Annotated in this window: 47 protein-coding genes and 2 pseudogenes (2 of these 49 running past the window's edge); 26 read left to right on the forward strand and 23 right to left on the reverse strand. The window is 72.9% G+C overall.

Going from position 1 to position 57,104, the window contains the following annotated elements:
• Positions 1-8: the 3' portion of a protein meaA gene (locus tag Q2K19_RS16765; RefSeq protein WP_302772136.1), read on the forward strand. The gene continues 1,999 nt to the left of window position 1, outside the view; 8 of the gene's 2,007 nt are visible here — the last part of the coding sequence; its start codon lies beyond the left edge, outside the window; it ends in the stop codon at positions 6-8.
• Positions 9-23: 15 nt separating this feature from the next.
• Here the strand turns inward: Q2K19_RS16765 and Q2K19_RS16770 are convergent, their stop codons facing one another.
• On the reverse strand, positions 24-320 hold the full coding sequence (locus Q2K19_RS16770; protein ID WP_302772139.1) for a DUF1540 domain-containing protein: 297 nt from the start codon (positions 318-320) through the stop codon (positions 24-26).
• A gap of 491 nt (positions 321-811) precedes the next feature.
• On the opposite strand from Q2K19_RS16770, the gene Q2K19_RS16775 reads away from it, so the two are divergent.
• Positions 812-1,396: a hypothetical protein gene (locus Q2K19_RS16775; RefSeq protein ID WP_302772141.1), complete on the forward strand. Its 585-nt coding sequence runs from the start codon at positions 812-814 to the stop codon at positions 1,394-1,396.
• Between the two features lie 86 nt (positions 1,397-1,482).
• Here the strand turns inward: Q2K19_RS16775 and Q2K19_RS16780 are convergent, their stop codons facing one another.
• Positions 1,483-2,100: a DUF4126 domain-containing protein gene (locus Q2K19_RS16780; protein ID WP_302772558.1), complete on the reverse strand. Its 618-nt coding sequence runs from the start codon at positions 2,098-2,100 to the stop codon at positions 1,483-1,485.
• Positions 2,101-2,171: 71 nt separating this feature from the next.
• Between Q2K19_RS16780 and nucS the strand changes: the two genes are divergently transcribed.
• Entirely contained in the window at positions 2,172-2,831 is a 660-nt protein-coding gene (nucS, locus tag Q2K19_RS16785) for an endonuclease NucS (RefSeq protein WP_302772143.1), read from the forward strand.
• Positions 2,832-2,846: 15 nt separating this feature from the next.
• Here the strand turns inward: nucS and Q2K19_RS16790 are convergent, their stop codons facing one another.
• Positions 2,847-4,349, reverse strand: coding sequence for an aldehyde dehydrogenase family protein (locus Q2K19_RS16790; protein WP_302772145.1), 1,503 nt, complete (start codon positions 4,347-4,349; stop codon positions 2,847-2,849).
• Between the two features lie 217 nt (positions 4,350-4,566).
• Here Q2K19_RS16790 and Q2K19_RS16795 point away from each other — a divergent pair, with 217 nt between their 5' ends.
• The 7 genes from Q2K19_RS16795 to Q2K19_RS16825 all read left to right on the forward strand — a co-directional run bounded on the left by Q2K19_RS16795 (position 4,567) and on the right by Q2K19_RS16825 (position 11,003).
• Positions 4,567-5,043, forward strand: coding sequence for an FHA domain-containing protein (locus Q2K19_RS16795; protein WP_302772148.1), 477 nt, complete (start codon positions 4,567-4,569; stop codon positions 5,041-5,043).
• A 104-nt stretch (positions 5,044-5,147) separates the two neighbouring features.
• Positions 5,148-6,194 carry an alpha/beta hydrolase gene (locus Q2K19_RS16800; RefSeq protein ID WP_302772150.1) on the forward strand — a complete coding sequence of 349 codons (1,047 nt, stop codon included), beginning with the start codon at positions 5,148-5,150 and terminating at the stop codon, positions 6,192-6,194.
• 142 nt (positions 6,195-6,336) lie between these two features.
• Complete coding sequence (locus Q2K19_RS16805; protein ID WP_302772151.1) at positions 6,337-8,127, forward strand: 3-hydroxyacyl-CoA dehydrogenase family protein; 1,791 nt, start codon at positions 6,337-6,339, stop codon at positions 8,125-8,127.
• A gap of 41 nt (positions 8,128-8,168) precedes the next feature.
• Positions 8,169-8,663, forward strand: a complete 495-nt coding sequence (locus Q2K19_RS16810) for a SigE family RNA polymerase sigma factor (RefSeq protein WP_302772152.1) — start codon at positions 8,169-8,171, stop codon at positions 8,661-8,663.
• The gene (locus Q2K19_RS16815; protein WP_302772153.1) at positions 8,660-9,733 is read left to right on the forward strand and encodes a hypothetical protein; all 1,074 of its coding nucleotides are present in this window, start codon (positions 8,660-8,662) and stop codon (positions 9,731-9,733) included. The genes Q2K19_RS16810 and Q2K19_RS16815 overlap by 4 nt, the downstream gene beginning before the upstream one ends.
• 67 nt (positions 9,734-9,800) lie before the next feature.
• On the forward strand, positions 9,801-10,127 hold the full coding sequence (locus Q2K19_RS16820) for a hypothetical protein (protein WP_302772154.1): 327 nt from the start codon (positions 9,801-9,803) through the stop codon (positions 10,125-10,127).
• Between the two features lie 66 nt (positions 10,128-10,193).
• Positions 10,194-11,003: an alpha/beta hydrolase gene (locus Q2K19_RS16825; protein ID WP_302772155.1), complete on the forward strand. Its 810-nt coding sequence runs from the start codon at positions 10,194-10,196 to the stop codon at positions 11,001-11,003.
• A gap of 8 nt (positions 11,004-11,011) precedes the next feature.
• On the opposite strand, the gene Q2K19_RS16830 is transcribed toward Q2K19_RS16825, so the two are convergent.
• The 5 genes from Q2K19_RS16830 to mce all read right to left on the reverse strand — a co-directional run bounded on the left by Q2K19_RS16830 (position 11,012) and on the right by mce (position 18,320).
• Positions 11,012-12,088 (reverse strand): AI-2E family transporter, encoded by a 1,077-nt coding sequence (locus Q2K19_RS16830; RefSeq protein ID WP_302772561.1) that lies wholly within the window; start codon positions 12,086-12,088, stop codon positions 11,012-11,014.
• A gap of 307 nt (positions 12,089-12,395) precedes the next feature.
• The gene (locus tag Q2K19_RS16835) at positions 12,396-14,507 is read right to left on the reverse strand and encodes a coiled-coil domain-containing protein (RefSeq protein ID WP_302772156.1); all 2,112 of its coding nucleotides are present in this window, start codon (positions 14,505-14,507) and stop codon (positions 12,396-12,398) included.
• Between the two features lie 168 nt (positions 14,508-14,675).
• Positions 14,676-15,926 carry a DivIVA domain-containing protein gene (locus Q2K19_RS16840; protein WP_302772158.1) on the reverse strand — a complete coding sequence of 417 codons (1,251 nt, stop codon included), beginning with the start codon at positions 15,924-15,926 and terminating at the stop codon, positions 14,676-14,678.
• A 277-nt stretch (positions 15,927-16,203) separates the two neighbouring features.
• The gene (gene ccrA / locus Q2K19_RS16845; protein ID WP_302772161.1) at positions 16,204-17,559 is read right to left on the reverse strand and encodes a crotonyl-CoA carboxylase/reductase; all 1,356 of its coding nucleotides are present in this window, start codon (positions 17,557-17,559) and stop codon (positions 16,204-16,206) included.
• A 284-nt stretch (positions 17,560-17,843) separates the two neighbouring features.
• Complete coding sequence (gene mce, locus Q2K19_RS16850) at positions 17,844-18,320, reverse strand: methylmalonyl-CoA epimerase (RefSeq protein ID WP_302772164.1); 477 nt, start codon at positions 18,318-18,320, stop codon at positions 17,844-17,846.
• Positions 18,321-18,383: 63 nt separating this feature from the next.
• Here mce and Q2K19_RS16855 point away from each other — a divergent pair, with 63 nt between their 5' ends.
• The 6 genes and pseudogenes from Q2K19_RS16855 to Q2K19_RS16880 form a co-directional block, all read left to right on the forward strand.
• Positions 18,384-19,583, forward strand: a complete 1,200-nt coding sequence (locus Q2K19_RS16855) for an acetyl-CoA C-acetyltransferase (protein ID WP_302772166.1) — start codon at positions 18,384-18,386, stop codon at positions 19,581-19,583.
• A gap of 59 nt (positions 19,584-19,642) precedes the next feature.
• Complete coding sequence (gene meaB / locus Q2K19_RS16860; protein ID WP_302772563.1) at positions 19,643-20,578, forward strand: methylmalonyl Co-A mutase-associated GTPase MeaB; 936 nt, start codon at positions 19,643-19,645, stop codon at positions 20,576-20,578.
• Positions 20,579-20,664: 86 nt separating this feature from the next.
• Positions 20,665-21,078, forward strand: coding sequence for an Asp23/Gls24 family envelope stress response protein (locus Q2K19_RS16865; RefSeq protein ID WP_302772168.1), 414 nt, complete (start codon positions 20,665-20,667; stop codon positions 21,076-21,078).
• Positions 21,079-21,174: 96 nt separating this feature from the next.
• Positions 21,175-22,863, forward strand: coding sequence for an acyl-CoA mutase large subunit family protein (locus tag Q2K19_RS16870; protein ID WP_302772170.1), 1,689 nt, complete (start codon positions 21,175-21,177; stop codon positions 22,861-22,863).
• A gap of 189 nt (positions 22,864-23,052) precedes the next feature.
• Entirely contained in the window at positions 23,053-23,958 is a 906-nt protein-coding gene (locus tag Q2K19_RS16875; RefSeq protein WP_302772173.1) for a tetratricopeptide repeat protein, read from the forward strand.
• Between the two features lie 66 nt (positions 23,959-24,024).
• A pseudogene (locus Q2K19_RS16880) lies at positions 24,025-25,020 on the forward strand (arginase family protein); the annotation flags it as partial.
• A gap of 55 nt (positions 25,021-25,075) precedes the next feature.
• Here Q2K19_RS16880 and Q2K19_RS16885 read toward each other — a convergent pair.
• From Q2K19_RS16885 to Q2K19_RS16910, 6 genes are all read right to left on the reverse strand, one after another.
• Positions 25,076-25,846, reverse strand: coding sequence for a 2OG-Fe(II) oxygenase (locus tag Q2K19_RS16885; RefSeq protein ID WP_302772176.1), 771 nt, complete (start codon positions 25,844-25,846; stop codon positions 25,076-25,078).
• 3 nt (positions 25,847-25,849) lie between these two features.
• Entirely contained in the window at positions 25,850-26,635 is a 786-nt protein-coding gene (locus tag Q2K19_RS16890; RefSeq protein WP_302772178.1) for a PhzF family phenazine biosynthesis protein, read from the reverse strand.
• A 38-nt stretch (positions 26,636-26,673) separates the two neighbouring features.
• Positions 26,674-26,883, reverse strand: coding sequence for a hypothetical protein (locus tag Q2K19_RS16895; RefSeq protein ID WP_302772180.1), 210 nt, complete (start codon positions 26,881-26,883; stop codon positions 26,674-26,676).
• A 143-nt stretch (positions 26,884-27,026) separates the two neighbouring features.
• A complete protein-coding gene (locus tag Q2K19_RS16900) occupies positions 27,027-30,062 on the reverse strand; it encodes an alpha/beta hydrolase (protein ID WP_302772181.1) in 3,036 nt (1,011 codons plus the stop codon).
• Positions 30,059-30,493: a hypothetical protein gene (locus Q2K19_RS16905; protein ID WP_302772182.1), complete on the reverse strand. Its 435-nt coding sequence runs from the start codon at positions 30,491-30,493 to the stop codon at positions 30,059-30,061. The genes Q2K19_RS16900 and Q2K19_RS16905 overlap by 4 nt, the downstream gene beginning before the upstream one ends.
• Before the next feature lie 385 nt (positions 30,494-30,878).
• Positions 30,879-32,846: a penicillin-binding transpeptidase domain-containing protein gene (locus Q2K19_RS16910; RefSeq protein ID WP_302772185.1), complete on the reverse strand. Its 1,968-nt coding sequence runs from the start codon at positions 32,844-32,846 to the stop codon at positions 30,879-30,881.
• Positions 32,847-33,134: 288 nt separating this feature from the next.
• Between Q2K19_RS16910 and Q2K19_RS16915 the strand changes: the two genes are divergently transcribed.
• The gene (locus tag Q2K19_RS16915) at positions 33,135-38,201 is read left to right on the forward strand and encodes an NAD-glutamate dehydrogenase (RefSeq protein WP_302772187.1); all 5,067 of its coding nucleotides are present in this window, start codon (positions 33,135-33,137) and stop codon (positions 38,199-38,201) included.
• A gap of 68 nt (positions 38,202-38,269) precedes the next feature.
• Here Q2K19_RS16915 and Q2K19_RS16920 read toward each other — a convergent pair whose 3' ends face one another.
• Positions 38,270-39,031 (reverse strand): class F sortase, encoded by a 762-nt coding sequence (locus Q2K19_RS16920; RefSeq protein ID WP_302762203.1) that lies wholly within the window; start codon positions 39,029-39,031, stop codon positions 38,270-38,272.
• Positions 39,018-40,028 carry a hypothetical protein gene (locus Q2K19_RS16925; protein WP_302762205.1) on the reverse strand — a complete coding sequence of 337 codons (1,011 nt, stop codon included), beginning with the start codon at positions 40,026-40,028 and terminating at the stop codon, positions 39,018-39,020. The genes Q2K19_RS16920 and Q2K19_RS16925 overlap by 14 nt, the downstream gene beginning before the upstream one ends.
• A gap of 417 nt (positions 40,029-40,445) precedes the next feature.
• Between Q2K19_RS16925 and Q2K19_RS33525 the strand changes: the two are divergent.
• Positions 40,446-40,643 (forward strand): annotated as a pseudogene (locus Q2K19_RS33525) (cellulose 1,4-beta-cellobiosidase); the annotation flags it as partial.
• Between the two features lie 129 nt (positions 40,644-40,772).
• On the opposite strand, the gene Q2K19_RS16930 reads toward Q2K19_RS33525, so the two are convergent.
• The 5 genes from Q2K19_RS16930 to Q2K19_RS16950 all read right to left on the reverse strand — a co-directional run bounded on the left by Q2K19_RS16930 (position 40,773) and on the right by Q2K19_RS16950 (position 44,974).
• Positions 40,773-41,156 (reverse strand): hypothetical protein, encoded by a 384-nt coding sequence (locus Q2K19_RS16930; protein WP_302762207.1) that lies wholly within the window; start codon positions 41,154-41,156, stop codon positions 40,773-40,775.
• Between the two features lie 77 nt (positions 41,157-41,233).
• Positions 41,234-41,557, reverse strand: coding sequence for a hypothetical protein (locus Q2K19_RS16935; protein WP_302762208.1), 324 nt, complete (start codon positions 41,555-41,557; stop codon positions 41,234-41,236).
• 17 nt (positions 41,558-41,574) lie between these two features.
• A complete protein-coding gene (locus Q2K19_RS16940) occupies positions 41,575-43,230 on the reverse strand; it encodes a sodium:solute symporter family protein (RefSeq protein WP_302762210.1) in 1,656 nt (551 codons plus the stop codon).
• A gap of 126 nt (positions 43,231-43,356) precedes the next feature.
• Positions 43,357-44,367: a hypothetical protein gene (locus Q2K19_RS16945; RefSeq protein WP_302762212.1), complete on the reverse strand. Its 1,011-nt coding sequence runs from the start codon at positions 44,365-44,367 to the stop codon at positions 43,357-43,359.
• A 13-nt stretch (positions 44,368-44,380) separates the two neighbouring features.
• Positions 44,381-44,974 (reverse strand): hypothetical protein, encoded by a 594-nt coding sequence (locus Q2K19_RS16950; RefSeq protein WP_302762213.1) that lies wholly within the window; start codon positions 44,972-44,974, stop codon positions 44,381-44,383.
• A 496-nt stretch (positions 44,975-45,470) separates the two neighbouring features.
• On the opposite strand from Q2K19_RS16950, the gene Q2K19_RS16955 reads away from it, so the two are divergent.
• From Q2K19_RS16955 to Q2K19_RS16985, 7 genes are all read left to right on the forward strand, one after another.
• Complete coding sequence (locus tag Q2K19_RS16955) at positions 45,471-47,882, forward strand: sensor histidine kinase (RefSeq protein ID WP_302762215.1); 2,412 nt, start codon at positions 45,471-45,473, stop codon at positions 47,880-47,882.
• On the forward strand, positions 47,882-48,304 hold the full coding sequence (locus Q2K19_RS16960) for a roadblock/LC7 domain-containing protein (protein ID WP_302762217.1): 423 nt from the start codon (positions 47,882-47,884) through the stop codon (positions 48,302-48,304). The genes Q2K19_RS16955 and Q2K19_RS16960 overlap by 1 nt, the downstream gene beginning before the upstream one ends.
• Positions 48,294-48,683: a DUF742 domain-containing protein gene (locus Q2K19_RS16965; RefSeq protein WP_302762219.1), complete on the forward strand. Its 390-nt coding sequence runs from the start codon at positions 48,294-48,296 to the stop codon at positions 48,681-48,683. Before Q2K19_RS16960 ends, Q2K19_RS16965 begins: the two co-directional genes overlap by 11 nt.
• On the forward strand, positions 48,664-49,266 hold the full coding sequence (locus Q2K19_RS16970) for a GTP-binding protein (protein ID WP_302762221.1): 603 nt from the start codon (positions 48,664-48,666) through the stop codon (positions 49,264-49,266). The genes Q2K19_RS16965 and Q2K19_RS16970 overlap by 20 nt, the downstream gene beginning before the upstream one ends.
• Before the next feature lie 115 nt (positions 49,267-49,381).
• Entirely contained in the window at positions 49,382-50,419 is a 1,038-nt protein-coding gene (locus tag Q2K19_RS16975; protein ID WP_302762222.1) for a lactonase family protein, read from the forward strand.
• A gap of 177 nt (positions 50,420-50,596) precedes the next feature.
• Positions 50,597-52,354: a substrate-binding domain-containing protein gene (locus Q2K19_RS16980; protein WP_302762224.1), complete on the forward strand. Its 1,758-nt coding sequence runs from the start codon at positions 50,597-50,599 to the stop codon at positions 52,352-52,354.
• Between the two features lie 154 nt (positions 52,355-52,508).
• Positions 52,509-53,993, forward strand: coding sequence for a sugar transferase (locus Q2K19_RS16985; RefSeq protein WP_302762226.1), 1,485 nt, complete (start codon positions 52,509-52,511; stop codon positions 53,991-53,993).
• Positions 53,994-54,002: 9 nt separating this feature from the next.
• On the opposite strand, the gene Q2K19_RS16990 is transcribed toward Q2K19_RS16985, so the two are convergent.
• Positions 54,003-55,133: a PP2C family protein-serine/threonine phosphatase gene (locus Q2K19_RS16990; RefSeq protein WP_302762227.1), complete on the reverse strand. Its 1,131-nt coding sequence runs from the start codon at positions 55,131-55,133 to the stop codon at positions 54,003-54,005.
• Between the two features lie 95 nt (positions 55,134-55,228).
• Between Q2K19_RS16990 and Q2K19_RS16995 the strand changes: the two genes are divergently transcribed.
• Entirely contained in the window at positions 55,229-55,783 is a 555-nt protein-coding gene (locus Q2K19_RS16995; protein WP_302762229.1) for a MarR family winged helix-turn-helix transcriptional regulator, read from the forward strand.
• Between the two features lie 74 nt (positions 55,784-55,857).
• Here Q2K19_RS16995 and Q2K19_RS17000 read toward each other — a convergent pair whose 3' ends face one another.
• Positions 55,858-57,104: the 3' portion of a PP2C family protein-serine/threonine phosphatase gene (locus tag Q2K19_RS17000; protein WP_302762231.1), read on the reverse strand. Its footprint extends 415 nt past the window's final position; the window shows 1,247 of its 1,662 coding nt (coding positions 416-1,662); its start codon lies off the right edge, out of view — the gene reads right to left on this strand; it ends in the stop codon at positions 55,858-55,860.

A 57,104-nucleotide genomic window follows, 5' to 3' on the forward strand; every position in this document is an offset into this window, starting at 1 on the left:
TGTCGTGACGCGCGTCGGGCCCGTCAACGGCTCGCGTACGTCTGGCAGTCGGCCAGGTCCATCTGCGGCCCGACGGTGATCGCCGGGGCGTGGCACTCCAGGTCGGAGTTGTGCTGGCAGTCGGCGCGGCTGCAGGCGCCGACCTGGGCCACCGCCTGCTCCATGCCGCCGCGCACCGGCAGTTCGACGAAGGTGTGGCAGTGCGCGTGATCGCTGCTGCCGATCGTGATGGCGAACGCGTGGCAGTCGTTGGTGTGGTTGTAGGCGCAGGACCTGACGGCACACTCCTGGACCCGGGGCATCTCCATCGCTGCGGTCATGGTGGCGACCCTCCTTAGGCATCTTGAGCCGATTTTAGGCGTTTGGCCTATTCGTCTTGATGGCTTTGCCATCGTCTCTGGTCGCCGTCCCGCGTCGTGCGTCCCCGCCGCCCGATACTGCGGCGCGGCGCCGTCCGCGCCCGGTGTCCGGCGCGATGTCCGGATGTGGCGTCCGCTGCCGGCCGTAGATGCGCGGTCTGCGCCGAGTGTCCGGTTCCGAGGGTGGCCGGCGGCATCCCGGGGCCGGAATGGTGGGTGGGCGGGGGTCGTTGAATCCCGTGTACGGCCGAGGAAGACCACCCGCCGAGGCGGGTGCCGGCCCCCCGGAATGATGGCGGGCCGCCGGTCGTTACACATGGTCCCGGCGCCGCGAAGAGGCCCCGCCCCGCGCGCCGGATCCCCCCGAAGACTTCTTGAGCGCCTGACGGTGCTTGCGCACGAAGCCGACCCCCATCGGCGTGTGCGCCAAACCCCCGAATGGAGCTTTGATCATGAACACGATGCTGCGTAAGAGCGTGCTCGGTATTGCTGGTCTCGCGTTCGCCGGTGGTCTGGCCGCCGGTCCGCTGCACCACGAGGCCACCCCGACCACCGCCGTGACCGAGGCCGCGGTCGTGCAGGCCGACAAGCCCGACACCAGCAAGCTGATTCCGCATGGTGTGCAGGGCGCCCAGTCGCGCATCGACCTCTCCGATGAGCAGGTCGCGAATGCGAAGGCGATCATTGCGGCGACGAAGAAGGCGGGTCTGCCGGAGCGGGCCGCGGTGATCTCGATCGCCACGAGCCTGCAGGAGTCGAAGCTGGAGAACCTGGGCCACCTCGGCGACGCCAACGACCACGACTCGCTGGGCCTGTTCCAGCAGCGCCCCTCCAGCGGTTGGGGTACGCCGGAGCAGATCACCAACCCCGAGTACGCGACGCTTGCGTTCGAGAAGGGTCTGAAGCAGGTCGACGGGTGGCAGGACATGCCGCTGACCGAGGCCGCCCAGACCGTGCAGGTCTCGGCCTACCCGGACGCCTACGCCCAGTGGGAGCAGCAGGCCGCCGACCTCGTCGCCCAGCACTGGAACAGCTGACAACCACACAAGCGCACCAAGCCGCTGGCCGGCACCCGAACACGGGTGCCGGCCAGCGGCATCTGTGCGTACCGAAGCAGGAGCGGTCAGACCCGGAACCCCGCGGCCCGAGCCGCCGCGCGCTCCCGACGCCGGTCCTTGCGCCGCCGCAGGAACCAGAAGAGGAACGCGACGAAACCGAGCAGGAAGGCCAGCACCAGCACCGGCAGCAGGATCGCCACCACCGACATGATCGCGCTGGTGGCATCCTCGGCGGTGCCGGCGACCGGCGCGCCGAAGCCGGCGGTGGTCGCGTTGATGACCGGGCGGGCCGCCGACTTCAGCAGGTGCACGCCGAGCGCGATCAGCACGCCGACCACGACCGGCACCCACTGGTGCGAGGAGAAGAAGGTGTCCGGGTCGCTGACCGTGACGGTCTGCGAGCTGGAGCCGGCGCCGAACGCCAGGCCGCCGGCGGTCGGCCGGACGACCGTCTGGATCACGTCGTTGGCGTGGTCCACCACCGGCACCTTGTCGGCGACCACCTCGACGGCGAGCAGCACGGCGAGGATCACCAGGACCCAGCCGTTGCCCAGCCACTGCCAGCCGCTGGGCAGGTCGACCAGGTCGGTGTAGCGCGCCAGCAGACCCATGAGGAGCAGCGGGATGTAGGCGTTCAGGCCGGCCGAGGCGGCCAGGCCGGAACCGGTGAGGACTTCGAGCACCATCTCAATATCGCACCGGTCCGCCAGTGGCGCTCGTCGGCGACGCCCGGGTGCTCCGCTACCCTCGTCGGGTGCGGTTGGTGATTGCGAAGTGCTCGGTGGACTACGTCGGACGACTCTCGGCACACCTGCCGTTGGCCACCCGGCTGCTCATGGTGAAGGCGGACGGCTCGGTGTCGATCCACGCGGACGACCGGGCGTACAAGCCGCTGAACTGGATGAGCCCGCCGTGCCGACTGGAGGAGGCACCCGGGGTGTGGCGGGTGGTCAACAAGGCCGGCGAGGAGCTGCGGATCACCCTGGAGGAGATCTTCCAGGACACCTCGTACGAGCTGGGCGTCGACCCGGGCCTGCGCAAGGACGGCGTCGAGGCGCACCTGCAGGAGCTGCTCGCCGCCAACCCGCAGACCCTGGGCGAGGGCTTCACGCTGGTCCGCCGGGAGTACATGACCGCCATCGGCCCGGTCGACCTGCTCTGTCGGGACGCCAACCAGGGCGCGGTCGCGGTCGAGGTGAAGCGGCGCGGCGAGATCGACGGCGTGGAGCAGCTCACCCGCTACCTCGAGTTGATGAACCGCGACCCGCTGCTCGCCCCGGTGACCGGGGTCTTCGCCGCGCAGGAGATCAAGCCGCAGGCCCGGGTGCTCGCCACCGACCGCGGCATCCGCTGCGTGGTGGTCGACTACGACAAGCTGCGCGGCATCGAGCGCGACGAGCTGACCCTCTTCTGAGCCGGCCGGCCGGGGTCAGCGGCCCCGGCCGTACATCAGCTTGGCGGCCTTGACCAGGCGGGCGATGTCGCCCGGGGTGCGCTCGAAGGTCATCGCCGGCAGCAGCGAGCGGGCCCGGCGGCGGGTGATCGCCTTGGGCCGGCCGAACTCGCGCAGCCCGTCCTCGCCGTGGATGCGGCCGAAGCCGGAGTCGCCGACCCCGCCGAAGGGCAGGGTGGACATCCCGGCGAAGGTGAGCGTCGAGTTGACCGAGGCCATCCCGGAGCGCAGCCGCCGCGCCACCGCCAGGGCCCGCTTGCGCCCGAAGACCGAACCCCCGAGACCGTACGGGAGGGCGTTGGCCCGCTCGACGGCCTCGTCCACGTCGCGGACCCGGTTGACGGTCAGCGTCGGGCCGAAGGTCTCCTCGCGCACGGCGGCCGAGTCCTCCGGCACGTCCACCAGCACGGTCGGGTGCACGTACGGCGGCTGGACCGCCTCGGGCCCGCCGAGCACCGCCCGACCGCCGCGGGCGACCGCGTCGTCGATGTGCCGGCGGATGATGTCGAGCTGGGACGGCATGGTGATCGGGCCGAGGTCGGTGCCCTCCGGCCCCACGGTGAGCCGGCCGGCCTTCGCCACCACCTTGTCGACGAAGGCGTCGAAGACCTGGTCCACCGCGTAGACCCGCTCGATGCCGATGCAGGTCTGGCCGGCGTTGGTCAGCGCGCCCCAGACGCACGCCTCGGCGGCGGCGTCCAGGTCGGCGTCGGCGTCCACGATCATCGCGTCCTTGCCGCCGGCCTCCAGCAGCACCGGGGTGAGCGTCTCGGCGCAGGCGGCCATCACCTTCTTCGCCGTGGCGGTGGAGCCGGTGAAGGCCAGTTTGGACACCCCGGAGCGGCACAGCGCGGCGCCCACGTCGCCGAGGCCGTGCATCGCCTGGAAGACCGGCTGCTCGGGCACCACCTCGGCGAAGCGGTCCACCAGCCACTGCCCGACCGCCGGCGTGTACTCGCTCGGCTTGAACACCACCGCGTTGCCGGCCGCCAAGGCGTATGCGGCGGAGCCGATCGGGGTGAAGACGGGGTAGTTCCACGGGCCGATCACGCCGACCACCCCGTACGGCTGGTATTCCAGGTGGGCGGTGAACTCGGCCAGAACCAGCCGGGTGCGGACCCGCCGCGGGCCGAGCACCCGCCGCGCGTTGCGGGCGGCCCAGTCGATGTGCTCCAGGGCGGTGAGGATCTCGACGACGGCGTCTCCGACCGGCTTGCCGCCCTCGGTGTGCACCAGCTCGGCCAGCTCCTCGATCCGCCGGGCGACGACACCCCGCCAGCGCAGCAGCCGCTCCCGCCGGCCGGTGAAGCCGAGCCCGGCCCACCAGTCGCCGGCGGCGCGGGCGCGGGCGACCGCGTCCCGCACGTCCGCCTCGGTCGCCACCGGGAGCCGCCCGGCCTCCGCGCCGGTCGCCGGGCTGGTGGAGACCAGCCGGCCGGCCTCGATGATCGGGGTACCCGGCACATGCACAGCCGTCATGGCCGAAGTCTAGACCCGAGCGTTACTCGCCGGTAGGTGTCAGTCGCGCCGGTGCGATCGACGGACGTGCCGGCCGGTTGAGCCGCCCGCCCGCCGAACCGTGGATCGGGCTGTGACCGCCCGGGGTCGTCGGGGTGACCGGGCGGTGGTGGAGACGGCTACGGTGAGGTGGCAGGCTGACGCGGGGCGATCGTGGGGGCGGAGGGGCGAGAAGTCCATGGAGGAGCACCCGGAGCTGATGCCGCTGCTGACCGTGGCGGGCGGGGCGATGCGCGGACTGAGTTTCCGGGTCCGCAGGGACCCGCAGGTGATCGGCCGCGCGCCGACCGTCGACATCGTGCTCGCCGACGCGCATCTCAGCCGGCGGCACGCGACGGTCCAGCTCACCGTCGAGGGGGTCGCGCTGACCGACCTCGGCTCGACCAACGGCAGCTGGCTCAACGACGAGCGGATCAGCGGCAGCGTGCAGCTCGCCGACGGTGACGTGATCCGGGTGGGGCGTACCGAGCTGCGGTTCTTCGACCCCGGCGTGGCCCGGACCGACCCGGTCGGGCTGCACTTCGGGCTGCCCCGCCGCGACCACCGGCCCACCCTGCCGCTGCCCGTGGCGGGGTCACGGCAGGCGGTGGAGCCGACGGAGCCGGTGCAGTCGCAGCGCGGCACCGTGCCGCTCCCGGCCGACGTGCCGCGCTGATCCCACGTCGGGTCGCCGGCACGGGGCGCGCCGACACCCGCCCGGGGGCCCGGGTGGGGTCCGGCCACATGGACCGGGCCGGCCCGGTGTGCCAGCATGCGCGGATGGAGAGCGCACGGCACACCGTTCAGGCCAACGGCATCACTCAGGCGGTACGGGTGGCCGGCCCGCCGGACGGCGTACCGGTGCTGCTGGTGCACGGCAACGTCTCGTCGTCCGCGTTCTGGGAGCCGCTGCTGCGCCGGCTGCCGGAGACGCTCCGGGTGGTCGCCCCCGACCTGCGCGGGTACGGCGACACCGACACCGCCCCGGTCGACGCGACCCGGGGCCTCGGCGACTTCGCCGACGACGTGGCGGCCCTGCTCGACGCCCCCGGGCTGTTCGCCCCCGGCGCGCGGCCGGTGGTGGTCGGGCACTCGCTCGGCGGCGGGGTGGCGATGCGACTGCTGACCGACCACCCCGACCGGGTGGCCGGCCTGCTGCTGGAGGCGCCCGTCTCGCCGTACGGCTTCGGCGGCACCCGGGACCTCGACGGCACCCCGACCACGCCCGACTTCGCCGGCACCGGCGCGGGCACCGCGAACCCCGACTTCGTCGCCCGGCTGGCCGCCGGCGACCGGGGCGCCGACGGGCCGACCAGCCCGCGCAGCGTGCTGCGGTCCGCGTACGTGGCCGACCCGGCGTCCCTCGGCGGAGACGAGGAGCTGCTGCTGGAGAGCATGCTCACCACCGCCACCGGGGACGACAACTACCCGGGCACGGCGGTCCCGTCCGGGCACTGGCCGGGCACCGCGGCGGGGGAGCGCGGCGTGCTCAACTCGCTGGCGCCCGCGCACTTCCGGGTCGCCGACGAGCTGGTCGCCGTCCCGGCCAAGCCGCCGGTGACCTGGGTACGCGGCGACGCCGACGTGATCGTCTCGGACACCTCGCTCTTCGACCTGGCCTACCTGGGTTCGCTGGGCGTGGTGCCCGGCTGGCCGGGGGCGGCGGACTGCCCGCCCCAGCCGATGGTCGGCCAGACCCGGGCGGTGCTGGAGCGGTACGCGGTGGCCGGCGGGGCGTACCGGGAGGTGGTGCTGCCGGGTTGCGGGCACAGCCCGCACCTGGAGCGGCCGGACGAGTTCGTCGCCGAACTGCTGGCGTTGCTGTGAGCGCCCGCCGGCGTCTGACCGACCCGATGCGTGAAATATCCCACGGCGTCTCGACAACGCAGCGTCACGTGGCAGACTCCGGCGCATAACCTTAGCGGCCGTTCATCTCGGCAGCGGCGGAGTCAACCAGGGGAGGCCGGTCTTGGCGCGCGAGTTCACCCGTGTGGGCGTGGTGGGGCTGGGCACCATGGGTGCCGGCATCGTCGAGGTGTTCGCCCGCAACGGCCTCGACGTGGTCGCCGTGGAGATCTCCGCGGCCGCCCTGGAGCGCGGCCGGGCCACCCTCACCGGCTCGACCGACCGGGCGGTGGCCAAGGGCAAGCTCGCCGAGGCCGACCGGGACGCCCTGCTGAGCCGGGTCGACTTCCAGGTCGGCCTGGACGCGCTGCACTCGGTGGACCTGGTCATCGAGGCGGTCCCCGAGCACCTGGACCTGAAGCAGCGGATCTTCGCCGAGCTGGACCGGGTCTGCAAGCCCGAGGCGATCCTGGCCACCAACACCTCGTCGCTGAGCGTCACCGAGATCTCCGTGGCCACCATCCGGCCCAATCAGGTGATCGGCATCCACTTCTTCAACCCGGCCCCGGTGATGAAGCTGGTCGAGGTCGTCCGCACGGTGGTCACCTCCGCCGACGTGGTGGCCGACGTGGAGGCGCTCTGCGAGCGGCTCGGCAAGGTCGACGTGACGATCAGCGACCGGGCCGGCTTCATCGCCAACGCGCTGCTCTTCGGCTACCTGAACCACGCGGTCAGCATGTTCGAGGCGCGGTACGCCACCCGCGAGGACATCGACGCCGCCATGAAGCTCGGCTGCGGCTTGCCGATGGGCCCGCTCGCGCTGATGGACCTGATCGGCCTGGACACCGCGTACGAGATCCTGGACACCATGTACCGCCGCGGCGGCCGGGACCGCCGGCACGCCCCGGTGCCGCTGATCAAGCAGATGGTCACCGCCGGGCTGCTCGGCCGGAAGTCCGGCCGCGGCTTCTACACCTACGAGCGGCCGGGCTCGCCGAAGGTCGTCCCGGACGAGCACACCCCGGTGGCGACGGGGGCCGGGCTCGCCGACGGCACTCGGGCGATCGCCAAGGTCGGCGTGGTCGGCTCCGGGACCATGGCCACCGGCATCATCGAGGTCTTCGCCAAGGCCGGCTACGAGGTCATCTCGGTGACCCGGGGCGCGGAGAAGTCCGCCAAGGTCTGCGAGGCGGTCAAGACCTCGCTCAACAAGGGTGTGGTCCGGGGCAAGCTCAGCGAGTCCGACCGGGATGCCGCGCTGGGCCGGGTCACCTGGTCCGCAACCCTGGACCACCTGGCCGACGTCGACCTGGTGGTCGAGGCGGTGGTCGAGGAGTTGAGCGTCAAGAAGGCCCTCTTCGCCAGCCTGGACGAGATCTGCAAGCCGGGCGTGCTGCTGGCCACCACCACCTCGTCGCTGCCGGTGATCGACGTCGCGATGGCCACCCAGCGCCCGGCCGACGTGATCGGCCTGCACTTCTTCAACCCGGCGCCGATCATGCCGCTGGTGGAGATCGTGCAGACCATCCGCACCTCGGCGGAGACCACCGCCACCGCCCGCGCGGTCTGCGCGGCGTTGGGCAAGACGGGCGTGGTCTGCGGCGACCGCTCCGGCTTCGTCGTCAACGCGCTGCTCTTCCCGTACCTGAACGACGCGGTGAAGATGCTGGAGGCCAGCTACTCGACCGCCGACGACATCGACTACGCGATGAAGCTCGGCTGCGGCTATCCGATGGGCCCGTTCGAGCTGCTCGACGTGGTCGGGCTGGACGTCTCGCTGGCCATCCAGCGGGAGCTCTACCTGGAGCTGCGCGAGCCGGGCTTCGCCCCCGCGCCGCTGCTGGAGCACCTGGTCACCGCCGGCTACCTCGGCCGCAAGAGCGGTCGCGGCTTCCGCGACCACACCAACCGCTGACCCGGGTCAACACCGGACGCCGGTGACGGCGTCTTGAGGGTGTGACCTTCGAGGAGTACGTCGGCAGCCGCGGGCCGGCGCTGATGCGCCTGGCCCGGCTGCTGACCGGCGACGAACACCGCGCCGAGGACCTGACCCAGGACGTGCTGGCGCGCGCGTACGTGCACTGGCGGAAGATAGCCCGGGCGGACCGGCCCGACGTGTACGTGCGCCGGATGCTGGTCAACGCCAACAGGTCGTGGTGGCGCCGACGGTCCAGCCGCGAGCTGGCCGTGGACACCTTCGCCGAGCAGGCCCACCGGGGCGATCTCGGCGGCGAGGCGGCCGACCGGGACGAGATGTGGCAGCTGATCCACACCCTGCCCGATCGCCAGCGCGCCGTGCTGGTGCTGCGCTACTACGAGGATCTGGACGACGCCACGATCGCCCAGATCCTCGACTGCTCCCCGGTCACCGTCCGCACCCACGCGATGCGGGCGCTCGCCCACCTCCGGGAGCGCTTCGGCGTCCCGGCGACGAACGGGAGCCGGCCGTGACCGACCTCGACCAGCGGATCGCCTCGGTGCTGCGGGAGCGCGCCGAAGGTGAGACCGATACCCACCGGTTGCTCCGGGCCTCCCGCGCCCGGGGCCGCCGCCGGCAACTGCGCCGCCGGGCAGCGACGGGCACCGCGCTGGCCCTGGTCGGCGTCCTCGGCTTCGTCGGGGTGACCGGCACGGACCTGGCCGGGCTCTCCGGGCGGTTGCCGGGGACGGCGGCCTCGCCGGGTGTCGCCGCCCCGGTGCCGCCCCGCGCGGCCGGGGCGGCCGGGGCCGCCACCGACGCGACCCGGGTCGGCGCCGACCCGCAGGTGCTGCACTTCGACGTCGACCCGGCCCGCGCCCGGTACCTGGGCTGGAGTGTCAGCGAGATGCAGGTCGAGGAGATCCGGTTCGAAGCCGTGCGCGGGGTGCCGGTGACGGTGCAGGTGACCCGGAGCGCCGCGGCGTTCGACGGCCTCTTCCTGGAGAACTTCCCCAGCGACGTGGCGACCACCCCGCCGACGTTCGACGGGGAGGTTCGGGAGGTGCGCAGCCCGCTGCGCCCGGCCGGCAGCCCGGTGGCCGCCGCCGGTGGCCTGGTCCGCGCCTGGCAGCCGGTTCCCGGGGTGTACGCCCGGGCATACCTGCTCGGGTTCGACCGGGACGCGTTCGGGCGGGCGATGGCGGCGCTGCGCTGGGACGAGGCGCGGCGCTGCGTCGCGCCGTTGCGCCTCACCGCTCTGCCGGCGGGCGCCACGATCGGCGGCTGCACGGTGAACGTCGCCGGATTCCCCGGCGGGCTCGAGGTCGAGCTGACCCTCCAGCGGGGTGGGTCCACGTCGATGCGGGTCCACCTCCAGTACGCCGCCGAGATCGCCGGCCAGCGCAGCGACGGCAACCGGACGATCGGCGGTCGGCCGGCCTACCGGTACGGGGACAAGCTGGAACTGCTCGGCATCCCCAGGGCGCACCTGGTCGCGGACTTCGGCTGGCCCGGGGAGGGCTTCACCGCGGCGGACGCCGCCACCGTGCTGGCCGGGGCGCAGGTGGCGAAGGACCTGAGCCACCCGGAGACCTGGGACTGACCCGGTGCTTCCGGCCGGACCGCCCGTCCCGGGCCGGTCCGGCCGGCGGACCGTACGCTTGGTGACCGTGAGCCCCCGTCGCAACCGTCCCCGCCGGGACGAGACCACCCAGTTGGACTCCGAGCGGGCCCGCCAGGGCGTGCCGACCGTCCAGGAATGGCGCGACGGCGACTGGCAGGTGCGCGGGATCACCGGCGGGGCGTCGGTCAAGACGTACCGCTGTCCCGGCTGCGACCAGGAGATCCGCCCGGGGGTGGCGCACGTGGTGGCCTGGCCGGCCGACAACCGGGGCGACCTCACCGACCGCCGGCACTGGCACAGCGGCTGCTGGCGGGCCCGGGACCGGCGCGGGCCGAACCTCCAGCGCGGCCGCAGCGCGCCCCGGTACGGCTGAGCGATCTGGATCACCCTGTTCCCGCCCCGCTGGGCGGCGGGAGCCGCGGCGCGGGAGACTGGGACGGTGAGCACCCCGATCCGTGCGTCGTCGATCCTGCCCGGCCGCCGGGAGGACATCGAACTGCACACCGCCGACGGGCTGCGGCTGGTCGGTGAGCTGGCCCGGCCGCTGGACCGGGAGCCGGCCGCCACCCTGGTCTGCCTGCACCCGCTGCCCACCCACGGCGGAATGATGGACAGCCACGTGTTCCGCAAGGCCGCCTGGCGGCTGCCCGCGCTGGCCGACCTGGCGGTGCTCCGGTTCAACACCCGGGGCACCAGCAGCGTCCGCGGCACCAGCGAGGGGGCGTTCGACAACGCCGTCGGCGAGCGCTTCGACGTGGCCGCCGCCATCGAGTACGCCGAGTTCCACGAGCTGCCGAACATCTGGCTGGTCGGCTGGTCGTTCGGCACCGACCTGGTGCTGAAGCACGGCTGCGACCCGGCGGTGGCCGGGGCCATCCTGCTCTCCCCGCCGCTGCGCTTCTCCGCGCCGGCGGACCTGGCCATCTGGGCGGAGTCCGGTAGGCCGCTGACCGCGCTGGTGCCCGAGTTCGACGACTACCTCCGCCCCGAGGAGGCCCGGCAGCGCTTCGCGGCCGTGCCGCAGGCCGAGGTGGTGGGAGTGCCGGGCGCCAAGCACCTCTGGGTCGGCGACGCGGAGACCGTGCTCGACGAGATCGTCCGGCGGGTCAACCCGGCCGTGCCGGTGCCGCTGCCGACCAGCTGGGACGGCCCGATGGAGGCCGGCGACGTCAGCGCGTACGCCGACCGGACGGTGGCCGCCTTCGCCGACACCCCGGTCCCCGGCCCGGCGCAGCGCCGGGCGGAGTAGCGCCGCCGTCAGCGGGACTCCTGCCGGGGGAGGACCACCTCCCGGAGGATCAGCTGGAGGGCGGCCACCGTCGGGATGGCGATCAGCGCGCCGACCACGCCCAGCAGCGACACCCCGAGCAGCGCGGCGAGCAGCGCCGCCACCTCGTTGACCGAGACCGCGCGGCGCATGATCTTCGGGTAGATGAGGTAGTTCTCGACCTGCTGGTAGATCAGGAAGAAAGCCAGGCAGGCGACCCCGACGGGCAGGTCCGTGGCGAGGCCCACCAGGGTCACCACCACCGCGCCCAGGGTCGCTCCGATCTGCGGGATCAGGTCGGTCACCGCGACCACCACGGCCAGCGCGAACGGGTACGGCAGGCCGACGACCAGCGCGAAGACGAAGGTGCTCGCCCCGGCCAGCACCGCGATGGTCAGGGCACCCACCATGTACGCGCCGACCCGGGTCAGGATCTCGTCGCCGATCAGCCGGACCCGCTCCCGTCGCGTGCGGGGCACCAGCGCGTAGCCCAGGTCGCGCAGCCGGTCGAAGTACGCCAGGAAGTAGATCGTCAGCACCAGCACGGTCAGCGCCCGGAAGATGGTGCCGAAGATGAGCTGCGCGCCGCCCAGCACGCCGCCGAGCGCCCGGCCGATGGTGTCCGCGTTCGCGGCCGAGCGCACCCGCTCCATCAGGTCGTACCGCTCGACCAGGTCGTTGACGGTGGGGTTGCGGCGCAGGTCGTCGACGTAGCCGGGGAGGTGCTGGATGAACTGCCCGGACTGGGTCACCACCGGCGGCACCAGGGCCAGCAGGCCGCCGACGATCAGCAGCACCACGGTGAGGGTGACCATGGCGACCGCCAGCCCGTGCGGCACGCCCCAGCCGCGCAGCCGGACCACCGCCGGGTGCAGCCCGACGGCGAGGAAGAGCGCGATCACCACCAGCACCAGGATGCCGACGGAGTTGCGGAGGCCCAGGAAGACCGCGTACGCCAGGAGCACGCCGAGCGCCCCGGTGAAGCCGACCAGGAAGCTGCTGCGCCGCAGCGGCTTCCCCGGCACGCCGAACCGCCCGCTCGGCTCGAACTCCGTCGACTCGGTCAGCTCGTCGACGGCCGCCGACCCGGTCCGCGCGGTGCGGCCCACGCTCGCTTCCGGGTCCGGCCGGGGACCGGTGGCCGGAGGATCCCCGTCGGCCGGGTCGGGCTCGGGGCGCAGCGCGTCGAACGGATCCTCGTCGGGCGGGCCGGCGGCTGACCCTTCCTGCGACACCGGACCTCCCGGATCCCGCTCCGGGGGAGCGCGCCGGAGCGACGTGTGCGGCGGGCCGCGAGAACCAGGCAGGGCCCTCGGCGGCGCGGCTCCCTGCCCGCGAGGTTAGCGGCGCGGCGGCGATCCGGCGAGGGGGAGATCAGTCCTTCTCGACGGTGACCGTGCTCGGCTTGGCGCTGCGCTCGTCGGTGGTCGGCTTGGTCGGGCGCTTGCCGTTCTCGCCGGTGCTGGTGATCTTCGTGGGGGTGGCGCCCCGGCCGCCCTCGCCGGGCACCGCGGCCACGGTCGGCTCGCCGTCCACTCCGGAGGTGGCCTGGTTTCCGTCCACGGTGGTGACCGGTTCGGCGACGGGACGGGCTGCCCCGCCCTCCGCGGCCGGCTCCGGCTCCGCGGCCGGCTCCGGTTCCGGTTCCGTGGCGGTCGCGGGTTCCGTGGCCGCCGCCGCTCCGCTCCCGTTGGGGGAGACGGCCGCGGTGCCCCGGGCGGCCACCGGCGCGCTGGTCCCGGCGGCCGGTGCCTCCGGGCTCTTCCCGCCCGTCGGCGCGGCGGTGTCCTTGGCGCCCGCCGGCGTCGGACGGGACTCGCCGCCGGCCGCGGCGGCCAGCTCGTCCGGGTCGACCGGGGTGGCGGCCAGGCCGGCCGCGTTCGCCGACAGTCTCAGCTCGGCGAGCGCGCGCTGGAGGTCGTCGGACTCCTGCCGCGACTTCCACGTCTCCGTGCGCAGGTCGGCCAGCTCCTGCTGGGCCTGGGCGATCTCCAGCATCACCTGGGCGAGCTGCTGCCGGCCGGTGGCCACCTCCTGCTGGGTGGCGGCGAGGTGCTGCTGAGTGGTGGCCAGGTGCTGCTGGGTGGTGGCCGCGTACTCCTCGAACTGGCGGCGGGAGGCGGCGACGTGCTCGTCGGCCTTGCGGCGCTTGTCGCCGGCGTCCGCCTCGGCCTGCGCCAGCAGCTTGGCGGCCTCCTCCTCGGCCCGCCGGCGTATGGTCAGCGCGTCCTGCTCGGCGGCCTGCCGGATCCGGGCGCCGCCCTGCTCGATCTCCACGCGCTGGGCGGCGTGCGTCTTCTGCTGCTCGTCCTGGCGCTTCTTGTGCTGCTTGTCGAGCTCGTCGCGGCGCTTGGCGTACTCCTGCTCGGCGGCGGCGCGGCGCCGGGCGAACTCCTTGTCGGCCGCGTCCCGCCGGGCGTTGACCTCCTTCTCCACGCCGGCCCGCCAGGCGCCCAGCTCCTGCTGGGTCTGGGCCCGGGCCTGCTGCACGTACGCCTCGGTCTCGGTGCGCATCCGCTGCACGTACGCCTCGACCTCGGTGCGGCTGCGCTTGCCGGCCTCGGCGGCCTCGGTGGTGAGCCGGTTGGCCTCGGTACGCGCCCGGCCCCGGGTGACCTTCGCCGCCTCCTCGGCGTCGTCGACGATCTTCTTGGCGTCGGCGTGCGCCTTGGCGTGGGTGGCCCGGCCGGCCTCGGCCGCGGACTCGGTGAGCCGCTTGGCCTCCTGCTGCGCCTTGGCGTGCATCTCCTTCGCCGCCTCGCGGAGCTGGGTGGCCTCCTGCTGGGCCTTGGCCAGCGCCTCCTTGGCCGTCTCGCGCAGCCGGGTGGACTCCTGCTGGGCCCGGGTGTGGATCTCCTTGGCGGTGTCCCGGAGCTGGGTGGCCTCCTGCTGGGCCTTGGCCAGCGCCTCCTGAGTGGCCTTGCGCAGCCGGGTGGCCTCGTCGTTGGCGTCCCTGCGGAGCTTGCCGGCCTCGTCCTTGGCGGCCTTGAGGGTGGCCTCCGCCTCGGCCTTGCGGGCGGCGGTGTGCCGCTCCTCCTCGGCCCGCCGGGCGGCGAGGGCGATCTCGAAGTCCTTGAGCGCCTGAGCCGCCTGCTTCCGGGCCTCCTCGATGATGTGCTCGGCGGCCGCACGACGGGCCTCGATCTCCTCGTTGGCGGCGGCGAGGATGTCGTCCGCCTGCTCCTCGGCCATCAGGAGGATCTGTTCGACCCGGGGGCCGAGGTGCCGGAACGAGGCCCGGTCCACCACACCCACCTGCTTGCGCACCTGGGCGAGGTCGCGTTGCAGCACCTCCACCTGGCCGGCCAGCTTGTGGATCTGCGTGTACGCCTGCTCCCGCTCCGCCGTCAGCGCCGAGATCTCGTGCTCCGCACGAGCGACGTACCGGTCGACCTGTCGTTTGTCGTATCCCCGCAGCGCGGACTCGAAGCTGGGCTCCGTGGTCACGTCCCCGCCGAGATCGAACAGTTCCTCGCCGTGCGACATGCCCCCATCCTCACACGCATCCGGCTCTGCTGGGGCGATACGGACGCCCCTGTTGGGACCTACTTCACCGAGGGTGTCGAAAGGGGCGGAAAAGCATCACGGCGCGGGGTGTCACCGGTCACCCGGTGTCACCCCGCGCCGCGGCTCATGCCCCGTTGCGGGTGGTGTTCAGCTGGCCGACTCGGCGACCTTCTTCTCCGCGCCCTCGGTCTTGGCCGGCTCCGGCTTCGCGCCAGCCGCCGGCACGCCGGGCACGATGCCGGCCAGGCCGGAGAGCATCTGCCCGAGCTGGGAGGTGACGGCGTCCTTCTGCCGGGTGAGGTCCTCGACCTCGCGGCGGGCCGCCTGGGTGGTCAGCTCGGCCTCGGTGCGGGCCTCGCTGAGCAGGCGCTGCGCCTCGGCCCTCGCCTCGGTCAGCGTCTTGTCGGCGAGCGCCTTGGCCTTCTCCACCGTCTCGGTGGCGGTGCGCTCGGACTCGACCCGGCGGGCTTCGGCCCGCTGCTCGATCTCCTTGGCCCGCTCCTGGGCGGCCCGGGCCCGCTGCTCGGCCTCGCTGACCAGCTTCTGGGTCTGCGCGACCTGGGCGGCGTGCCGCTCCGACTCTTCGCGCTCGGCCTTCTCCCGCCGCTCGGCGAGCTGCAGCTCCAGGGCCTGCAGGTCCTTGTCGCGCTTGTCCCGGGCGTCGGTGAGCAGCTTGGTCGCCTCGGCCCGCTTCTCCTCGGCCTCCCGCGCGGCCTTCGCCCGCTGCTGGGTGATCTCCCGCTCGGCGGTGGCCCGCAGGGTGGCCACCTCACGCTCGACGGTGGACTTCAGCTCGGCCACCTCGTGCGCGGTGACCGTCCGCAGCTGCTTGGTCTCCCGCTCGGCGTCGGCGCGCAGGGTGTCGGCCTCGCGGCGGGCCTGCACCCGGACCTCGGCGGCCTCCCGCTCCGCGGCGGTGCGGACGCTGCCGGCCTCCCGCTCGGCGGTGGCCTTCATGGCGGCCGCCTCGGCGCGCGCCTTGTCGGTGATCTCCCGCGCCTCCAGGCGTGCGGCGGAGAGGATGCCCTCCGACTCCCGCTTGGCCTCGTTGCGGTGGTCGTTGGCCTGCTCCTCGGCCAGCCGGAGGATCTGCTCGACGCGAGTGCCCAGGCCGGAGAGGGTCGGCCGGCTGTTCTCCTCGAGCTGCTTGTTGGTGTCGGCGAGCTTCTGCTCGATCGCGCTCTGGCGCTGCTCGGCCTGGCGGAGCCGGCGCTGGGCGTCGTTCATCCGCTGCTCGGCCTCGGCGCGGGCCTGCTCGGACTGGGTCAGCGCGGCGGACAGTCGGCCGATGAAGTCGTCGACCTGGCCGGTGTTGTATCCGCGCAGGCCAACGGTGAAATCGGGCTGCGAGTTTGCGTTATCGAAGAACGCAAGAGGGGAGGACTGCTGCTGGGGCATTGGGACATACTCGCAGACGCCCCAGGGTGCTTCGCAAGAGCGGTCCGCAGCTTTCCTGTCCTCTTTACATGGTCAACCCGCGGGCGCCGACGGGACGGGGCCGGATGGCGATCTTGGCAGGTCCCGGGGCGCGTCACACGTCGGTCGGGGTGAGCGCGAAAAGGGCCGCGGGGCGTGGCCCGCGGCCCTTTGTCGGACGGCAATCAAATGGCGTCCCGGCGCGCTGAAAAGGCAATGGCGGCCGGCGCAATGGTCGCGCCGGGGTCACCCGAACGGGTCAGTGCCCGCGGAACCGGTTGATCGCCGTTTCGTGCCGGGCCCGCAGCGCGGTGTCCCGGACGCCGAGGCCGTCGGACGGGGCGAGGCAGCGCACCCCGACCTTGCCCTGATGCGCGTTGCGGTGCACCTCGTACGCGGCCTGGCCGGTCTGCTCCAGCGGGTAGGTCCTGGACACGGTCGGGTGCACCTTGCCCAGCGCCACCAGCCGGTTGGCCTGCCACGCCTCGTGGTAGTTGGCGAAGTGGCTGCCGACGATCCGCTTCAGGTGCATCCACAGGTAGCGGTTGTCGTACTGGTGCAGGTAGCCGCTGGTGGAGGCGCAGGTGACGATCGTGCCGCCCTTCTTGGCGACGTAGACGCTGGCGCCGAAGGTCTCCCGGCCGGGGTGCTCGAAGACGATGTCCGGGTCCTCGCCGCCGGTCAGCTCGCGGATCCGCTCCCCGAACCGGCGCCACTCGTCCTGGTCCTGGGTCTCCTCGTCCTTCCAGAAGCGGAAGCCCTCGGCGGTGCGGTCGATCACCAGCTCGGCGCCCATCTTCCGGCACAGCTCGGCCTTCTCCGGCGAGGAGACCACGCAGACCGGGATGGCCCCGCCGTTGAGCGCCATCTGGGTGGCGTAGCCGCCCAGGCCGCCGGAGGCGCCCCAGATCAGCACCACGTCGCCCTGCTTCATGTTCGCCCCGTGGTGCGAGACGAGCTGCCGGTACGCGGTGGAGTTGACCAGGCCCGGGCTGGCCGCCTCCTCCCAGCTCAGGTGGCGCGGCTTCGGCATGAGCTGGTTGGCCTTGACCACGGCCAGCTCGGCCAGGCCGCCGAAGTTGGTCTCGAAGCCCCAGATCCGCTGCTGCGGGTCGAGCATCGTGTCGTCGTGGCCGGCGGCGTCCTCCAGCTCGACGGAGAGGCAGTGCGCGACCACCTCGTCGCCGGCCTTCCACCGGGTCACCCCCGGTCCGGTCCGCAGCACCACGCCGGCCGCGTCCGACCCGACCACGTGGTACGGCAGGTCGTGCCGGCGGGTCAGCTCGGAGAGCCGGCCGTAGCGCTGGAGGAACTTGAAGGTGGGCAGCGGCTCGAAGATGCTGGTCCACACGGTGTTGTAGTTGATGGCGCTGGCCATCACGGCGACCAGCGCCTCGCCCGGGCCCAGCTCGGGGGTGGGCACCTCCTGGACGTGCAGCGCCTTGCGCGGGTCCTTGTCGCGGGTGGCCATGCCGTCGAACATCCGGGTGTCCTCGGCGCGGACCACCACGCCCCGGTAGGTCTCCGGTACCGGCAGGCCGGCGAGGCCGGCGAGTTCCCGCTCTGGCTGCGCGGAGCCCTCCGCCGCCATGATCGCTTCGAGGATGTCCTGCACGGTGACCTCCCGTTCGTTGGCACCCGCACCGGCGGCAGGGGTGCTGCCATCGTCGGCGCCGGTGCGACGGGACCGCCATGTCGGCAATCGACACATCCGGCACCGGTCGCGCTCCTGTGCAGCCGGACGTTACTGAACGGTAGCTAGGGTCGGAAGTCCTCTGTGAAAAACTGCATCCACCGATGCGTGGAGCTGTCCGTGGGAACGTTGAACCGCGCACTGCCGCGCCACGTCCCAGGAGATGGGAAGGCTCCCGGCCCGGGCCGGGAGCCTTCCCCGCCGGCTCAGTGGCCGGTCGCGGCCGGCTCCACCAGCTCGACCAGCACCCCGCCGGCGGCCTTCGGGTGGACGAAGTTGACCCGCGACCCGCCGGTGCCCCGCTTCGGCGCGTCCCAGAGCAGCCGCACGCCCCGCTCGCGCAGTGCCGCACACGCCGCGTCGATGTCCACCACCGTGTACGCGACCTGCTGCACCCCCGGCCCGTTGCGGTCCAGGAACTTCGCGATCGTCGACTCCGGCGACAGCGGCGCGAGCAGCTGCACGCAGCCGCCCTCGGTGGTCGGGCCGACCGCCAGCATCGCCTCGCGTACGCCCTGCTCCTCGTTGGTCTCGGTGTGCACGCAGCGCATGCCGAAGGTGCGCTGGTAGAAGTCGATGGCGGCGTCCAGGTCGGGCACGGCGACCCCGACGTGGTCGATCCGGCGCAGGCCGATGTCTGTGATGTAGTCGGCAGCGGGCTCGACGGGGGAGTTCTCAACCATGACGCTAGTCTGACCGAACAATCGTTAAGGCGTACAGGTCGGCACCCCCCTCGGAGGCAGGCAATGGCTTCGGTGATCGTCAGCGGCGCGCGGACCCCGATGGGGCGCCTGCTGGGCAACCTCAAGGACCTCCCCGCGACCAAGCTCGGTGGCGTCGCGATCAAGGCGGCGCTGGAGCGCGCCGGCGTCGCCCCCGACCAGGTCCAGTACGTGATCATGGGTCAGGTGCTGCAGGCCGGCGCCGGCCAGATCCCGGCCCGCCAGGCGGCCGTCGAGGCCGGCATCCCGATGTCCACCCCGGCGCTGACCATCAACAAGGTCTGCCTCTCCGGCCTGGACGCGATCGCCCTGGCCGACCAGCTCATCCGGGCCGGCGAGTTCGACATCGTGGTGGCCGGCGGCATGGAGTCGATGACCAACGCGCCGCACCTGCTGCTCGGCCAGCGTTCCGGCTACAAGTACGGCGACGTGGCGATCAAGGACCACATGGCCCTGGACGGTCTCACCGACGCCTGGGATTGCTGCTCGATGGGTGAGTCAACCGAGCGGCACGGCGCGAAGCACGGCATCACCCGCGAGGAGCAGGACGCCTTCGCCGCGGCCAGCCACCAGCGCGCCGCCGCCGCCCAGAAGAACGGGCACTTCGCCGACGAGATCGCCCCGGTGATCATCCCGCAGCGCAAGGGCGACCCGCTGGTGATCAGCGAGGACGAGGGCATCCGGCCGGACACCACCGCCGAGTCGCTGGGCAAGCTCCGCCCGGCCTTCACCAAGGACGGCACCATCACCGCCGGCAGCTCCTCGCCGATCTCCGACGGCGCCGCCGCCGTGGTCGTGATGAGCAAGGCCAAGGCCAAGGAGCTGGGGCTGACCTGGCTGGCCGAGATCGGCGCACACGGCAACGTGGCCGGCCCGGACAACTCCCTGCACTCGCAGCCGTCCAACGCCATCAACCACGCCCTCAAGAAGGCCGGCCTGGGCGTCTCCGACCTCGACCTGATCGAGATCAACGAGGCGTTCGCCGCGGTCGGCATCCAGTCCTCCCGGGACCTGGGCGTCAGCCCGGACAAGGTCAACGTCAACGGCGGCGCCATCGCGCTCGGCCACCCGATCGGCATGTCCGGCGCCCGGCTGGTGCTCACCCTGGCGCTGGAGCTCAAGCGCCGGGGCGGCGGCACGGGTGCCGCGGCCCTCTGCGGCGGTGGCGGCCAGGGCGACGCGCTGATCATCCACGTGCCGGCCGGCGGTGAGTCGGCGCAGTGACCGACGAGCACACCCCGACCGGGGCCACCGGATCGGTGCGCCGCAGCCGGGACGTACCGATGCTGGTGGAGCGGGCCCGCGCGGGTGACCCCCGCGCGGTGGCCCGGCTGATCACCCTGGTCGAGTCCGGCGACGAGGTGCTGCCGCAGGTCGCGGCGGCCCTCGCGCCGTACGCCGGGCACGCCCAGGTGGTCGGCCTGACCGGTTCGCCGGGCGTGGGCAAGTCGACCACCACCAACGAGCTGGTCCGGGCGCTGCGGGCGCGCGGCCACCGGGTGGGGGTGCTGGCCATCGACCCGTCCAGCCCGTTCACCGGCGGGGCCATCCTCGGCGACCGGGTCCGGATGCAGGACCACGCCACCGACCCCGGCGTCTACATCCGCTCGATGTCCAGCCGTGGCCACCTCGGCGGCCTCTCCGCCGCGACGCCGCAGGCGGTCCGGGTGCTGGAGGGCGCCGGTTGCGACGTGGTGCTGGTGGAGACCGTCGGCGTCGGGCAGGCCGAGGTCGAGGTTGCCTCGCTGGCCGACACCACGCTGGTGCTGCTCGCGCCGGGCATGGGCGACGCCATCCAGGCGGTCAAGGCCGGCATCCTGGAGATCGCCGACGTCTTCGTGGTGAACAAGGCCGACCGGGACGGCGTCGACGCCACCGTCCGCGACATCCAGGGCATGATCGCGCTGGGCGAGCGCGGGCCGGGGGAGTGGCGGCCGCAGGTGGTCCGGGCGATCGCCGCGCGCGGCGAGGGGATCGACGACATCGCCGCCGCGATCGACAAGCACCGCGACTGGCTGGAGCGGCACGGCGAGCTGCGCCGCCGCCGGGAGGCGCGGGCCGCCGCCGAGATCGAGGCGATCGCGCTGGGCACCCTGCGGGACCGGATCGGCTCGCTCCGCGACGGTACGCAGCTGCCGACGCTCGCGGCCAAGGTGGCCGAGGGCGCGATCGACCCGTACGCGGCCGCCACCGAACTGCTGGACCAGCTCGGCGCCTGAGGGCTCCACTGCGGACGCCCCAACTAGTACGCTCGCACCGCCTCACGGACCCGTGGGGCGGTGCGCGTGTGTGTGGTGGGGAGAGCATGGCTGACGAGGCGACCCAGGAGCTGTCGGTACTGCCGGACGCGGTGGCGGGCGGTGCGACGCACGTCTCCGACGAGGTGGTGGAGAAGATCGCGGTGGCCGCCGCGAAGTCCGTGCTCGGGGTGGCCGAGCTCGGCGGCGACGTGGCCCGCTTCTTCAACGCCGTGCTGGACAAGGTCGGGCTGGACCAGGTCGGCGACGCCCGGCGCGGCTGCTCGGCGCACGTCACCAACGGCGCGGCGGTGGTCAACCTGGTCATCGTGATCGACGGCGGCCGGCCGGTCCCGGAGGTGACCGACGCGGTCCGCTCGGCGGTGACCTCGGCGGTCGAGGCGTACGGGCTGCGGGTCGACGAGATCAACATCCGGGTCGACGACGTGGCCCTGGGCGGGCCGGCGGTGCCCTCGACCTGACCCAGGTTACCGGCCGGTACGCACATCCTTAGCGATCGTTCAGGCAACCGTTCTACACTCGGTCTTCAGTCGAGGACTCGAGGAGGAGCTCCGCGCATGGACGCCGACGAGATCGCCGCCGGTCGGGCCCGCTGGCAGGCCCGCTACGACGCCGCCCGCAAGCGGGACGCGGACTTCACCACGCTCTCCGGGATGACCGTTGACCCGGTCTACGGCCCGCCGGAGGGCGTGGCCTACCCGGGCTTCGACCGGATCGGCTGGCCGGGCGAGTACCCGTACACCCGGGGGCTCTACCCGACCGGCTACCGCGGGCGGACCTGGACCATCCGGCAGTTCGCCGGCTTCGGTAACGCCCAGCAGACCAACGAGCGCTACAAGATGATCCTCGGGGCCGGCGGCGGCGGGCTCTCCGTCGCCTTCGACATGCCGACCCTGATGGGGCGCGACTCCGACGACCCGCAGTCGCTCGGCGAGGTCGGCCACTGCGGCGTGGCCATCGACTCGGCCGCCGACATGGAGGTGCTCTTCGACGGCATCGACCTGGCCGGCGTGACCACCTCGATGACCATCTCCGGCCCGGCCGTGCCGGTCTTCTGCATGTACCTGGTCGCCGCCGAGCGGCAGGGCGCCGACCTGTCCACGCTGGACGGCACGCTCCAGACGGACATCTTCAAGGAGTACATCGCGCAGAAGGAGTGGCTCTTCGACCCGGAGCCGCACCTGCGCCTGATCGGCGACCTGATGGAGTACTGCGCCGGGGAGATCCCGAAGTACAAGCCCTTGTCGGTCTCCGGCTACCACATCCGGGAGGCCGGCTCGACCGCCGCGCAGGAGCTGGCGTACACCCTCGCCGACGGGTTCGGCTACGTCGAGCTGGGGCTCTCCCGCGGGCTGGACGTGAACGTCTTCGCCCCGGGCCTGAGCTTCTTCTTCGACTCGCACGTGGACTTCTTCGAGGAGATCGCCAAGTTCCGGGCCGCCCGCCGGATCTGGGCCCGCTGGCTCCGCGACGTCTACGGGGCCACCAGCGAGAAGGCGCTCTGGCTGAAGTTCCACACCCAGACCGCCGGGGTGTCGCTGACCGCCCAGCAGCCGGTCAACAACGTGGTGCGTACCGCCGTGGAGGCCCTCGCGGCGGTCCTCGGCGGCACCAACTCGCTGCACACCAACGCCCTCGACGAGACGCTGGCCCTGCCCACCGACGAGTCGGCCGAGATCGCCCTGCGTACCCAGCAGGTGCTGATGGAGGAGACCGGGGTGACCAACGTGGCCGACCCGCTCGGCGGCGCCTGGTACGTCGAGGCGCTGACCGACCGGATCGAGGCGGAGGCGGAGGAGATCTTCGCCCGGATCCGGCAGCTCGGCGGCGACGGCCCGCACAAGATCGGCCCGATGGCCTCCGGCATCCTGCGGGGCATCGAGGACGGCTGGTTCACCGGGCACATCGCCGAGTCGGCCTTCGCCTACCAGCAGGCGCTGGAGAAGGGCGAGAAGAAGATCGTCGGGGTCAACTGCCACACCGGCACGGTCGCCAAGGACCTGGAGATCCTGCGCATCTCGCACGAGGTGGAGCTGAAGCAGCGCCGGGTGCTCGCCGAGCGCAAGGCCGGCCGCGACGACGCCGCGGTCAAGGCCGCCGTGCAGCGCATGGTCGAGGTCGCCCGCACCGGCGACAACATGATCCCGGCCATGCTCGACGCGGTCCGCGCCGAGGCCACCCTCGGCGAGATTTGCGACGCCCTCCGCGCCGAGTGGGGCACCTACCGCGAACCCGCCCGCTTCTGACCCACCCACCCCCTCCCCGCGATCTTGCACTTCGGGCCCGCCAGGTGCGGCCTCTGCGGCTTTTGCCCGGCCCGAAACTGCAAGATCGCGGGGGCGGGGGTGGGGTGGGGGTGAGCAGGCGTGAGAGTTGCAACTGTCGGCGTCGCGGTTGATCTGAGTTCCGCGCGACACGTGCGAGACTAGATAACCATGAGCGACCCACGGATGACCTCGTCGATCTTCACCCGCGGCGCGGTCGACCTCAGCGCACTGCGCACCCCCGCCCCCACCCCGGCGCCGGCCAAGTCCGGTCCCCCGGCCGGCGCGCCCGGCGGCGCGGTCGGCGGGGTCAGCGTCATCGACGTGTCCGAGGCGACCTTCCAGTCCGAGGTTCTCGAACGCTCGCTGACCACCCCGGTGATCGTGGACTTCTGGGCCGAGTGGTGCGAGCCGTGCAAGCAGCTCTCCCCGGTGCTGGAGCGGCTGGCGGTGGAGGGCGGCGGCGCCTGGGTGCTCGCCAAGGTCGACGTGGACGCCAACCCGCGCATCGCGCAGATGTTCCGGGTGCAGGGCATCCCGATGGTCTACGCGATCGTCGGCGGGCAGCCGATCGACGCCTTCTCCGGCGTGGTGCCGGAGGCGCAGCTGCGGCAGTGGATCCAGGCGGTCCTCAAGGCCGGCGGCGTCAGCGTGGCCGAGCCGGAGGACCCGCGACTCGACGAGGCCGACGACGCGCTGATGAGCGGCGACCTCGACGCGGCCGAGCGGGCGTACCGGAAGATCCTGGCCGAGTCCCCGGCGGACGCGGCGGCGGAGGCGGGGCTGGCCCAGGTCGGGCTGGCCCGCCGGGTGGCCGGCGCGGACCCGCAGGCGGCGCTGACCGCCGCGGCGGCCAACGCCGACGACGTGGACGCCCAGCTGCTGGCCGCCGACATCGAGGTGCTCGGCGGGCTGGCCGAGCAGGCCTACAAGCGCCTGGTCGGCCTGGTCCGCCGGACCTCCGGCGACGACCGGGAGAAGGTACGCCAGCACCTGGTCGGCCTGTTCACCATCGCCGGCCCGGACGACCCCGCCGTGGCCTCGGCCCGCCGCGCCCTGGCCAGCGCCCTGTTCTGAGTTCACCGCACGCCAGCGCGGGCCGGCGTACCGGCCGGCCCGCCCCACCATCGAGGACGGGAGCCCATGATGCGCCGGATCGCCGTCCTCGATGCCCCGACCAACCTCGGCCTGCGCCCGCCCACGTCCACCTCGGTCCCCGGCTGCGGCAAGGCGCCCGGCGCGCTGCGCGACCACGACCTGCTCGCCCGGCTGCGGGCGCGCGACGCGGGCTGCCTCACCCCGCCCCGGTACGACCCCGGTGACTGGCGCCCCGGCGACGGCGTCTGCCACGCCCCGGAGATCTCGGCGTACTCGGTGGCGCTGGCCGACCGGATCGGCGCGATCATCGACCGGGGCGAGTTCCCGCTGGTGCTCGGTGGGGACTGCTCGGTGCTGATCGGCTCGGCGCTGGCCATGCACCGGCTCGGCGAGGCCGTCGGCGGCCGGATCGGGTTGGTCTTCGTCGACGGCCACTCCGACTTCCGCCACCCCGGCAACGCCTCCTACGTGGGCGCGGCGGCGGGGGAGGACCTCGCCCTGGTCACCGGCCGGGGGCAGGCCGACCTGGCCGCCATCGAGGGGCGGCGCCCCTACTTCCGCGACGTCGACGTGGTGGTGCTCGGCATCCGGGCGCAGGACGAGTACCGGCTCGACCTCCAGGCCGCCGGCATCACCACCCGCCCGGTGCCGGCGCTGCGCGCCGAGGGGGCCGCCCGCACCGCCCAGTGGGCCCACGAGCAGCTGGCGGACTGCGCCGGCTACTGGGTGCACATCGACGTGGACGTGCTCGACCCGGCGGTGATGCCGGCGGTGGACGCGCCGGACCCGGGCGGGATCGCCTTCGCCGAGCTGGAGATCCTGCTCTCCGGGCTGGTCGCCACCCCGCACTGCCTCGGCGTCGAGCTGACCGTCTTCGACCCCGACTACGACCTCGACGGGTCGTACGCCACCGACATCGTCAACACCGTGGTGGCCGGGCTCCGCCCGCTCAGCGCCGGCGAGGCGGTCGTGCCGCCGCAGCCCGTGCCGGTGCCCCCGGTGCCCGACCCGCCGGCGGATCTCGGCGCGGCCGCCGTGAGCTGACCCCACGACGTGCCTCCCCGCCGCTGGCGGGAGGTCGCCGGCGGCGGGGGAGCTAGGCGAACAGGACGAGCGGCTGGCCCGGTGCCCGGACGCCCACGAAGCAGGCGGCGGTGGCACGCGCACCCCGGTCCACCCGGCGCACGCTGTGCACCCGGGCGGCGTCGAACATCAGCAGGTCACCCTGGGTGGGCTCGCAGGACCAGTGCGGCTCGCCCAACGCGCCCCGGTCGAGGCCGTAGTCGGCCCGACGGCGGCTGTCGTACTCGTCCTCGTCGGTCCACCGGCCCCAGAAGTCGACGTGCCCGCCGCTGCCGCCCGGAGGGACCTCCAGGTAGACGTTGGTGCCGATCCGGCGCTGCAGGTGCTGGTCGGCGAGCAGGGGGATCGCCCGCTGGTCGATGTGCGGGTTGGCGTGCCCGCCGGCCGGCCAGCGCCGGATGATCCCCGGCAGCATCGGGCGCCCCTCGTGGCGGGCCACCGTCGCGCCGTCCGGCCACAACTCGTCCAGCCGCAGGCGCAACTCGTCCAGGGGCGAGAGCCGGCCGGCGAAGATCACGTCCCGGATGAGGTCGCGGGTCTCGGCCGCCGTGTCCAGGTATCGGCGCTCACCGGCCGCCGACTCGGCTGCCTCGCCGATCGAGGTGCCGATGCTCTGGAAGTCGGCGGTCAGGGTGTAGTGGGATCGCTCGCAGGCCGCCACGACGCGGGGCAGCACGGCGCGGCACCGCTCCGGGGAGTGGAAGCCGCGTACCCAGATCGCGTCCAGGTCTCCCTCGGCGAGCTGGCCCAGCGTGGTCGCGTTCAGTTCCTCGGCGTACTTCATGCGTCAGACCGACATCTCGCCGCGCCACACGGTGACCGCGCGGCCAGCCAGCCGCATGCGGTCGCCACGGCGGGACAGCCGGAGCGTGCCGCCGCGGGGCGACAACTGTTCGGCGCGCAGGTCGTCGCGCTGCCGGCGCTCGGCCCACCAGCTACCGATGGTGCAGTGCGCGGAACCGGTGACCGGGTCCTCCGGGACGCCCACCGCCGGGTAGAAGCAGCGGCTGACCACCACGTCCCGGTCGTCGTCGTACGCGGTCACGATCACGCCGCGGACCGGGATCGAGGCCAGCGCTGCCAGGTCCGGCCGGACGGCCCGGACGTCCGGCGGCCCGGCCACCTCGACGAGCAGGTCGGAGACCCCGCGGGCGACCGCGACCACGGTGACGTCAGCACCGAGTGCCCGGTCGAGCCCGGGCGGCGCCTCGACCGGGGTGGGCGGGTCGGCGGGGAAGTCCATCTCGATCCAGCCCTCCGGCGAGACCGTGCAGGTGAGGTCGCCGCTGCGGGTGCGGAAGCGGCTGTGGCCGCCCAGCACGTGCGCCGTCGCGAGGGTGGCGTGGCCGCAGAGATCCACCTCCACGGTCGGGGTGAACCACCGCAGGTGCCACCAGCCGCCGTCGGCGGGCAGGGCGAAGGCGGTCTCCGAATGTCGCATCTCGCTCGCCACCGCCTGCATCCACGCCTCGTCGCGTTTCTCGTCGAGGATGACGACACCCGCGGGATTGCCGCGGAACGGCTCGTCGGTGAACGCGTCGACGACAAAGAGTCTGCTGCCGTTCGTGGTCATGGCACCTTCCATTGTCGGCGGAGCCCGACCGGAGCAGGTCAGCGCGCCCGATCGGCCAAACTCGGAGATGTGGCCAGCGCGGGCGTACGGCCGCTGAAGTAGAGCTGGGGGTCGACTTCCAGCGCCACTTCGTATGCCTTGGACATCTCGCGGGCGATCTGCCGGAGCGCTTCGGCCGCCCGATCCGGACCTGGGCGCTGGACCTGTCCCGTGCTCGCCGATTCCGGTGCGTGCTGGTCACTGGACATCCGGACCCCCTGGCGATGAAGCGACACGTGGGTAAATCGTGATTCGGCGCGGCCACGAGGACAACCTCCATTCGGAGGATGCCATGAGTTCGACGAGAGACATTGGCAGTTGTCTGACCAAAATCCGTCAATGGGAGAACCGGTCACGAGGCGGCTCCCGCCCCGCCCGCGTCGCCGGTCGGCTCCCCCTGCTCCCGTTCCGGTTTGCCGGGCTGCCGCGGTGGCACGTACGGGGCGAGCTTCTCGAGCGTCTCGCTGGTGGCCACCGTGTCGGGGTGTGTCTCGCCGAGCACCCGCTCCCGGTCCTCCAGCAGCCGGGTCAGCACCTCGCGCGCCTCGGCGACGCCGTTCTGCGCGATCAGGACCTGGGCGAGCGTCCACCGGAGCAGGAACACCTCCGGACGGATCGCCTCCTCCTTGCCGACGCCGGCCAGGCCGGCCCGGAGTTGCTCCTCGGCCTCGTCGAAGCGGGACAGGTCGAACAGGCAGCGGGCCAGGCTCAGGCGGACCAGGAGGGTCTCCGGTTCGAGCGGCGCCCACTGCCGGAGCCGGATGTCGAGGATCTCGCGCAGCATGTCCTCGGCCTCTTTCGTCCGGCCCTGCAACAGGACGGCCCGGGCCAGGCTGTGCCGGATGATCATCGTGTCCGAGTGTTCGGGCCCGCGGACCTTGTCCTCGGCCGCCACCGTCTCGGTCAGCTCCTTCTCCGCCTCCGCCCAGCGGTTCTGCGCCATGATGGCGCGGCCCAGCTTGTGGCGGCTCGCCAGGGTGTCCGCGTGCCTGCTGCCGAGCACCGCCTGCCGGCCGGCGATCACCTCCCGCAGCAGCGCCTCGGCCTCCGCCGGCCGCTGCTGTTCGAGCGCGGCCCGGGCCAGCTCGTGGCGCAGCGCGAGGATCTCCCGGTCCGCCGGGTTGACGTCGTACGCCTGGCAGTTGTCCACCACCGGGGCGAGCATCTCCTCCGCCGAGAGCGCCAGCCCGGTGGCGAGCAGGTACCGGGCGGTCAGCCGTACCAGCTCCAGGACGGCCAGCACGGTCAGCCGCTCGTAGCGAATGCCGCTGCCGCGGAGGTAGTCCCGGGTCAGGCCGATGGTGTGCGGGGCCAACAGGTACCACCCGTCCCAGTCCGCCGCGGCGTCCGGGTTGAGATCGCGGACCGCCGCCACCAGCAACTGGGTGGCCAGGGCGTAGTACTCGGTGGCCTGCTGGCGTAGGTCGCGGTCGTCGCGCAGGATCCCGTGCACCAGCGGGTGCAGCGAGAGCACATGGCGGAAGTCCTCGTTCCGCACGCCTTCCAGCTCGTCCGGCGTCACGAGGGAGAGATCGGCGAGCCCTTCCAGCACCGTCAGCTGCTGCTGGCCGGTGAACTCGGAGAACAGCGGCGACCGCTTCAGGAGCTCCTGGTCCAGCAGCCGGTAGTACGGCACCGGGGCCTGGCTGAGACAGGCGAGCACCCGCAGTAGGTTGCCGGCCTGCGTGAGGCCGCGTTTGGCCAGCAGCTCCAGCGAGATCTCGAAGACGCTGGCGGTGACGCCGAGGCCGGTCAGCTCCGCCAGCTTCGGGGCGCCCGGCGTCAGTTCCAGCCGCTGCTGCAGGTTGCTGCGGTAGCTCTCGAAGTCCCGCTGCACCTGCTTGCCCTGGTAGATCTGGGTGGTGTGGACGGACTTCAGATAGTCGCCGACCGCCCGTAGCGAGAGCGGGAGGCCACCGAGCGTGGCGGAGAGGGCACGGGCCTGTTCCTCGGTGCCGGCCGCACCCCCGGCCCGGTCCAGCAACACGAGGGCGCCGTCCTTGTCCTTCAACGGCCGCACCGCGTGCCGGCGCGACCACGCCGGCCAGATGTTCCGGTCGCCGTCGCGGCTGGTCACGACGACCAGGTTCGCCGGGTTCCGCGGCGGTCGCAGCCAGCCCCGGCCGTCGGTCAGGTCGTTGTCGACCGGGTCGAGCTCCCGCGGTTCGTCGGCGTTGTCGATGATCAGTACCCACTGCTGCTCGGCCTTGTCGAGGAAGCGCCAGACCAGGTCGGTCGCGCTCGCGTCCCCCGACCACGCCCGGTCGACCAGGCTGCTGGGTGCCCCCAGCCGGCTGGCCACCTCGCGCATGTTCGAGCTGAGTCGCTGGGCCGAGACCCACCAGACCTGCCGCCCCGCCCGCCGGGCGCGGCGGGCGATCTCCAGCGCCAGGTAGCTCTTGCCGGAGCCGGGCAGGCCGTGCAGGACGTGGACGGAGGACGGCGGCTGGCCCGGCTTGCGTCGGTCCGAGGTGACCTCGTCGATCAGCTGGTCCCGACCGTAGAGCGGCGAATCCAGGCGGCCCAGCGGGGGCTCGACGGAGATCCGACCGGCCCGGTCCGGCCGGCCGGAGGTCGGATCCGGGGCGGTGCGTGGCTCGGCCGCTCCCACCGGCCTGACGGTAGCCGGGGCGGCCTCGGCGTCCCGCGCCGCACCGGGGTCGGACGGTGCCCGCGGCGGGTCCCCGGCCTCGGCGGCGGCGAGCACCTCCGTGCGGAGGGCGAGGTAGCGGGAGTCGTCACGGGTGCTCGGCCGGATCACCGAGAAATGGTCGCCGTCAACCACCCCGCTCGCCGAGAAGGTCCCCGTGGCGATGAACGGCGGGACGATGTTGTCGGAAATTCCGGCGTACGCGGTGATCGGCAGGGGCCACTCGTGCGGCCCGGGGTGCTGGGCGCGCAGGACGGTGCGCTGCACCGCCTCGGACGTCTCGGCGATCTCCTTGGTGAGAGGCCGCAATTCTCGTTCTTGGGGATTGCGGCACGGGAAGGTCAGCCGCCGGAGGGAACTGAAGAACTGGGATCCGGAATTCGGGCAGGCGTACATCAACACCCGGCGGATCCGCCCCAGTTCGTAGCCGCCGCCCCGGGCCAGCGTCCGGACCAGGAACCGTTGGATCACCAGCCCGCCCTGGCTGTGCGAGACCAGCACGATCCGCGCCGCGGCCCCGACCTCGTGGCGGAGGTACGTGCCCAGCCGGTCCGCGATGTCGTCCAGGTGCGGGATCCGGCGGTCAGGGCGGAGCCGGACGATCTGCGAGTCGTATTCGAAGAAGTGGGTCCGCACCGGAGGCAGGTCCGGGTCGCCGGCCAGCAGCCGGTCCATCGGCTCCCACGCCCGGCGGGACGAGAAGAGCCCGTGCACGAAGACCAGGTCGACCGGGTTCATCCGAGCTCACTCCCGGTGCTCACCGAGGAGTGCGAGCGGGGCTGGCCCGCCGGTTCCGGGTCGAGGGAAGGGGCGCGGTCCCGGTCGCGCGGTGCGGTTGCCCCGACGACGTCCACGACCACGCGGGTGAGCAGGGTGGCCAGCGCCAGCAGCACGCAGATGGTCAGCACCGTCCGCGGTACCGGGCCGGGTGGCAGCGCCTCGGCCAGCACCAGCAGGGCCAACGCCGTGCCGATCATGATGGTGACGACGATGAAGAGCGAATACGCGCGTACGCGCGGCCTGGTCCAGAACAGAACGCCCTTTGGATCTTCCCGGCGGGACCGCCTGTTCTGCTCCTCCAGGCGATCGAGAAATCGTGATTCCCAGATCAGCGCGAGCATCAGCACCGGCAGAACCTGTGCGGCCGTGGCGTAGAAGTCGGGGAACACCGTGCCCCCTTCCCGGCGATGTCGGAAGCCGTATCATCCAGCGATTCGGCGGCGGCAAGGATCGCACAAATGGCCATGACCGGATGAGCGTCCGTCGCGCCGCGGCCATTTTCGGCGGGGGGCGGATCAATTCCCACGCGATTGCCGGAAGCGCCTCGGCCGATATTTCCGGTCGAGTGTGGACACGGAAAGTGGCGGGCTCGGGGCGCCGAAATGCTGGCGATTTCGGCGGAGCGTCACCGTGTTTCCCGAAGCGGGCGGGTCCCACCCACGGGACTAGGCGGAACAGAGGGCGACCCGGCCGCCGCCGGTCACGCCGGGTAGCGGGCGGGCGGCCGACGACGGGCCGGGTTGATCACGGAGGGTGATGGCCCCCGCGGGCGGATCAGGACCTCGCCAGGGCGCGGAGGAAACGCTCGCTGATCGGGACGGCGCTGGCCGTACTCGACCCACCCTGCTCGACGAAGACCGCGAACGCCACGTCGCCCTGCCAGCCGACGAACCACGCGTGGGTGTGCGCCGGGTTGTTGTCGTACTCGGCAGTGCCGGTCTTGCCGTAGACCGGCCCGCCGGGGACGTCGGCGAGGGCGCTGGCCGTGCCGCCGGTGACCACCGCGCGCATCATCGTCTTCAGCGCCGCCACGGACTCGGCCTTCAGCGCCGGCCCGGCCGGGGCGGGCCGCTGCGGGGCCGGGTCGAGGACGAGCTTGGGCTGCTCCCAGTGCCCCCGGGCCACGGCGGCGGTGGCGCCGGCCATGGCCAGCGGGCTGACCACGGTGGTGCCCTGGCCGATCGCGGCGGCAGCCTGCTCGGTGGCCGAGCCGTTGGCGGAGACCTTGCCGGTGAAGACGTCCGTGCCCACGTCCCACGCCGCCTCCAGGCCCAGCGTGCGGCCGGTGGTGGCGAGCCCGTCCGGCCCGAGAGCCGGGGCCAGTGCGACGAACGCGGTGTTGCAGGACCTGGCGAAGTCGGTGGTGAACGGGACCGGCCCCAGCTCGAAGTTGTCGGAGTTCTTGAACGGGCGGCCGTCGACCACGCGGGTCTTCGGGCAGGCCACCGTGGCCTCCGGCGTCACCGCTCCCTTGTCGAGCAGGGCGAGCGCGCTGACCACCTTGAACGTCGAGCCCGGCGGCACCTGGGCGGTGAAGGCGAGATTCTCGCCGGCCGGGCCGGGGCCGTTCGCGGCGGCCAGCACCGCGCCGTCGCTGATCCGTACGGCCACCAGGGCGGAGCGGCGGGCCGCCCCGCGCAGGGCCGCGTCGGCGGCGTTCTGGGTGGCCTGGTCGAGGGTGGTCTTCAGCGGCTGGCCGGCCTTCGGGGCGCTGCGGAACACCTCCACCCCGGTGGGGGTGGTGGCGCCGTCCGGCGCGCGGCGTTCGATGATCACGGTCAGCCCCGGTGCGCCGCGCAGCCGGTCGTCGTACCGGCCCTGGAGGCCGCCATGGCCGACCAGGTCACCGGCCACGTACTTGTCGGGGTGGGCCTTGAGGTCGTCGGCCTGGGCCTGGTCGACCGAACCGAGCAGGGCCCGGGCAAACTCCCGGGTCGGGGCCAGGTCGAGCTTGTCGGCGGTGAACCTGGTGCCGGGCAGGTCGTAGATCCGGGGCTTGATCTGCCGGTATGCCTCGTCGCGCAGCGTCACCACCTCGACGAACGCGCCGGGCTCGGCCTCGGCGATCCGCTTGGGCAGGTCGGAGAGGTCGACCGGCGGGGTGAGGGCCGGCCGGATCGCCCGGAACCCGGCGTCGAGCTGCCGCACCAGCGCCTTCACGTCGGTGACCTCGCTGGGCTGCACGCCCACCCGGACCACCGGCCGGGGCGCGACGATCGGGGTGCCGGCCGCGTCGAGAATGCCGGCCCGGGTCGCCGGGTCACGGCGCAGCGCGAGGCGGTCACCCTTCTCCAGCTTCTCCTGGACCACCGTCGACTCCCAGATCACCTGCCACTGGTCGTCGCTGCCGCGCTTGAGGCGGACCGGGCTCTCGTAGGCCCAGCGGGTCCGGCCCGGCAGCGTCCAGGTCAGCCGGATCCGCGCGGCCGCCGTGTCCGCGGTGATCGTGGCGTCGCCGACGCGCTCCAGCTCCGGCGGGGTGTCGACCAGCTCGCCGGAGAGCGCCTTGATCTCGTTCGTCACCTCGGCGGCCGAAATCTTGGCCCCGGTCGGGTCGATGAAGCCCACCGCCTGGAGGTTGCCGGAGCGCCAGCCCTTGAGGAACGCGTCGACGCTCTGCTCCGGCCCGTCCTCGCCGGAGCAGCCGGTCAGCGCGCCCGCCGCCAGCACGGTGGCGGCCAGCGCCGCGAGAACCGGGCGGCGAGGGGAGAGGCGGCGGCGGACGGGGTAGGACACGAGCATGAAGCAGTTCCTCCGGTGCGAAGCTGCCCTGCACGCTAGTACGGCAGACCGTTCCCCACCGCCCCGCTCCGGCCTCGGCGAGGGGAAAGACCCCGCTGGCACCGTGTGATGAACATCGCCAGTCCGGGTACTCGGCGACCGCCAGACCACGGACCCGCAACAGGTGAACGGACAAAGTCCCGATCCGGACGTCCGGCCAGTGGTCCGCCGACGAACGGTCAGAACGGCAGGGCCTAGGCTTGGCGGGAGAGTGACCCACAACGCGGTGGGTCGAGGGGAGTGGCACCGATGGACCGGCGTCCGGCGATCAAACCGGGACCCGACCTCCGGCAGGATGACACCGGCCGGGCCGATGACAGCTTCGATTCGGCGACCGACGGGGACGGTTTCGGCCGTCTCGACACAGGAGTGACCGGGATGACCGGTTCGAGCGTCGACACGCTCTACGACCTGGGCCTGCCGTCGCAGGCCCTGGCCGACGACGTGGAGGACGCCGAGCTGGACGAGCCGGTACCGAACGCGGAGCGACTGGTCGCCCAGGCGGTCGCGCTGGCCGGGGACGACCACGACGCGGCGACCCTGGTCGGCCGCTTCTGGCGGTTCGCGCCGGATGAGGAGCTGATCGGCTTCACCGCCGAGGAGATGCTCGCCGCCGCCCGGGCCCACCGGGACCTGGCCCAGCAGCGCGTACCCGGCGAGCTGAAGCTGCGCATCCACGAGCCGGACGCCGACCAGCACCACACCGTCATCGAGATCGTCACCGACGACATGCCCTTCCTGGTCGACTCGGTGACCGCGCTGCTCAACACCCACCACCTCGACGTGCACCTGCTGGTCCACCCGCTGGTGGTGGTCCGCCGGGAGCCGCTGGGCCGGTTGACCGAGGTCTCCGCCGACGTGGAGCCGGACGACGCCATCGCCGGTGACCTGGTCGAGAGCTGGATGCGGGTCGAGATCGACCCGGTCCGCGACGCGGCCGAGCGGGAGCGGCTCCGCAAGGAGCTCCAGCGGGTGCTCACGGACGTGCGGGAGGCCGTCGAGGACTGGCCGAAGATGCGCCAGCGCGCCCTGGCGCTCGCCGACGAGCTGGCCGCCGCGCGCACCTCGGACAACCGGCCGCCGGTGCCGGAGAAGGACATCACCGACTCGGTGGAGCTGCTGCGCTGGCTGGCGCACGACCACTTCACCTTCCTCGGCTACCGCGAGTACCGGCTGGTCGACACCGACGGCGGGGACGGCGGCCAGGCGCTGGAGGCGGTCCTCGGCACCGGGCTCGGCATCCTCCGATCCGACTCGCCGGAGGCCCGGGCGCTGTCGTCGATGACCCCCGAGGCACACGAGCGGGTGCTGGAGAAGCGTCTCCTGATCATCACCAAGGCCAACTCGCGCGCCACCGTGCACCGCTCGGCCTACCTGGACTACATCGGCTTCAAGATCTTCAACGACGCCGGCGAGGTGGTCGGGGAGCGGCGCTTCCTGGGCCTGTTCTCCACCGCGGCGTACCGGACCAGCGTGCAGGAGCTGCCGGTGGTCCGCCGCAAGGTGGCCGAGGTGCTGGACCGTTCGGGCCTGAGCCTGCGCAGCCACTCCGGCAAGGACCTGCTCCAGATCCTGGAGACCTACCCGCGCGACGAGCTGTTCCAGATCAAGACCGACGACCTCTACCACGCGGCCGTCGGCGTGCTCCGCATGGCCGGCCGCCGCCAGCTGCGGGTCTTCCTGCGCCGGGACGCGTACGGGCGATTCATCTCCTGCCTGATCTACCTCCCCCGGGACCGGTTCACCACCCAGAACCGGCTGCGCATGCAGGACATCCTGCTGCGTGAGTTGAACGGCGTCGGGGTCGACTACACCACCCGGGTGACCGAGTCGATGCTCGCCCGGGTGCACTTCATCGTGCGGACCGACCCGACCAACCCGCCCGGGGAGATCGACGCCGACCTGCTCGCCGAGGAGCTGGCCGACGCCACCCGGCTCTGGGACGACGACTACCGGCTGGTGCTGGAGCGCAAGCTCGGCGACGAGCAGGCCAAGCACCTGTTCGCCCGGTACGCCGACGCCTTCCCGGAGGGCTACAAGGACGGGCACACGCCGTACGAGGCGATGAAGGACCTGGCCAAGCTGGAGCTGCTGGAGGAGCCCGGCCAGCTCGAGATGCACCTGTTCCGCAAGCAGGTCGCGGGGCGCACGAACGGCGTCCACCGGGGCGCCGAGGTCGACGAGACCATGGACGTCCGGTTCAAGGTCTACCGGTACGGCGAGCCGATGATGCTCTCCGCCGTCCTGCCGGTGCTGCACTCGCTCGGCGTGAAGGTGGTCGACGAGCACCCGTACGAGGTGGAACGGGTCGACGGCCGGATCTGGCTCTACGACTTCGGCCTGCAACTGCCCGAGGCGCACCAGGACCTGGGCGAGGTGCGCCCGCACGTGGAGAACGCCTTCGCGGCCGCCTGGCGGGGCGAGGCCGAGGTGGACGGCTTCAACGAGCTGGTGCTCCGGGCCGGGCTCACCTGGCGGCAGGTGGTGGTCCTCCGGGCGTACGCGAAGTACCTGCGGCAGGCGGGCACCGTCTTCTCCCAGGAATACATGGAGCAGACGTTCATCGGGTACCCGCGGATCGCCTCGCTGCTGGTGGAACTCTTCGAGACCCGGTTCGCCCCGGGCGCGACCAGCATGGACGAACGGCGGCAGCGCAGCGGTGAGCTGGTCGGCGCGATCGGCGAGGCGCTGGACGACGTGGTCAGCCTGGACCAGGACCGGATCCTGCGGTCCTACCTCACGTTGATCCAGGCCACCCTGCGGACCAGCTTCTACCAGCGGCCGGTCGGCGGGCGGCCCAAGTCGTACGTCGCGTTCAAGCTGGACCCGCAGGCGATCCCGGAGCTGCCGGCGCCGCGGCCGAAGTTCGAGATCTTCGTCTACTCGCCCCGGTTCGAGGCGGTACACCTGCGGTTCGGGCCGGTGGCCCGGGGCGGTCTGCGCTGGTCCGACCGGCGGGAGGACTTCCGCACCGAGGTGCTCGGCCTGGTCAAGGCGCAGATGGTGAAGAACGCCGTGATCGTGCCGGTGGGCGCCAAGGGCGGCTTCGTGCTGAAGCAGAAGCCGGGCGACCGGGACGAGGCGGTGGTCTGCTACAAGGAGTTCGTCGGCGCCATGCTGGACGTCACGGACAACATCGCCAGCGGGGAGATCGTGCCGCCGGAGGACGTGGTCCGGCACGATGGCGACGACCCCTACCTGGTGGTGGCGGCGGACAAGGGCACCGCCACGTTCTCCGACATCGCCAACGAGATCTCCGCCGCGCACAACTTCTGGCTGGGCGACGCGTTCGCCTCCGGCGGTTCGGCCGGCTACGACCACAAGAAGATGGCCATCACCGCCCGGGGCGCCTGGGAGTCGGTGAAGCGGCACTTCCGGGAGTTGGGGCACGACACCCAGACCCAGGACTTCACCGTGGCCGGCGTCGGCGACATGTCCGGCGACGTGTTCGGCAACGGGATGCTGCTGTCCAAGCACATCCGGCTGATGGCCGCCTTCGACCACCGGCACATCTTCCTGGACCCGGACCCGGACGCGGCCACCTCGTGGGACGAGCGGAAGCGGCTGTTCGATCTGCCCCGATCGTCCTGGGAGGACTACAACCCCGAGCTGATCTCGGCCGGCGGCGGGGTTTACCCGCGTACCGCCAAGTCGGTGCCGGTCTCGCCGCAGGTGCGCGCGGTGCTCGGCCTCGACGAGGGCGTCGAGCAGATGTCGCCGCAGGAGCTGATGAAGGCGATTCTCAGCGCGCCGGTGGACCTGTTCTGGAACGGCGGCATCGGCACCTACGTGAAGGCGTCCACGCAGACCAACGCCGAGGTTGGGGACAAGTCCAACGACGCCATCCGAGTGGACGGCAAGAGCCTGCGCTGCCGGGTGGTCGGCGAGGGCGGCAACCTGGGCTTCACCCAGCACGGCCGGATCGAGTACGCCTCGGCCGGCGGCCGCATCTACACCGACTTCATCGACAACGCGGCCGGCGTGGACTGCTCCGACCACGAGGTGAACATCAAGATCCTGCTCAACACGGCGGTCGCCGACGGCGCGCTGACCGTGCCGGCGCGGGACGAGTTGCTCGCCGAGATGACCGACGAGGTCGCCGAGCTGGTGCTGCGGGACAACTACGACCAGGCCCGGGCGATCAACAATGCCCAGGCGCAGGCCGCCTCGCTGCTCCCGGTGCACCGGCGGATGATCAACGAGCTGGAGCGGTCCGGCCAGCTCGACCGGGCGCTGGAGGCGCTTCCGCCGGACGAGGAGCTGGCGGTCCGCAGCGAGAACGGCCTGACCGCGCCGGAGTTCGCGGTGCTGCTGGCGTACGTGAAGATCGTGCTGGAACGCGAGATCGTCGGCGAGGGGCTGGCGGACGAGGAGTGGACGACCGACGTCCTGGTCAACTACTTCCCGACCCCGCTGCGGGAGCGGTTCGCCGACCGGATGGGCCAGCACCGGCTGCGCCGGGACATCGTCACCACGGTGCTGGTGAACGAGGCGATCAACCGGGGCGGCATCTCGTTCGTCTTCCGGGTCGTCGAGGAGACGGCCGCGTCGGCGGCGGACGTGCTGCGGGCGTACGTCGTGGTCCGCGAGGTGTTCGGGCTGCGTGAGCTCTGGGCCGCGGTCGAGGCGCTGGACAACAGGATCTCGCCGGAGCTGCAGACCAGCGTCTACCTGGACTCCCGCCGGCTGCTCGACCGCGCGGTGCGCTGGCTGGTCACCAACCGGCGCTCGCCGATCGACGTGCCGGCGGAGATCGCCCGGCTGCGGGACGGCGTGGCCCGGCTCCTGCCGGACCTGGAGCACCTCTTCTACGGCACCGAGCGGGAGGCGATCGCCGCCCACATCGACTCGCTGACCGAGAAGGGGCTGCCCCGCGAGCTGGCCGAGCAGGCGACCCGGCTGATGTACAGCTTCGGCCTGCTGGACGTGGTGGAGACCGCCCAGTCGACCGGCCGCGACGTGAACGAGGTGGCCTCGGTCTACTTCGTCCTCTCCGACCGGTTCCGGGTGGACGCCCTGCTGTCGAAGATCTCCCTGCTGCCGCGGGAGGACCGCTGGCAGACGCTGGCCCGGATGGCGCTGCGCTACGACCTGTACGCCGCGCTGGCCGCGCTCACCGCGGAGGTCCTCGGCTCCACCCCGGACAACCTGCCGCCGGTGGACCGGGTGCAGGAGTGGGAGCAGGCGAACGCCACCTCGATCCACCGGGCGCACCGGGCAATGGGAGAGTTCGACGAGTCCCGAGCCGACCTGTCCGCCCTGTCGGTGCTGCTCCGGCAGATCCGTACCCTGGTGCGGACCTCGGCCGCGGCCTGAGCCGTCACGGACGCCGGCGCGGCCCGGTGGTCGGTCACCCGACCACCGGGCCGCGCCCGTTCCTCGCCTCACGGCGTCATGCTGGCCAGGACGATGATGTTGTTGAGATAGCTGCGGCTGTTCTGGTCGAAGTCGCCCCCGCAGGTGACCACCCGCAGACCCGGCTTGTCGTTCGGGCCGTAGACCAGATCGGTGGGGAAGGCCGTCTTCGGGTACGACCTCACGTCGTCGACGGTGAAGGTCGCCGTCGAGCCGTCCTCCCGACTGAGGCTGATGGTGTCGCCCTGCTGGAGCGCACCGAGGTTGAAGAAGACCGCCGGCCCGAGCTGGGCCGAGTCGACGTGGCCGACGATGACGGCGTTGCCGACCTCACCCGGGCTGGCCCCCAGCGAGTACCAGCCCGCCGTCATGGCCTGGCTCAGCGGCGGCACCTGCACGGTGCCGTCCGCGTTGAGGCCGAGGCTCATGATCTGGGCGTTCACCCCGATCCGGGGGATCGTGACCGTGGTCGGGGTCGACCGGGGCAGCCCGGCGAGTGCCATGTCCGGGGCCGGCGTGGACCCGTCGCCGGTGGCCGCCTGCTCGGCGGTGTCCGTGCCGGCACTTGGCGCGGCGGAGGCCGAGCCGGGTGTGGTGGCGGGGGCCGAATCGGCGGGCCCGGCCTGGGCGATCGGCTGGGGCGGCCGGGGCGGGGGCGTGGTCCGGAAGGAGGCGCCGACCAGGGCGGAGCCCACCATGGCGAGCAGGACGACGACGGCGGCGCCGGCGGCGCGCCACGGTCTCCCGTGACGGCCGCCGGCCCGTGTCGCCGTCTCGTCAGGCCAGGTCATCGGCCCGACGCCGACGCAGCAGCACCATGCCGCCCAGGGCGGCGGCACCGATGACGCCCACCCCGCTGGCGGCCATCTTGCCGTCCAGGCTGGTGGTGGTCATGCCACCGTCACCACCGTCGACGTGGCCACGCGGCATGCAGTCCTTCCGGTCGCGGTCCTTGTCGCGGTCCTTGTCGCGGTCCTTGTCGGACTTCTCGTCCCTGCCGTGGTCGTCCTTGTCGCTCCAGTCGCCGTGGCTGGACTTGTCGTCCTTGCCGTGGTCGTCCTTGTCGCTCCAGTCGTCGTGGCCGGACTTGTCGTCCTTCTTGTCCTTGTCCTTGTCCTTGTTGTTCCAGTCGTCGTGGCTGGACTTGTCGTCCTTCTTGTCCTTGTCCTTGTCCTTGTCCTTCTGGCCGTAGTCCGACTCCGCGTCCTGGCCGTACTCGTCGTGGCTCTGCCAGTCGCTGCCCGACTTGTCGTCCTTTTTGCCCGAGTCCTTCGGGTCCTTCCAGTCGCCCTGGCCCGGCTGGTCGGCGGCGACCATGCCGCCACCCGAGCCGCCCGGCGCCGGGGGCTGGCCGCCGCCGTACTGCTCCTGGTAGTCGCCACGGCCGTCCGGACCCTTGCCGTGGTCGTCCTTGCCGTCCTTGCCGTGGTCGTCCTTGCCGTCCTTGCCCTTGTCGTCGCGGCCGTGCTGTTCCTTGCCGTCGGGGCCGTGGTCGGCGTCCTTGCCGTCGTGGTCCTTGCGGTCCTCGTCCTTGCGGTCCGAGTCCTTGCGGTCCCAGTCCTTGTAGTCCGAGTCCTTGCGGTCCCAGTCCTTGCGGTCCCAGTCCTTGTGGTCCCAGTCCTCATGGTCGCCAGGGCAGAAGTCAAGAAGACTTACCTGCGGCTTGGCGACAGTGCCCGCGTACGCGCCGCTCGCGGCCGCGTTTGCCGCCCCGGGCGAGAACAGCAGCAGGGACGCGCCGCCGAGAGCAGCGCCCGCAACGAGCTTCCTGAGCATCTTCGTTCCCATGACCAGCGTCACTCCATCCCCTGTTTGTCCTGAGCCCGACGTTGGTCGAGCTACGCCCGACGTTAGACCGTTTCGCGACTTATCCGAGGAAAGATTCGCGTATTGGAGTTTTCTGACGCTGGGGGGCATAGGAGGCCTTCGTGGTCGTGCTCACCCGTCGCTGATCCGCTGTGCCGTGCCGGGTCGTCCCGACGCGGCTGGGCTGGTCGGGCGGCCCGTGCCGGGTCGTGTCGACCGTTGCGGGTCTGCGGGCTTTCGCGACCGGCCGTCCGTTTCGCCGCCTCTGGGGCGCCCACCCGCGTAGAGGTCGAATACATCGACCCATTGCCATGGAAGCGCTCCTATCAAGGCGCGCGGTTCGGGGAGCCGCACCGCGAGCTGGGAGGTCGAGGGCAACACCTACGTCAACGGCCGGAGTCGGGTCTCGGTGAGCGTCCCCGCGAACCCCGAGGCGGGCATCGACGCGAACGCCTGGGGGAAGCCCCGGGCGAGTCGGACGGCTCCAACACCGCCATTCCGACCGACGACGGCAAGGGCTTCGACCGGATGTGCGACCCGACCTACACCGGTAGCGCCCGCACCGGCAAGAACCTGACCGGCGCCCTGCCGCATGCCGAGCGGCCTACCCGCCGCTCTCCTGACCGCGGTGGCCGGGCCCGCCCGCGGCGGCGGGAGTGAGGCACTGCCGCGCGGGCTCCCCGGGCCCCTGGTCGACGTCGGACGGCCAGGGGTCCCGGCCGTCCGTCAGGGGACCGTCTTCTCGATCGCCGCCCGGCCCAGCTCGGCCAGGTCGCGGCGGGCCCGCTCGAGGTTCTCCGCGGTGAGGTCCTGGCCCCGGGCCATCACCAGGTCCTCCGGCTCCCACGGCTGCTCAGCGCCGGTGCGGATGTTGTCCCCGCCGGCCCCGGTGCCGGTGCCGGTCGCCCCGGTTCCGGCCGCGTACGGGTCGCCGAGGAGGTCCGGCGATCCGGTGTCGGGCACCGCGCCGTCGGGCTCGGTGAAGACCGGATTGTCCGGATCGGTGCCGCCGCTGCGCAGCTGCGGCACCGTGCTGTCGTCGTCCACGGCCGCAGCCACCTCGGGGGTCTCCTCCAACGGCCGCTGGCCGTAACGGTCACGATCCGCCATGCTGCTGCCCTCCTGTCCCGTTCCGTGATCCACCTGGGGTACCCCGTGCGAGCCGGGGCATGCCGCCGGCGGTCGGGTCAGCGCTCCTCGCCGCGGTGCGGCGCCGGCGCCTCGTTCGGCCGGACCCACTGCCAGGCCAGCATCAGCAGGCCGAAGACGAGCATGACCAGCCCGGCCCAGAGGTTGATCCGGACGCCCTGCGCCTTGTCGATCTCGGCGGACGAGTCGAAGAGCCCCATCAGGCCCACGATCAGCCCGTACACGACGAACAGCCCACCGATCACCCGGCGGATGTCGAAGAGCCGGGCCGCCGCGGAGCGCTGCCGCTCCTCCTCGGTCTCCTCGACCAGCGGGTCGTACGACTCGCGGTCGTGGTGGCGGTGCTCGCGGTGGTCGGACATGGCGTTCGTCCCTTCCCTCAGAAGACCGGGATGTAGAACAGGGCGGCGAGGATGACGGCGACCACGCCGAGCAGCACGGGCGAGCGGTACCAGGCGGCGTCGCCGGCCAGCGAGTCGTCGGTCAGCGTGGTGTCGGCCATGCCGTAGACCAGCCCCTCCAGCTCGTGATCGCGCTTCGGGCGGGTGAGCGGGGTGACGATCAGGGCGACCACCGCCACGGTGACGAACGCGATGCCGGCGCCCCAGAAGCTCTCCTCCAGGTCCGAGTTGAAGTGCACCACGCCGCCCCGGTAGAGCAGGTACGTCGCCAGTGCCGCCAGGGTGCCCAGCAGCAGGGACCAGAAGCCGGCCAGCGCGCTCATCCGCTTCCAGAACATGCCGATGATGAAGGTGGCGAAGAGCGGGGCGTTGAAGAGCGAGAACAGCGCCTGGATGTAGTTCATGATGTTGCTGAAGCCGGCCGCGATGAACGCGGTGCCGATGCCCACCAGCACGCCGGCCACGGTGGCGAGCCGGCCGATCTTCACGTAGTACTCGTCCGAGCGGTCCCGCTTGAAGTACGCCTGCCAGATGTCGTACGTGAAGACGGTGTTGAAGCCGCTGACGTTGGCCGCCATGCCGGCCATGAACGAGGCGAGCAGGCCGGTGACCGCGATGCCGAGCACCCCGTTGGGGAGCAGGTCGCGCATGAGCAGCGGGATGGCGTTGTTGTAGACCAGGTCGCCCTTCTCGGCGCCCAGCCCCTGCACGGTGACCAGGGCGACCAGGCCGGGGATCACGGTGACCAGGGGGATGAACAGCTTCGGGTAGGCGGCGATGATCGGCGTACGCCGGGCGGCGCTCATGTTCCGCGCGGAGAGGGCCCGCTGCACCTCGGCGAAGTTGGTGGTCCAGTAGCCGAACGAGAGCACGAAGCCGAGGCCGAAGACGATGCCCAGCCAGTGCGCGCCGAGCGGATTGTCGGTGCCGCCGGTGCCCTGCCAGGCGTGCAGCCCGGCCTCGCCGAGCTTGGAGCCGCGGACCGCGTCCATCAGGCCGCTGACGCCCCCGACCTTCACCAGGCCGATCACGGTGATCGGGATCAGGCCGGCGAGGATCACGAAGAACTGGAGCACCTCGTTGTAGATCGCGCCGGAGAGGCCACCGATGGTGATGTACGCCAGCACGATGAACGCGCCGACCACGATCGCGATCCAGAGCGGCCAGCCGAGCAGGGCCTGCATCACCAGCGCCAACGCGTACAGGTTCACCCCGGCGATGAGCACCTGGGCGAGCGCGAAGCTGATCGCGTTGAGCAGGTGGGTCGGGCGGTTGAACCGGAGCCGCAGGTACTCGGGGACGCTGCGGACCTTCGAGCCGTAGTAGAAGGGCATCATCACGATGCCCAGGAAGACCATCGCCGGCACGGCGCCGATCCAGTAGTAGTGGACGGTCATCACGCCGTACTGGGCGCCGTTGGCGGCCATGCCGATGATCTCCAGCGCGCCCAGGTTGGCCGAGACGAACGCCAGTCCGGTCACCCAGGCGGGCAGGGACCGCCCGGAGAGGAAGAAGTCGACGCTGGTGCGGATGGCCCGCCGGGCGGCGAAGCCGACCCCGAGCACGGTGACGAAGTAGAGCGCCAGGATCACGTAGTCGAGGGCGTTCATGTTCAACCTGAGGCCATCACCCATCCCGTGCTCCCCTCCGCGGCGGTGCTGCGCCCGCAGGTACCCAGATAGCGGATTTTCATGCCACAGTGCGATTTTGGGCGCAAACGCGAGCCCCGGCCGGACGGCCGGGGCTCGCTCGGAATCGGCTCAGCGGCCGAGGACGCGGTCCAGGAAGTCCCGGTAGCCCCGGACGGCCACCCGGAGCTGCTCGGTGTCGGCCGAGCCGGACTCCCGCCAGCCGCCCAGCTTGCTCTTCTGCTCCTGCAGCGCGGTGGAGAGCGCCTGGATCGCCTCCTCGACCAGGGACTGTGCCTCGCCGACCGCGGCCTGCGGGTCGTCGACGAAGCGGAGCTGCACGTCCCGCCAGCGGTCCCGGAAGCCCTGCGCGGTTTCCGGGGCGAAGAGCGTGGCGGCGTCCGCCGGCACCGCGCCCGGGGTGGGACGGGCCGCCCCGGCCAGGGCCGCGCCCGCCCCGGCGGCGGCACCGGCCACGCCCGCGCCCGCCGCGGCGGTGCTGCTGTCCGGGTCGACCATCGCCGGCTCGGCGCTGCCGTAGCCGGCGGCGCCGGCGGCCGGGGCGTCGTCGCGCGCGGAGTGCTCGGCCGCCCAGCGGTCCGGGTCGTGCAGCCGGTCGCCGGCCGTCGGGTCCGCCCGCTCGTCATCGAACGCGTCGGTCCGTCCCGGCGCGCCGTCACCCGGCGCGGCGGTGTCCTCGCCGCGCGCGTCGCGCTCGTCCTCGGGCCGCCCGCTGGCCATCGCGGAGGCGGCCACCGCGTCGCCCACCGTGGCGGCCCCGAACACGGTCGGCAGCGGGGCGGGGTCGTGGTACACCGGCCGCTCGTCGGCGTCGGCGTCGGCGTCGGCGGCCTCCGCGTCCCGGACCTCCCGGGCGTCGTACGCCCGGGTCTCGTCCAGCTCGGCGTCCCGGAAGGCCGGGTCGTCGGCCGGCCGGTCGTCGGCGCGGTCGCCGATCACCGCCGGGTCGTCGAAGGTGCCCCGGTCGTCCAGCGCGTCCTCGGGTACGTCGGTCCGGGCGCCCCGGTCGGGACGGTGCCCGTCGCCGTCGCCGTCGCCGTCGCCGGGCGGAGTGACCGGCACCGGCGCGGACCGGACGGCCTCGGGGTGTTCCTGCGTGACCTGCTGCTCTTCCTGGCGCATGGCGGCAGCCTCCTCAGCGGCTCGTGGCGTCGTGCTCGTGGTCGGGGTGGCGCGGCTCCGGCGGCTGGTGGCCGACCGGGTCCTCGCCGAGCAGGTCGGCGAAGAGGGCCCGGTAGTGCACGAGCGCCTGCCGGAGTTCCTCCGTGCCGGCCTCGCCGCGCTCGTTGCGCAGCCGGATGTCGTGGGCGTCGCGGTAGTGGGTCAGGGTGCGGGCGTGCTCGACGGAAAGGTGGGCGATCTGTTCGGAGAAGTCGCCGGTGGGGTATCCCCGCTCGGCGATCAACCGGCTGACCAGCTCGTCGGCCTCGCCCACGGTCTCCGCGGGGGAGTCGACGAAGCGGACCTGGAGTTCCTCCCAGGCCGCGGCGTACTTGGCTCGGGATTCCGGGCTGAGCGGGGTGAGTTCCAGCTCGGCGTGGCGGCGCTCCCGCTCGCGCAGCTCCCGCTCGGCGGCGCTCCGGCTGTCCTGCTCGGCGACGGCCCGGTCGTACTCCGGGCCGAAGCGCTGCCTGAGGGCGCGCCGGCGGCTCGCGACCACGGCGATCGCGGCCAGCGCCGCGAGCACAAGGACGACGATGACTATGACGACTACCTGCGTGGACGACATGGCTCCTCCTTCGCCCGCTGGTATTCCCTCTGCGCGGTGATCGCCAATCCCGATCCGGGCTACTTTCCTGACCGGTTTTCGCGGTTCAAACGCCCCGCCGGCATGGCGCTGCCCACAGCCCGATCCACGAGGGGCCAAAGCTGAGTCACCCCAGAAAGCGCCGAGCGATGCCGACCGGCATCGGGGTGTCGCCCTCCGCCGCCCCGCGTTCGAGTGAACACCAACCAGGACGGTGGTCGGGGGCCGTACGGGGTGGACACGCCGTGGGCCGGGCTGCGGGAGCATCCCACCGGTCCGTTCCGGCGGGGCGCTCGCGTCGAAAGGCGTCCACAGCGGAACATCCCGGACGGTAGTGACAGGCGAGACGGCCGGTAGTGCATTGGGGCGCTGATTACGTATCCTGCCCAAGGCGCCTGAGCCGGGGCCCGGCGTCGCCGCCGGGCCGCCTTCCGGTCAGGGCAGCGCCACCCCTGCGACACCTTCCGGGCGAGGTCTGATGAACACCCGTGACTGGCCGATCCGCGCCAAGCTGACCGCGCTGGTCATCGGACCGATGACCGCGCTGCTGGCGCTCTGGATCTTCGCCACCACGCTGACCTTCGGGCCGGCCCTCGACCTGCTCGCCGCGCGCACCTACCTCTACGACCTGGGGCGCCCCGGCGAGACCGTGGTGGCCGAGCTGCAACAGGAACGCCGGCTCTCCGTCGTCCAGCTCGCCGGCGACACCGCCCTGCCGGCCCTCGCCGAGCAGCGGAACCGCACCGACCGGGCGGTCGCCGAGCTGCGCCGCCGGGTCGGCGGCGAGGACCTGCGCGACGCCGCCGACGACCTGCTCGACGCCCGCCTCGACCAGTTGGTCTCGGCGCTCGACGCGCTGCCCGCCGGACGCGGCTTCATCGACGGCCGCAAGGTGGACCGGGCCGGGGCGATCGGCCTCTACAGCGGGATGATCAGTTCCGCCTTCCAGGCGTTCTCCGCGATGGCCAACCTGCCCGACGCCAAGCTCAACCGGGAGGCCACGGCGCTCACCGCGCTGGGCCGGTCCCGGGAGCTGCTCGGCCAGGCGGACGCCCTGCTCGCCGGCGCGATCACCGCCGGCCGGTACGCCGAGGGCGAGCATGAGCAGCTCGTCCGCACCATCGACAACGAGCGGTTCCTGGCCGAGAACGCGGTGGCTGACCTGCCGCCGGCCGAGCGGGCCGAATACCAGCGGGTCACCGAGGGGGCGGACTTCGTCCGGCTGCGCGCCCTGCAGGACACCCTGATCCGCGACCGCGACCTGCCGTCCCGGCTCGACGTACGGACCTGGGAGTCGAGCCAGGCGGCGGTCGCGCAGGGTCTGCGGGACTTCGAGCTGCGCAGCGCGGACGCATTGGCCGAGCGTTCGGTGCCGTTGGCGGTGAAGATCCTGGTCCGGCTCGCCGTCGCGGGGGTGCTCGGTCTGGGGGCCGTGGTGGCCTCGGTCCTGGTGGCGCTGCGGGTCGGGCGGTCCCTGGCGATCCGGCTCCTGCGCGTCCGGAAGGTGCTGAACCGGGCCGAGCGCGCGCTACCGGAGGTGATGGAGCGGCTGCGTCGTGGCGAGGAGGTCGACATCGCCCGGGAGGCCCCGTCCCGCGACTACGGCGCGGACGAGATCGGCCAGCTCGGGCGGGCCTTCACCGAGGTGCAGCGGACGGCGATCCGGGCCGCGATGAACGAGGCCAGCCTGCGCCGGGGGCTCAACGAGGTCTTCCTCAACATCGCCCGGCGCAGCCAGGGCCTGGTGCACCGGCAGTTGGCGCTGCTGGACCGGCTGGAGCGGCACACCGAGGACCCGGACGAGCTGGCCGGCCTCTTCCAGGTCGATCACCTGGCCACCCGGCTCCGGCGGCACGCCGAGGACCTGGTCATCCTCGCCGGCGCGGCACCCGGCCGGGGCTGGCGGAACCCGGTCGCCGCCGTCGACGTGATCCGCGGCGCGATCTCCGAGGTGGAGTCGTACGACCGGGTGGACATCGGTGCGGTGCATTCGGCCGGCGTGCTCGGCCGGGCCGTCGGCGACGTCATCCACCTGCTCGCCGAGCTGATCGAGAACGCCACCGCGTTCTCCCCGCCCGGCAGCCGGGTCGACGTCACCGGACGGGCCGGCCCCGACGGGTACGTGCTGGCGATCACCGACCACGGGCTGGGCATGTCGCCCCAGGCCCTGGCCGACGCCAACCACAAGCTGTCCCGGTCGCCCGAGTTCGACCCGGCCGACAGCGCCCGGCTCGGGCACTTCGTGGTGGCCCGGCTCGCCGCCCGGCACGGCGTCCGGGTGGAGCTGCGGCCGGCCACCCCGGCCGGGGTCACCGCGGTGGTGCACCTCCCGGCCGACCTGATCACCGACGAGCCGGCGCTGGCGCCGACCGGCCCGGCCGGCGGCCCGGCGCCCGAGGACCGGCGGATGGCGAAGGTGACCCGGCTGGCCGCGGGGCCCCGGACCCGCACCGCCCGGCCCGGCCGCGAACGCCCCGAGTCCGCGGTGGTGCCGCTGTCGATGACCCGTACCTCCTCGGTGGAGGCCCCCGCGGACGGCGAGGGCCTGCCGCGCCGAATCCGTCGGCGCGGACCGGTGGACCACCCTCGGCCGGCCGTCGCGGACACCCCCGCCCCGCGCTCGCCGGAGGAGGCCCGCCGGGCCATGTCCGCCCTCCAGGCCGGGACCGCCCGGGGCCGCCGGGACGGCGCCCGCGCCGGCGACGACCCGACGGCCACCGTCCGGCTCCCGAAGGTGGCGTCGCCGGTCACGGCCCCCCCACCGGCGGAGGCCACGCCGGAGAAACCCGCCGACGGCGCCGCCGTCACCCCGTCCCCGGCCGCCGAGCCCTCCCCGCCGGAGCCGGCGCCGGCTCCGGAACCTCCGACTGCGACTGAGAGGGACGCCTAGTGGTGCACACGACGCGGCAGAACGCCGATCTCGACTGGTTGCTCGACGACCTGGTGGAGCGGGTGCCGGCCGCCCGCCAGGCGGTGGTGCTGTCCGCGGACGGGCTCCTGCTCGGCGCCTCCGGCGAACTGAGCCGCACCGACGCCGAGCACCTCTGCGCCCTGGCCTCCGGCTTCTCCAGCCTCGCCAAGGGCGCCACCCGCCACCTGGCCGGTGGCGCGGTCCGGCAGACCGTGGTGGAGATGGATTCCGCGTACCTCTTCGTGACGGCGGCCGGGCAGGGTGCCTGCCTGGCGGTGGTGAGCGACGCCGACGCCGACATCGGCCTGGTGGCGTACGAGATGGCGATGCTGGTGATCCGGGTCGGCGAGAACCTCAGCGCCCCGGCCCGGGCGGGGGCGGGAGCCGCCGATGCGGACTGAGTCGCCGGGGCCGCAGCACGAGTGGCTGGACGCCGCCGCGGGTCCCGTCGTCCGTCCGTACACCCTCACCGGCGGGCGGGTGCGGCCGTCGGTCGAGGGCTTCGACCTGATGGCGTTCGTGCTGGCCACGCCGGTGGCCGACCTGACCGGCGTACCCGGTCTCCAGCCGGAGCACCGGCGCCTGGTCGAGCTGGCCGGGCGGCCGGTCGCGGTGGCCGATCTCGCCGCCGACCTGGACCTCGCCGTCGGCGTGATCCGCGTGCTGCTCGGCGACCTGCTCGCCCGCGGGCTCGTCGCGGTGCACCAGCCGCCGGCCGCCGCGTATCTGCCCGACGACAACATCCTCAAGGCGGTGGTCAGTGGACTCCGTGCGCTTTGACCGGGAGGCCGCCACGCCGCGGATCCCGCTGGCCCTGAAGATCCTCATCGCCGGTGGCTTCGGGGCCGGCAAGACGACGCTGGTGAGCGCGTTGAGCGAGGTCCGGCCGTTGCAGACCGAGGAGGTGCTGACCGGCGCCGGGATCGGCACTGACGACGTCTCCGGGGTGGAGGAGAAGTCCACCACCACGGTGGCGATGGACTTCGGCCGGATCACCATCAACGACGACCTGCAGGTCTACCTCTTCGGCACCCCGGGACAGGACCGGTTCTGGTTCCTCTGGGACGAGCTCGCCTTCGGCGCCCTCGGCGCGGTGGTGCTCGCGGACACCCGACGGCTGGCCGACTGCTTCCCCTCGATCGACTACTTCGAGCAGCGGGGCATCCCGTTCGTGGTGGGGGTGAACTGCTTCGACGGCGCCCGGCGGTTCAGCCTGGCGGCGGTGCGCGACGCGCTGGACCTGGACCCGGACGTGCCGCTGGTGCTCTGCGACGCGCGGGACCGGCAGTCCGGGAAGCTGGTGCTGATCTCGCTGGTCGAGCACGTCGCGCGGCAACGCGGCGAGCCGGTGCCGGTGGGCTGACCCGTCCCGGCCGCCGGCCCGCCGCCCGAACTGGTCGCGGAAAAGACGGCTAACCGGCCGGCCCGCCGGGAAGCCTCTGGTTGGATCGACGGAGGAACGGCGGAAGGTGGGACCGGTGACCGGGCAGGACGCGATCGTCCACATCGGCGGTTACACGGCGGAGATGGGCGGGCGGGCCGAGGGCATCGTCGCCGCCCGCCGGGACCCGGCGTCGGGGGAGCTGACCCCGCTCGGCACGGTGGCGGTCACTCCGTCCCCGTCGTTCCTGGTCCGGCACCCGGCGCTGCCGGTCCTGTACGCGGTCAACGAGCTGGGCGAGGGCCAGGTCAGCGCGTTCCGGACCGGCCCGGACGGCGATCTCGACCCGCTCGGCGTCCGCCCGACCGGCGGGGCCGAGCCGTGCCACCTGGCGGTCACCGCGGACGGGCGGCACCTCGTGGTGGCGAACTACGGCGGCGGCAGCGTGGCCGTCTTCCCGCTCGACCGCGACGGGGTGCCGGGGGAGCGCAGCGACCTGGTCCGGCACGAGGGGCACGGTGCCGACCCGCAGCGGCAGGAGCAGGCGCACTGCCACATGGTCTCGCCCGACCCGGACGGCGGCCCGCTGCTCGCCGTCGACCTGGGCACCGACTCGGTCTACCGGTACGACCTGGACGCCGCCTCCGGCCGGTTGGTGCCCCGGGCGCCGCGGGTGCGGACGCCGGCCGGTACCGGACCGCGCCACCTGGCCCGGCATCCGGACGGGCGGCGCTGCTGGCTGGTCGGCGAGCTGGACGCGACGGTCACCGGCTACGAGCTGACCGCCGACGGCGCGCTGCACCAGCGTGCCCGGGTGGACGCGAGCGGCCGGGCGGGGCACGTGCAGCCCTCCGAGGTGGCCGTCGGCCCGGACGGGCGCTTCCTCTACGTGGGCAACCGCGGGGTGGGCACGGTCGCCGTCTTCGCGGTGGCGGGGGAGGTGCCCGAGCTGGTGGCGGAGGTGGAGACCGGTGGGGAGTGGCCCCGGCACTTCGCCCTCGCGGGGGAGCACCTGTACGTGGCCGACGAGCGAGCCGACATGATCAGGATCTTCCGGGTCGACGTCGCCACGGGGGTGCCGGAGCCGGTCGGTGAGCCGCTCCCGATGGCGAGCCCGACGTGTGTGCGCCCGTGACGGCCCGGTCGCCGAACGCCCGTCCCTTGTGGACCGCCACCACGTCCAATGACTGACCAATCACTCAAAGTAGCGATTTGGCGAGCAACTGTTTCTGCTCCGTAACTTTCGTCCGAACGGTTGTGGCAGTAACCCCACGAGATACGCAAGATGGTCACCGTGTCAGGCCGCCATCGTATGCGTTCAAGCCTCCGTGGGGCAGGTGCCGCCGCGGCGGCCACCGCTCTCGTCGTCGTCGTAGCCGGCTCCTGGTTCGGTTACCAGCAGTTGGCTGGCCCGTCCTGCTCGGGGCGGATCCAGCTGTCCCTCGCGGCCGCGCCGGAGATCGCTCCCGCGGTCAAGGGGGCGGCCGACCAGTGGGTCGCCGACGGAGCGGCGGTCGGTGGGACCTGCATCGCGGTGAACGTCACCTCCGCCGAGTCGGTCGAGGTGGCCGCCGCCGTGGCGAGCAAGCACGGGGCCACCCTCGCCGGCGTCGGGCAGGCCAGCGGCACCGCGGTGACCCCGGACGTCTGGGTGCCGGACTCGTCCACCTGGCTGCTGCGGCTCAAGAGCGGTGGCGCTACCGCCTTCGCCCCGGCAAACGGCGCCTCGATCGCCCGCAGCCCGGTGGTGGTCGCCATGCCCGAGCCGATGGCCACCCGGATCGGCTGGCCGGACAAGAAGGTGACCTGGACCGACCTGCTGGGGGCGGTCACCACCGGCAAGCAGCCGTTGCGGGCCGGCATCGTCGAGCCGACCCAGGACGCGGCGGGCCTGTCCGGGCTGCTCTCGCTGACCGCCGCGGCCAGCGCCACCGGCGCCGCCGGGTCGCCGCAGGCGCAGGAGGCGATGATCGGCGCGCTGCGGGCGCTGGCGACAAACCGTTCCTCGCTCCGGCAGGACCTCCTCGCGCGTTTCCCGCGCTCTACGGATCCCACGGCGATCGCCAACGGGCTGAGCGCCGCGGCGCTCTCCGAGGAGGACGTCATCGCCTACAACAGCACCAAGCCGCCGATCCCGCTGGCCGCGCTCTACCCCGAGCCGTCGCCGATGCCGCTGGACTACCCGTTCGCGGTGCTGCCCGGCATCGAGCCGGCCAAGGCGTCCGCCGCGAAGGTGCTCTTCGAGGTGCTGACCACCTCCGGCTTCAAGAACCGGCTGGCCGCGCAGTCGCTGCGCGCGCCGGACGGCAACTGGGGCGCCGGGTTCAAGGCCCCGCAGGGCGCGCCGAGCCCGGCGAACGGCGGCGCGAGCGCGGTCCCGCCGATCGGCCAGGGCGCCGCGGCCGACCTCGACCCGACGGCCATCCAGACGGCCACCACCACTTGGTCGGTGGCCACCCAGTCCGGCCGCATGCTCTGCGTCATCGACGTCTCCGGCTCCATGAAGGAACCCGTGAAGACCGCCAACGGCGCCACCCGGGAGCAGGTCACGGTGGCGGCCGCCAGCCAGGGGTTGAGCCTGTTCGACGACTCCTGGGCGATCGGCCTCTGGACCTTCTCCACCAACCTGAGCGGGTCCCGGGACTGGACCGAGGTGGTCCCGATCAGGCCGCTGTCGAGCAACCGAGGCGCGATCCAGCGCGGGCTGGGCACGGTCACGCCGTCGCGCGGCGACACCGGTCTCTACGACACCATGCTGGCGGCCTACCAGAAGGTCCAGGAGGACTGGGAGCCGGGCAAGGTCAACTCGGTGGTGCTCTTCACCGACGGAAAGAACGACGACAAGAACGGCATCACCCAGAAGCAGTTGCTCGACAAGCTCAAGCAGCTCCGCGACCCGGAGCAGCCGGTGCAGGTCATCATCATCGGTATCGGTACCGGCGTCAGCCGGACCGAGCTCAAGTCGATCACCGACGTGACCGGCGGCGGCTCCTTCGTCACCGCCGATCCGACCAAGATCGGCGAAATCTTCCTCCAGGCGATCGCGCTGCGCCCGCCGGCGCCGCGCTGACCCGCCGCTCGGCGTACGGGTTCCGCCGCACCGGGAGACCGGTGCGGCGGAAGCCTTCCGGCTCGCACGGGCCGGCGAAAAGTGACGGCAACACGTCCGAATCAATCAGCGTCCACAATTGTCGAGGGAAGATGTCCGGGTGCGGGGAGGGGCGGTGACGTCGGCGACGCTGTTGACCCCCGCCCGGCTGCCGTCGCGGGCCCGGGGTGACCGGTCCGGCCCGGCGACGCGGGCCGCCGAGCGGTCCTACGTCCGTCTCCTCGCCGTGCTGGACACCGCCGTCCTGGCGGTGGCGATCCTCATCGGCTACGCCGGCCGGTTCGGCGACGAGCATCCGGGCGGCTCGGAGATCCCCTACCAGCTGGTCGCGCCCGGTCTGCTGCTGGTCTGGCTGATCTCGCTGCGGACGATGCGGTGCTACGACGACCGAATGCTCGGCTACGGCGCCGACGAGTACCGGCGGGTCAGCTCGGCGAGCCTGCGGCTGGCCGGCGGCATCGCGATCGCCGGCTACATCGCCGACGTCGGGGTCTCCCGGGGCTTCCTGGCCATCTCCTTCGCGGTGGGCACGGTCGGCCTGGTGCTCGCCCGGTTCGGCGCCCGCAAGCGGCTGCACCGGGCCCGGCACCGGGGGGCCGGCTGGTCCCGCAAGGTGCTGGTGGTGGGGGACACCGCGCACGTGCTGGAGCTGGTGCACACCCTGCACCGCGAGCCGTACGCCGGCTACCGGGTGGTGGGCGCCTGCATCCCGGACGCGCTGCTCGCGCCGGTGCCGCAACGGCTCGGCGACGTGCCGGTGGTCGGCTCGTTCCGCGGCATCCCCGAGGCGGCCACCGCCATCGGCGCGGACACCGTGGCGGTCACCGCCTCCGGTGAGCTGACGGCGACCCGGCTGCGCCGGCTCGGCTGGCAGTTGGAGGGCACCGGGGTCGACCTGGTGGTGGCCCCCGCGCTGACCGACGTCGCCGGACCGCGCATCCACACCCGCCCGGTCGCCGGGCTGCCGCTGATCCACGTGGAGGCGCCGGAGTTCCGGGGCGCGCGGAAGCTGGTCAAGGGGCTGGTCGACCGCTCGGTGTCGCTGCTCGCGCTGCTCCTGCTGCTGCCGGCGCTGGTGATGATCGCCCTGGCCATCAAGCTGGACAGCCGGGGGCCGGTGCTGTTCCGCCAGATCCGGGTCGGTCAGGGCGGCAAGGAGTTCGGCGTCTACAAGTTCCGCACCATGGTGGTCAACGCCGACGCCCTGCTGGCCGAGCTGGCCGCGCGCAACGAGACCGACGGCCTGATGTTCAAGATGCGCGACGACCCTCGGGTGACGCGGGTTGGCCGGCTGCTGCGTAAGTGGTCGCTGGACGAGCTGCCCCAGCTGGCCAACGTGCTGCTCGGCCAGATGAGCCTGGTCGGCCCCCGCCCGCCGCTCCCCTCCGAGGTGGCCCGGTACGACGGCGACGTCGCCCGCCGGCTCCTGGTCAAGCCCGGCATCACCGGCCTCTGGCAGGTCAGCGGCCGGTCCGACCTGAGCTGGGAGGACGGCATCCGGCTCGACCTCTACTACGTGGAGAACTGGTCGCTCGCCGCCGACCTGACCATCCTCTGGAAGACGTTCGGCGCGGTGCTGCACAGCCGCGGCGCGTACTGAGCCCGCCGGTCAGGGCTGCGGGCCCAGCCAGTCCAGGCAGACCGCCACCGCGTCGTCGACCAGGTCGCCCGCGACGAAGGCGCGCAGGTCGCCGATCAGCGACCGGACCGCGTCCAGCGGTTCCATCGGCCCGGTGCGCCGGAGGAAGCGGTCCAGCGCGGTCTCGCCGTACCGGAGCTGGTGGGCGGTGGCGTCGACGACCCCGTCGCTGACCACGAAGAGCCGGTCGCCGGGGTGGAGCTGGAACTGCTGCTCCCGGTAGTCGGTGTCCTCGAACATGCCGAGCGGGAACTGCTTCTCCAGGATCTGCTCGGTCACCTCGCCCTCGCGCAGCAGCAACAGCCGCGGCGAGCCCGCGTCGACAACCGTCATCGTCCCGGACGCCAGGTGCAGCTCCAGCAGCAGCGCGGAGAGGTGCTGCTCGCCCCGGTGCATCGCGTAGATCGCCTGGTCGGTCAGGGCGGCCTGGTCGGCCAGGGCCAGCTCGGCCCGGCGGGCGTTGCGCAGCGCGTGGATGGCCAGCGAGGTGAGCATGGAGGCCTCCACCCCCTCACCGGAGCCGTTGATCACGGCGAGCCAGAGCCGGCGGCTGTCGTCGGACCAGTCGAAGCTGTCCCCCCGCACGGCGTACGCCGGCTCGAGTTGCCCGGCGAGCCGGAACGACGGGCGGAGCCGGCTCCGGCCGGGCAGCAGCTCCCACTGGATCTCGGCGGCCAGCGTCAGCCGGCGGTCGCGTCGGGCGGTCACGTACGCGTCGGTGGTGGGGGTGACGGCGGCCAGCTCGTGGCCGAGCGCGGTGGCGATCGCGTCCAGCTCCCGGAGGGCGGCCGGGTCGTCCGGCATCGGCGTGAGCCGGAGCACCCCGCGCCGCTCACCGCGCATCCCGACCGGGAACCAGCCGGTGTCCTCCGAGACGATCGGCTCCTGGTGGTCGAAGCAGCGCCAGGCGGGGTGACCGGGGCCGGTGATCCCCTCGCCGCCGTCCAGCGGCAGCAGCACCGCCAACCGGTAGTCGACCTGGTAGAGCTCGGTGCGCGTGATGCCGTACGACCGCTCCAGCTCGGCGGCGAGCCGATCGAGAAGCAGGTCCGCCGGCGCCGCGGCGAGGGTCCGGCGCGCCCGATCCTCCGGTCCACTCATCTTTGCTCCTTTGCACAGGTCGTCGGCCTGGTATGCCGGGTAGTCTCGGGCCCACCATGGCCGAAGAACGCGGTCCGCACGGACCTGAAGCGAGTATGGCCGCCGCCCTGGACGAGGCGGCGGGCACCCTGCTGGCTGTCTGGGAGGCGGCGCGGGAGCGGACGACGAGTCGGCTCTCCGGCGCCCAGTTACGCGCGGTCATGGTCGTCGAGCAGTACGACGGGATCAACCTGCGCCGCCTCGCCACGCTGACGGACATGCTGCTCTCCTCGGCCAGCCGGCTCTGCGACCGCCTGGTGGCGGCCGGAATGCTGGAGCGGGAGCCGGGCCGGTACGACCGGCGGGAGATCTCGCTGCACCTCACCCCGGCGGCGACCCGGCTCCTCGCCGAGCTGCGGGCCGACCGGCGCTACCGGCTGGACCGGATCATGGCCGAGATGAGCGCGGAGGGGCGCGCGGCGCTGCTGCGCGGCATGCGCGAGTTCGACGAGGCCGCGCGCCGGGGCGAGGCGGCGGCGGACGCCTGGTCGGTCCTCCAGCCCGCCTACGAACGGGTCGCCGAGTCGCCGGGCGAGGCTGGGCGGAGCGCGCTGCCGGCCGCGTCGGGCGAGACCCCGCCCGGCGAACCGCCGGTGGCCCGTACCGCCTGAGCCGCGGGGCCGGTCAGCCGCGATCAGGTCCACCGGCCGGTCCGCCACGGTGTCCGACCGGTCCCGGGGGCGCGTCAGGCCGGCGTCGGCGCCACGGCCAGCATGGCGATGTCGTCGTGGACCTGCCCGTCGAGCCACTCGTCGACCAGGCGGAGCAGCCGGTCCACCAGCGCGGCCGGCGGCAGGCCGGCCCCGGCGGCCAGCGCCTGGCGGAGCCGGGCGTCGCCGAACATCTCCAGCTCGGTGGGGCCGCCCCGGGCCTCGGTCACCCCGTCGGTGTACGCCAGCAGCAGGTCGCCCGCGGCGAGTCTTACCTGGGCCTCGCCGAAGCGGGCGGCGGCCAGCGCGCCGACCGGCATCCCGCCCACGGCGACCGGCTTGACCGTGCCGCCGGCGCGGACGACCAGCGGGGCGGGATGGCCGCCGCCGGCCACCCGGACCAGCAGCCCGCCGTCCGGCTCGCGGGTGAGGGTGCCCAGCAGGAGGGTGGTGAACTGGGCCCGGCGGGCCGCCTCCGGCGCGTCCAGGAGCGCCCGGTTGAGCAGCCCCATGAGCTCCAGTGGGCGCTGCTCGACCAGGCGCAGCGTCTGCAGCGACTGGCGTACCCGGCCGGTCAGCACGGCCGCCCCGACCCCCTTGCCGCAGACGTCGCCGAGGGCGAAGAGCGCGCCCGGCCCGGTGGGGAAGAGGTCGTAGAAGTCACCGCCGATGCGCAGGCGGTCGCCGGCCGCCCGGTAGCCGCCGGCCAGGGTCATGCCGGCCACCGGCGGCAGCTCCGGCGGGAGGAGGCTGTTCTGCAGGACGCGGGACAGGTGAGCCTGCTCGCCGTAGAGCTCGGCGGTGGCCAGCGCCGCGCCCGCGCGGGCGGCGAACTCGCGGGCCAGCTCGACCTCCCGCTGCGCGAAGCCGGACCGGTCGGCGCGGCGGACCAGGATCAGCGCCCCGGCCGGCCCGCCGGCGCCGCGCATCGGGCTGATCAGCAGCGTGCCGGGCCGGCCGAAGCCCTCGGGAAGCACGCCGGCCAGGTCGGCCAGCTCGGCGTCGAGCCAGGGATCGGGCTCGCCGGCCTCGTCGTCGAACGCCTCGATGAGGCCGGGCACGGCCATCCCCCGGCCGCCGACGCCGATGGCCGGCGCGGGGTCGCCCGCGGCGTACCGGATCCAGTGCGGCCGGTCCTCGGCCGGGGGCGGCGGGCGGTGCACGACCACGGCGGCGTCGGCCAGGTAGGGGATCGGCAGGGTGACGGCGGCCCGCAGGGTCTGCTCCCGGTCCAGGGAGAGCCCGAGCCGGCTGCCGGCCTGGGCGAGGAACGCGGTGCGGG

Source organism: Micromonospora sp. NBRC 110009 (assembly GCF_030518795.1).
GTDB lineage: Bacteria > Actinomycetota > Actinomycetes > Mycobacteriales > Micromonosporaceae > Micromonospora.

What these genes read in the sequence shown, in the direction of transcription:
- Q2K19_RS16770 (WP_302772139.1), bottom strand. Translation starts at nt 320, where the DNA reads ATGACCGCAGCGATGGAGATGCCCCGGGTCCAGGAGTGTGCCGTCAGG.
- Q2K19_RS16775 (WP_302772141.1), top strand. Translation starts at nt 812, where the DNA reads ATGAACACGATGCTGCGTAAGAGCGTGCTCGGTATTGCTGGTCTCGCG.
- Q2K19_RS16790 (WP_302772145.1), bottom strand. Translation starts at nt 4,349, where the DNA reads ATGACGGCTGTGCATGTGCCGGGTACCCCGATCATCGAGGCCGGCCGG.
- Q2K19_RS16795 (WP_302772148.1), top strand. Translation starts at nt 4,567, where the DNA reads ATGGAGGAGCACCCGGAGCTGATGCCGCTGCTGACCGTGGCGGGCGGG.
- Q2K19_RS16800 (WP_302772150.1), top strand. Translation starts at nt 5,148, where the DNA reads ATGGAGAGCGCACGGCACACCGTTCAGGCCAACGGCATCACTCAGGCG.
- Q2K19_RS16835 (WP_302772156.1), bottom strand. Translation starts at nt 14,507, where the DNA reads ATGTCGCACGGCGAGGAACTGTTCGATCTCGGCGGGGACGTGACCACG.
- Q2K19_RS16840 (WP_302772158.1), bottom strand. Translation starts at nt 15,926, where the DNA reads ATGCCCCAGCAGCAGTCCTCCCCTCTTGCGTTCTTCGATAACGCAAAC.
- mce (WP_302772164.1), bottom strand. Translation starts at nt 18,320, where the DNA reads ATGGTTGAGAACTCCCCCGTCGAGCCCGCTGCCGACTACATCACAGAC.
- Q2K19_RS16855 (WP_302772166.1), top strand. Translation starts at nt 18,384, where the DNA reads ATGGCTTCGGTGATCGTCAGCGGCGCGCGGACCCCGATGGGGCGCCTG.
- meaB (WP_302772563.1), top strand. Translation starts at nt 19,643, where the DNA reads ATGCTGGTGGAGCGGGCCCGCGCGGGTGACCCCCGCGCGGTGGCCCGG.
- Q2K19_RS16865 (WP_302772168.1), top strand. Translation starts at nt 20,665, where the DNA reads ATGGCTGACGAGGCGACCCAGGAGCTGTCGGTACTGCCGGACGCGGTG.
- Q2K19_RS16870 (WP_302772170.1), top strand. Translation starts at nt 21,175, where the DNA reads ATGGACGCCGACGAGATCGCCGCCGGTCGGGCCCGCTGGCAGGCCCGC.
- Q2K19_RS16875 (WP_302772173.1), top strand. Translation starts at nt 23,053, where the DNA reads ATGAGCGACCCACGGATGACCTCGTCGATCTTCACCCGCGGCGCGGTC.
- Q2K19_RS16885 (WP_302772176.1), bottom strand. Translation starts at nt 25,846, where the DNA reads ATGAAGTACGCCGAGGAACTGAACGCGACCACGCTGGGCCAGCTCGCC.
- Q2K19_RS16890 (WP_302772178.1), bottom strand. Translation starts at nt 26,635, where the DNA reads ATGACCACGAACGGCAGCAGACTCTTTGTCGTCGACGCGTTCACCGAC.
- Q2K19_RS16895 (WP_302772180.1), bottom strand. Translation starts at nt 26,883, where the DNA reads ATGTCCAGTGACCAGCACGCACCGGAATCGGCGAGCACGGGACAGGTC.
- Q2K19_RS16900 (WP_302772181.1), bottom strand. Translation starts at nt 30,062, where the DNA reads ATGAACCCGGTCGACCTGGTCTTCGTGCACGGGCTCTTCTCGTCCCGC.
- Q2K19_RS16910 (WP_302772185.1), bottom strand. Translation starts at nt 32,846, where the DNA reads ATGCTCGTGTCCTACCCCGTCCGCCGCCGCCTCTCCCCTCGCCGCCCG.
- Q2K19_RS16915 (WP_302772187.1), top strand. Translation starts at nt 33,135, where the DNA reads ATGGACCGGCGTCCGGCGATCAAACCGGGACCCGACCTCCGGCAGGAT.
- Q2K19_RS16920 (WP_302762203.1), bottom strand. Translation starts at nt 39,031, where the DNA reads ATGACCTGGCCTGACGAGACGGCGACACGGGCCGGCGGCCGTCACGGG.
- Q2K19_RS16925 (WP_302762205.1), bottom strand. Translation starts at nt 40,028, where the DNA reads ATGGGAACGAAGATGCTCAGGAAGCTCGTTGCGGGCGCTGCTCTCGGC.
- Q2K19_RS16930 (WP_302762207.1), bottom strand. Translation starts at nt 41,156, where the DNA reads ATGGCGGATCGTGACCGTTACGGCCAGCGGCCGTTGGAGGAGACCCCC.
- Q2K19_RS16935 (WP_302762208.1), bottom strand. Translation starts at nt 41,557, where the DNA reads ATGTCCGACCACCGCGAGCACCGCCACCACGACCGCGAGTCGTACGAC.
- Q2K19_RS16940 (WP_302762210.1), bottom strand. Translation starts at nt 43,230, where the DNA reads ATGGGTGATGGCCTCAGGTTGAACATGAACGCCCTCGACTACGTGATC.
- Q2K19_RS16945 (WP_302762212.1), bottom strand. Translation starts at nt 44,367, where the DNA reads ATGCGCCAGGAAGAGCAGCAGGTCACGCAGGAACACCCCGAGGCCGTC.
- Q2K19_RS16950 (WP_302762213.1), bottom strand. Translation starts at nt 44,974, where the DNA reads ATGTCGTCCACGCAGGTAGTCGTCATAGTCATCGTCGTCCTTGTGCTC.
- Q2K19_RS16955 (WP_302762215.1), top strand. Translation starts at nt 45,471, where the DNA reads ATGAACACCCGTGACTGGCCGATCCGCGCCAAGCTGACCGCGCTGGTC.
- Q2K19_RS16965 (WP_302762219.1), top strand. Translation starts at nt 48,294, where the DNA reads ATGCGGACTGAGTCGCCGGGGCCGCAGCACGAGTGGCTGGACGCCGCC.
- Q2K19_RS16980 (WP_302762224.1), top strand. Translation starts at nt 50,597, where the DNA reads ATGCGTTCAAGCCTCCGTGGGGCAGGTGCCGCCGCGGCGGCCACCGCT.
- Q2K19_RS16990 (WP_302762227.1), bottom strand. Translation starts at nt 55,133, where the DNA reads ATGAGTGGACCGGAGGATCGGGCGCGCCGGACCCTCGCCGCGGCGCCG.
- Q2K19_RS16995 (WP_302762229.1), top strand. Translation starts at nt 55,229, where the DNA reads ATGGCCGCCGCCCTGGACGAGGCGGCGGGCACCCTGCTGGCTGTCTGG.